Below are 57,671 nucleotides of genomic sequence, written 5' to 3' on the forward strand. Positions count from 1 at the left end.
CCGATGGTAGTGTGGGGTTTCCCCATGTGAGAGTAGGACATCGCCAGGCTTCCAATTTATTTTCACTTTTTTGAAAAGTGAAGACAAAAAGTATGGACACTTGCGAAAGCGAGTACGCCACTGCGGAGTGGTAGTTCAGTTGGTTAGAATACCGGCCTGTCACGCCGGGGGTCGCGGGTTCGAGTCCCGTCCACTCCGCCACTTATACAAAAACCCAGTACGAATGTGCTGGGTTTTTTGCTATTTGTCATTTGCTCATTCAATCAAGTATTTACGATGTGCTACCGTTACGTTCCGCTATCGCGATACGGGCCGGTATCAGCGAAGTCAGGTCGATACCGGCCCGTTTGCGCACGCGCAAACGTACCGGTAGCGAATTTAACGACCATAAATCTGGTGAATAAAGCAGCTCTATGTTTAGAAGCCCAGCATGAAAGTGCTGGTTTTTGCTATTTGTCATTTGCGCATTCAATCAAGTATTTACGATGTGCTACCGTTACGTTCCGCTGTCGCGAAACGGGACGGTATCAGCGAAGTCAGGTCGATACCGGCCCGTTTGTGCACGCGCAAACGTACCGGTAGTGAATTTAACGACCATGATTCTGGTGAATAAAGCAGCTCTATGTTTAGAAGCCCAGTATGAAAGTGCTGGTTTTTGCTATTTGTCATTTGCTCATTCAATCAAGTATTTACGATTTGCTACCGTTACGTTCCGCTATCGCGATACGGGCCGGTAGCGAATTTAACGACCATGAATCTGGTGAATTAAGCAGCTCTATGTTTAGAAGCCGAGTACGATTGTGCTGGTTTTTTTGCTATTTGTCATTTGCTGATTCAATCAACTATTTACGATGTGCTACCGTTACGCTCCGCTATCGCGAAACGGGATGGTATCAGCGAAGTCAGGTCGATACCGGCCCGTTTGCGCACGCGCAAACGTACCGATAGCAAAAATTAACTGGGCCAATACTTCATTATCTCATTCTCACGGCAAAAGATTCTTACAACACAAAAAGTCAGTCAGCGAAGCGCTATTTCTAACCAGTAACTTCTACTAAATTACGCCTCGACATTAATACCTTGATCATATAGATTGGAAGTATAGACGTCTAAACGCTTATAGGAAGAGCATGCCGATTCGAATTCCAGACAAACTGCCCGCAGCTGAAACTCTGCAAAAAGAAAACATCTTTGTGATGAGCGAGTCTCGTGCATCTACACAGGAGATTCGTCCTTTACGAGTGCTGATCCTAAATTTAATGCCTAAGAAGATAGAGACTGAGACCCAGTTTCTTAGACTACTGTCTAACAGTCCATTGCAGGTAGATGTAGAGCTACTGCGCATAGACAATCGACCTAGTAAAAATACACCTGAAGAGCATCTTGATACCTTTTATCGGCAATTTGAGGCAGTAAAGCAGCGTAACTTTGATGGACTCATTATTACCGGTGCACCACTTGGTTTGGTGCAGTTTGAGGACGTGCTTTATTGGGATCACTTACAAAGTATTATGGACTGGGCTAAAGACCATGTGACCTCTACATTGTATGTATGCTGGGCCGCGCAGGCTGGCTTAAAACTGCTTTACGATTTGCCTAAACGTACTCGCAAGCAGAAGTTGTCTGGTGTCTACAATCATCAAATTCATGATCCGCACCATTCGTTGCTTCGAGGTTTTGACGATGAGTTCTTAGCGCCACACTCACGTTATGCTGACTTCTCGCCAGAATATTTAGAAGAGCATACAGACCTCGATATTTTGGCAACCTCGGATATTGCCGGAGTTTACCTTGCCTCTACTAAGGATAAACGTAATGTGTTCGTCACTGGGCACCCAGAATATGAGTCACACACACTACACTCAGAATACATTCGAGATGTAGGTGAAGGGATGGATCCCGATATTCCACTTAACTATTATCCAGATAATGATCCTAACAACACACCTAGAGCAAGTTGGAGAAGTCATGGTCATTTGCTATTTAGTAACTGGTTGAATTACTGTGTTTACCAACAGACGCCTTACGATCTAGATCATTTTTCAGAAGAAAACTTTACCAAGGACGACTAGACCAAACTAAAAAACAAAAATGGTCAGCTCGATTCATGACAGACAAGTTTAACCTCAAGGACAAGCAGTACAGTGTTAGAACGTTCTATATTAGAAGCCGAACTTAAAAAACGCATCCACATAATTGACGGTGGTATGGGAACAATGATCCAAGGGTACTCTCTTGAAGAAGAGGACTACCGTGGTGAGCGATTTGCGAATTGGCACAGTGACCTAAAGGGGAATAATGATCTGCTGGTGTTAACACAACCGCAGATTATTAAGTCGATTCACAATCAGTACCTAGAAGCGGGTGCGGATATTCTTGAAACCAACACGTTTAATGCAACAACCATTGCCATGGCCGATTACGACATGGAATCGTTAAGTGCAGAGATAAATATCGCTGCAGCAAGGTTAGCTCGAGAAGCTGCTGACGAGTGGACAGCCAAAACACCTCATAAGCCACGCTATGTTGCTGGTGTGCTAGGTCCAACCAACCGCACTTGCTCAATCTCTCCTGATGTGAACGATCCAGGCTTTCGTAACGTCTCATTCGATGAGTTAGTTGAAGCTTATAGCGAATCAACAAGAGCGCTCATTGAAGGGGGTTCAGACCTAATTCTTATTGAGACTATCTTTGATACGTTAAACGCAAAAGCCTGTGCTTTTGCGGTTGATTCTGTATTTGAAGAAATCGGACGAAAACTCCCGGTAATGATTTCAGGAACCATTACCGATGCATCAGGGCGAACTCTATCTGGGCAGACCACAGAAGCTTTTTATAATGCGCTTAGGCACGTCGAGCCAATTTCATTCGGTCTAAACTGTGCTCTAGGGCCAGATGAATTACGTCAATATGTAGAAGAGCTTTCTAGGATCAGTGAAACCTTTGTTTCTGCGCACCCTAATGCGGGTCTGCCTAATGCCTTCGGTGAATATGACCTAGAAGCGGAAGAAATGGCTTCTCACATCAAAGAGTGGGCTGAAGCTGGATTCTTGAACTTAGTGGGTGGCTGTTGTGGTACTACGCCTGAGCATATTAGACAGATGTGCGTCGCGGTAGAGCAAGTTGCACCAAGAGTACTTCCTGATATCAAAGTCGAATGTCGTTTATCAGGTCTAGAGCCACTAAGCATTGCCAAAGAGTCACTGTTCGTAAACGTTGGGGAAAGAACCAACGTAACGGGTTCGGCACGTTTTAAGCGATTGATTAAAGAAGAGTTGTACGATGAAGCCCTAGAGGTAGCGAGACAACAGGTAGAGAATGGCGCTCAGATCATCGATATCAACATGGATGAAGGAATGCTCGACGCTGAAGCGTGTATGGTGCGATTCCTTAACTTATGTGCGTCTGAGCCAGAGATTTCGAAAGTCCCTATCATGGTCGACTCCTCAAAGTGGGAAGTCATTGAAGCTGGCCTAAAGTGTATACAAGGCAAGGGCATCGTAAACTCAATTTCGCTTAAAGAAGGCAAGCAGAAATTTGTTGAACAGGCCAAATTGATACGCCGTTATGGTGCTGCCGTAATTGTTATGGCATTTGACGAAGTCGGGCAAGCTGACACCAGAGAGCGAAAACTAGAAATCTGTACAGAAGCCTATCGCGTGCTTGTTGATGAGGTTGGCTTTCCTCCTGAAGACATTATATTCGACCCTAACATTTTTGCGGTTGCGACAGGTATTGATGAGCATAACAATTACGCCGTCGATTTCATTGAAGCGGTTGCAGACATTAAACGAGACCTACCCCATGCGATGATTTCAGGTGGTGTGTCCAATGTGTCTTTTTCGTTTAGAGGCAATAACTATGTCCGTGAAGCCATCCATGCCGTGTTCCTATACCACTGTTTTAAAAATGGTATGGACATGGGGATCGTTAACGCTGGGCAACTAGAAATCTATGACAATGTTCCTGAAAAGCTGCGCGAAGCGGTGGAAGATGTTGTGCTTAATAGACGTGATGATGGTACAGAGCGTCTACTCGATATTGCGGCAGAATACGCAGGTAAAGGTGTAGGTAAAGAAGATGATGCTGCTGCCCTGGAATGGCGAGGGTGGGAAGTTGAAAAACGTCTAGAGCATGCACTCGTTAAAGGCATCACCGAGTTTATTGTTGAAGATACCGAAGAGGCACGAGCCAAAGCAAGCAAGCCACTCGAAGTGATCGAAGGCCCCTTGATGGATGGCATGAACGTCGTTGGTGATCTATTTGGTGAAGGCAAAATGTTCTTACCTCAAGTGGTTAAATCTGCACGGGTAATGAAACAGGCTGTTGCCTACCTCGAACCCTACATTGATGCCGAGAAGCAAGCGGGCCAAACCAACGGTAAGATTCTGCTCGCAACCGTAAAAGGTGATGTGCACGATATCGGTAAAAATATCGTTGGTGTAGTACTTCAGTGTAATAACTACGAGATCATCGACTTGGGTGTGATGGTGCCATGTGAGAAAATATTAAAGGTTGCGAAGGAAGAAAAGGTCGACATCATCGGACTTTCTGGCCTGATCACTCCGTCGCTGGACGAAATGGTGCACGTGGCTAAAGAAATGGAGCGACAAGGCTTTGACTTACCGTTGCTAATAGGTGGTGCCACTACTTCTAAAGCTCACACTGCGGTTAAGATTGAGCAAAACTATTCTGAGCCAGTAGTGTATGTAAATAACGCCTCACGTGCAGTTGGCGTATGTTCCTCCTTACTCTCAAATGAACGTAAACCAGAGTTTGTGAAAAAGTTAGAGCTGGATTATGACCGAGTTCGAGATCAGCATGCGAGAAAGAGACCCAAGTCTAAACCCGTTACACTTGAGGTAGCACGTCAAAATGCAGTGAACATAGATTGGCAAAGCTATCAACCACCCGTTCCAAACACCTTAGACCCCGTGGTCATTCAAGATATAGACATTGCGATATTGCGTGATTATATCGACTGGACTCCGTTCTTCATGACCTGGAGTTTAATGGGTAAATATCCAGCGATATTGAACCATGAAGAAGTCGGCGAAGAAGCAAAACGCTTGTTTAAAGACGCAAATGACTGGTTAGATAAAATCGAAAAAGAAGGGCTACTTAAAGCCAGTGGTATGTGTCAATTGTTCCCCGCGAACCGTGTGGATGACGATATTGAGGTTTACACCGATGAAACTCGAACCGTAGTCGCCAAGACCCTGTTTAACCTTCGACAGCAAACAGAGAAGAAAAAAGGGGCGAACTATTGCATCAGTGACTACGTTGCCCCTAAATCGTCAGGTGTCGCAGACTATATTGGCGCGTTTGCGGTGACTGGCGGCATAGGTGAGCGTGACCTAGCCGACAGCTACAAAGCACAAGGTGATGATTATAATGCCATTATGGTTCAAGCGGTTGCAGACCGATTAGCCGAAGCGTTTGCGGAGTACTTACATCAGCAAGTAAGAATTAAGCACTGGGGTTATGCAGCAGATGAAAATCTGAGTAACGATGACCTTATCCGCGAAAAATACCAGGGCATTCGACCAGCACCGGGTTATCCAGCTAACCCTGAGCACACTGAAAAAGGGAGCTTATGGGAGCTGATGAATGTTGAGCAAACCATCGGTATGGAGTTGACGTCAAGCTACGCAATGTGGCCGGGTGCATCGGTCTCTGGCTGGTACTTCTCACATCCTGACAGTCGATACTTTGCAGTTGCTCAAATTCAACAGGACCAATTAGAAAGCTATGCTAAGCGAAAAGGTTGGGATCTTGTTGAGGCTGAAAGGTGGTTAGGCCCTAATCTGTAATAAAAAAAGAGCAGGTTATTACCTGCTCTTTTCAATTTTGTCTATTGTCGAATTAGCTACTCAAACAGTTCTCGGTGTAACTGTTGGACCGCTAATCTCGCGTCGGACTCCGCCATCAAGAAACACAAGTTGTGATTACTTGCTCCATAGCAAATCATCCGTAAATTGTACTCTTCTAGAGTGCTAAATATCTGCTTTGCCGTTCCACGTGCCTGACCCATATTATTACCGATCAATGCAACTAAACTTAGGTTATGTTCAATCTTAACAGAGCAAAGCTGCTCGAGTTCAGCTTGAGCCGCTGCAGGTAATTGCGGAGCACCACCGGCGGTATTTGTTTGATCCAGTGTGAGTGACACACTAACCTCGGATGTTGTGATCAAATCAACGGATACTTTGTGCTTAGCCAATATTTGAAATACTTCGGCTAAAAACCCGTATGCTTGGTACATGTTGATGCTTTTGAGCGTAACCATCGTTTGGTTACCACGCAAAGTTAGCGCACGAAAAAGCGGTGCGCTCGCAACGCGATCTCGAATCCATGTACCGCCTTGTTCTGGGGCTTTTGATGAGCCTACAAATACAGGGATATGATGACGTAGCGCTGGCAAAAGTGTTGAAGGGTGTAAAATTTTAGCGCCAAAGTTAGCCGCCTCTGACGCTTCACTAAAGCTGATTTCTGGTATCGGCTTCGCGGCAGGTGCAATTCGTGGATCGGTGGTGTAAATTCCAGGGACGTCGGTCCAGATTTCCAGACCCGCAGCATTAATGGCCTCAGCAATCAGTGCTGCACTGTAATCACTGCCACCACGGCCTAGCGTTGTTGTAGAGCCTTCTGAGTCTGAGCCTATAAACCCTTGTGTAATTACGACCGATTGCTCGCACAATGGCGAAAGCAGCTTTTGGGCCTGCTCGCGGGTTTGTTCAAGGTCTGGCTCTGCACTGCCGAACAGTGAGTTTGTTTTCAATACATCTCTAATATCAAATCGTACCGATTCGACACCATGCTCAACAAACACTTGAGTGAGAAGATGAGTAGACATTAACTCACCGCACGACACCAAATGATCGGTCAATTTCAAGTTGGGCTGTAAAGAGGCGGATTCCGCCGCTTGAGTGATGCTGAGGATGATCTCGTCTATTGATTCAGTAACGTCACCCGGCTGTTGCAACTGCTCGATCACTGCTACATGAATGGCGCGAATTTTTTCAATAATGCTGTTTCGCTCGTTAGGATCAGCAACGCCATTGGCAAGTTCAACAAGTAGGTTTGTCACACCAGAGCAAGCGCTGCTGACGACAAGTTTTGTATAGGGGTTGTTTTTTACAATGGCTGCACAACGGCTCATTGCTGTAAAATCGGCGACACTGGTTCCACCGAATTTAGCGACATTGAATGCGCTCACGCGAATCTCCTAATTCCTTTAGACATAGCTATGTTAATGTTTATGCAGAGAAAAGGAGCGTGGGAGTCACGTAGATTCTTAGAAGCTCATCGCTCTTTAGGTCGAGCGACAGTTGCTAGGATTCAACCTAAACACCCGATATCGACTTTCCCCAAAATCAACACCTCGGCACTGCTCCCCCTGAGTAATTTGTCTTGGAGTGGGGCTCCACAAACTACCTACCTGGGCAATGCTCCTCTTCTGCATTTGATGTCTTCATTGAACTTGCTCTGCATAATTATGTCAATGCTGATCCGCCTGAATTTGCAAATAATTTCAAAATATGATGTGGTATGACCACTACTAGAGTCGTATAGAAATTCAGCGACCAACTTTTTACCCTTAACTTACCCAACGTGAAATAGGAAATGTTATGCACATAGAGAGCTTCTATCCTCCAAAGCGAACCCTCATGGGCCCTGGACCATCAGACATATCCCCTCGAGTACTTCAATCTTTGAGTCGTCCAACTGTGGGACACCTTGATCCCCTTTTTATAAAGATGATGGATGAAGTGAAGTCGTTACTGCAATATGCCTTTCAAACCAAAAACGAATTTACCATTGCTGTTTCTGCACCTGGGAGTGCAGGGATGGAGACCTGCTTTGTCAATTTAATAGAGCCAGGGGACAAAGTGATAGTCTGTCGAAATGGGGTGTTTGGCGAAAGGATGCGTGAAAATGTAGTTCGAGTTGGCGCGGAAGCGATCCTAGTCGACAACGAATGGGGTGAGCCGGTTGACCCACATGCTGTTGAGCAGGCACTACAAAAAAATCCAGGAGTAAAAGCCGTGGCCTTTGTTCATGCCGAGACCTCGACAGGGGCACTCAGTGATGCTAAATCTATTGCCGCTATAGCGCGAAAGTTTGGCGCGTTGAGCATTGTTGATGCGGTGACGTCGTTAGGTGGCGTTCCACTGTTGGTGGACGAGTGGGGGCTTGATGCTGTCTATTCTGGTAGTCAAAAATGTCTCTCTTGTGTGCCGGGTTTATCACCGGTTACCTTTTCGCCCAAAGCCGTTGAGGTAATGAGTCAAAGAAAAACACCCGTTCAAAGTTGGTTTCTAGACCAAAGTTTAGTATTAGCGTACTGGAGTGGGCAGGGCAAGCGCAGCTATCACCATACTGCGCCGGTTAACAGTCTTTATGCGCTTCATGAAGCGTTACTATTATTGCACACCGAAGGCTTAGAAAATGCGTGGCAGAGACACAGCGATATGCATGAGAAGCTCAAGAAAGAGCTTGAAACACTTGGTATAGAGTTTGTCGTGGATGAAGATCACCGATTGCCTCAGCTCAACACAGTGAAGATCCCTGCTGGCGTCGATGATGCTCAAGTAAGAAACCAGTTGCTCCAGCAATTTAACTTAGAAGTGGGCGCTGGTCTTGGAAAGTTTTCCGGCAATGCATGGCGGATTGGCCTAATGGGTTATGGCGCTCGAGAAGAGAATATTGCATTGTGCATTCAAGCTTTGCGCGAAGTCTTATAGCAATCGAAGTAATTAATTGGTCAGAAATTTGTGACAGAGAAATTGCTGCGAACAAGGCAAAGATTGACGTAGGCAACTGTTCTAACTACAAAATCTTTAACGCCGTTGTCAGTGATTTTAACGATCAAGAATGGTCAGGTAATTGCTTTGGTTGGTATTACCCAAATAAAGACTATAAAGGAGCCCATAATGGCTCCTTTTTTACTGTTGTGCTGCCATAGAGTTGGCCGCAGCGGATTCTGCTTCGGTGTTAGAAACGTGGAACTTTCTGATCACTTCATCAATGTCATAGTTAGGAAACAGGTATTTTGATTCCTCACGAATTCTCTGAGCGTTTGTAGGTTGATCAAGACCTTCATAAGCCATAACCAAGTTGGCGTAGAAAGCCGGGCGTGGAGTCAGCTTAACCTGCTCAAGTGACCAATCGACAAACCGTTGTAGCAAGTCGTGGTTTCCCGTTTTAAGCCCTATATTGAGTAAGTGAGCATGAATGTCCCAGTCTAGACGAAGCTTCCATACGATTGGGTTGGTTACTTGGTCAAGAAGCTGAGGATCCGGTTTTTGGGCATATTCGAACTTTCTTAGTATATGATTCGATTGAAGCGTAGTCGCCATAAATACGACGATGACTATCGGCAACACAAGACTGGATATTTTGCATGCAGAGCTACTCAATGAGCTTATGGTCGTAGTCTTATATCGCCCTGACTTTTGGTCAACCCAATAAAGTAAAACGATAAATGTAATCCAATGGATCGCCGAGTGGTAAAACGGATACTCCAACTGAGCGTGTAAAGCGAGAGGCAGTAATAACGCAAAAATGGCCAACCTAGTACCATGCCGTAAAGACATGATGCGTTGAAGCGTAATCAGGGTCACCAACAAGATAGCGATAATCGGTAAGATTCCGCCTTCAACCCCCCAATACATTATCTCGTTGTGAGGGTGATCCAGTGATGGAATGCCCGGTGGATAATCGCTATTAAGTTGATGTTGGCGCGCCGTATAGAGAATATACTGCGACTCGAATTGTCCATAACCATATCCACTTATAGGTTTTTCTATCATCATATCTATGGTTTGTGGAAAGGTGATGTTTCGTGCACCTTTTAGACTGAGCTTGTCTTCCACAAACTCACTTTGCCCGCCATTGCTGAGTAACACCGATCCTAATGCTAGACCAATTGCCAATGCTGATAGCCAAAAGGTAACGCGTCGTTTGGTAGAAAAACGAACCAAATAAGGGATGATCAAAACCACCCCGATAGATGCCGCTATCCAACCTGTTCTTGATGCAAGGACTACGATCAATGGCACCGAAATGATGGGTATTGAGTAGAGAAATAACGTTTTACGCAATCGTGAGTCGTACTTTTTTTGAGGTTGCCTCGCTAACAGATATCCGGACACGATCAATCCAGTTGCAAGGAAGCTAGCCATTACATTAGGCTGCTGAAAAATGCCATAAGGTCTATTTTTGAGAGTGTCGTAGCCGAACAGATTCCCAGGCTCTAAGATCAAATATTGCACCCCACCAAAAATGCTTTCAATAAAGGTTGCGATCACGATGAACCACAATAGGCGCTGTCGTTGTGCGTTGGAGAATCTAAATTGTTGAAATAATGCGAACAGCAGGAACCCTGCCCATAAACCGATCAAGCGGCTTGTCGCATTAAAGCCCGACTCTAACGAATACAGTGCTGGAACAGTTAGCAGGATACAGCCAATCAGTAATATTAGGGTTAGCTTGGTATAACGAACAAAGCCACTACGCGCTATTTGATACAACCCCACTCCAAATGCCCCTGACATGCATATCCAAGTTGCAGGGTTAAACGAAAGCATTAGGCCAGAGCCGCCAGGGTTACGCATGAAGTAGTGCATACCCAGGATAAAGGTAAGACCGATATAGAAAAGAAAGCGGTTATTTAGCGGTAGGGTAACGGGCTTTCTGTCTAGCTGAGTACCTTGAGTGATCAGTGTGGCCATTACTTTCCTATAGTGCATCCCTAACGGTGGAATGCACTATAGTAATAGATATTAGCGAGATAACATAGGTTTAAGGAAAGTTGCAGTGTGAGAGCCTTTCACTTTAGAGACTTTCTCAGGCGTGCCTTGAGCGATGATCTCACCACCACCACTGCCGCCTTCGGGGCCAAGGTCGACAATCCAGTCAGCGGTTTTTATCACATCTAGATTGTGCTCAATGACCACTACGGTGTTGCCATGGTCACGTAGACGGTGCAGAACGGTTAATAGCAATTGGATATCATGGAAGTGCAGCCCTGTTGTTGGCTCATCTAAGATGTACAGTGTTTTACCGGTATCGCGTTTAGATAACTCACGCGCAAGCTTTACTCGTTGAGCTTCGCCACCAGATAGCGTTGTCGCAGCTTGCCCCAATCGTACATAAGACAAACCGACGTCCATAAGCGTTTGAAGTTTACGTGCCATCACGGGAACAGGTTCAAAGAACTTGTGCGCATCTTCTACCGTCATCTCTAGAACGTCATGGATAGATTTCCCTTTGTATTTCACTTCTAGAGTTTCGCGGTTGTAACGCTTACCTTTACAGGAGTCACATGGAACATACACGTCGGGTAAAAAGTGCATTTCTACCTTCAATACACCATCACCTTGGCAAGCTTCGCAGCGTCCACCCCTTACGTTAAAGCTAAACCGACCGAGTTTATAACCCCTTGAGCGAGACTCTTGAGTACCTGCAAACAACTCGCGAATAGGCGTGAAAATACCCGTATAAGTTGCTGGATTAGAGCGCGGCGTTCGCCCAATTGGGCTTTGGTCAATATCGATAACTTTATCGAAATGTTCAAGGCCGGTAATTTTCTTATACGGTGATGGCACGGCTGTTGTCGCACCATTAAGTTCGGTATGCGCAATCTTAAAGAACGTGTCGTTGATCAATGTAGATTTACCTGACCCCGATACTCCTGTCACACAGGTAAACAAGCCAACAGGAAGCTCTAGATTGACGTTATTTAAATTGTTTCCCGACGCGCCATTAAGTTTTACAACCTTTTTACGATCCATCTTGGTGCGCTGCTTGGGTATTTCAATTTCTTTTGCACCACTCAAATATTGACCCGTCAACGAGTTCGGGTTGTCCATGATTTCTTGCATGGTCCCTTCTGCGACGACATGACCACCATGCACGCCCGCACCTGGACCAATATCAATAACGTGATCAGCGGTTCGAATGGCATCTTCATCGTGTTCAACCACCAACACTGTATTGCCCAAGTCTCGAAGATGGGTGAGTGTTTTTAGTAATCGTTCATTGTCTCTTTGATGCAAGCCGATTGACGGTTCATCGAGAACATACATCACCCCAACAAGGCCGGCACCAATCTGGCTAGCAAGACGAATACGTTGCGCCTCACCTCCCGACAAAGTTTCAGCGCTGCGTGAAAGGTTGAGATAATTGAGCCCAACGTTGACCAAAAAGTGCAGGCGGTCATTGATTTCTTTTAAGATCTTGTCGGCAATTTTTGCCTTTTGTCCCTCAAGGGATAAAGAGTCAAAAAACGTGACCGCGTCAATAATGCTCATTTCGACAATATCGGGCAGTCGTGTATCGTCGACAAAAACATTTCTGGCTTCAGTGCGTAGTCTCGTACCACCACAACTGTTACACGATTTCGTAGAGATATACTTAATCAGATCTTCTCGTACAGCATTGGACTCTGTGTCTCTGTAGCGGCGCTCAAGCGTATTCAGTATGCCTTCAAATGGGTGGGTCTTTACACGAATATCGCCACGATCATTAATGTATTTAAACTCTACCTGGGTACGACCAGAGCCATTCATTAAAATATCTCTTACCTTCTTTGGCAGCGATTTATACGGTTTGGTTAAGTCAAAACCATAGTGTTCAGACAAAGAGGTTAGCATTTGGAAGTAGTAGTAGTTTTTTCTGTCCCAGCCCTTTATCGCACCGTCGGCAAGGCTTAGACCTTCATCCAGAATTACCCTAGACTCATCAAAATATTGTTGTACGCCTAAGCCGTCACACGTGTGACACGCTCCCGCAGGGTTATTGAAGGAGAACAGTCTAGGCTCAAGCTCTTGCATGCTATAGCCACAATGTGGACACGCAAAGTTGGCGGAGAAGACAATTTCATCTTTATTTGGCTCATCCATCCAACCGATAGATGCGACGCCACCAGAAAGCTCCAGTGCAGTCTCAAACGACTCAGCCAATCGTTGCTGTAAGTCATTTCTCACTTTGAAACGATCGACGACCACTTCAATGGTGTGCTTTTTATGAAGCTCTAAGGTTGGTGGATCCGATAGGTCACACACGTCACCATCAATTCGAGCTCGGATAAAACCTTGAGCGGCAAGATTTTCTAGGGTCTTTACGTGCTCACCTTTTCTTTCCTGAACCACAGGAGCAAATAGCATCAACTTGCTTCCTTCTGGCTCTTCGAGAACCTTATCTACCATTTGGCTAATGGTTTGCGCGGTCAGTGGAACTTTATGATCAGGACAACGTGGCTCCCCAATACGTGCGTAGAGCAAGCGTAAGTAATCATAGATTTCGGTAATGGTTCCAACGGTTGAGCGTGGATTATGTGACGTCGATTTTTGCTCAATAGAAATGGCTGGAGACAACCCCTCAATATGGTCAACGTCGGGTTTTTCCATTAGCGATAAAAATTGACGTGCATAGGCGGATAACGACTCAACGTATCGTCGTTGCCCTTCAGCGTATAACGTGTCAAACGCCAACGAAGATTTACCAGACCCCGATAGTCCCGTGATCACAACAAGCTTATCGCGTGGGATGGTAATGTTAATGTTTTTAAGGTTATGCGTGCGGGCGCCGCGTACGTCAATGGTTTCCATTTGAGCTTCTCTAGCTGAATTTCAGTCCGAATTGCTCAAGTATTACATAGAGTATGAAAGGTGCAAAGATTTAACTGGATAAAAAAACAGTAAAGGCCCCTGTTGGGGCCTTTACTCAGTCGTACATTTAACTATGAGTTTTTCTTAGTTGAATGCTTGTCTAGCTCGGTTTTCTTCTTATCTTTTAGGTACATATTTTCAAAGCAGAAGTTGGTGGCTTCGATATAACCTTCAACACTACCGCAGTCAAAACGTGTGCCTTTAAATTTGTAGGCTAAAACACATCCCGCTTTTGCTTGTTTAAGCAATGCATCGGTAATTTGAATTTCGCCACCTTTGCCAGGCTCAGTTTGCTCGATTAGATCAAAAATATCGGGTGTCAGGATGTAGCGACCAATGATGGCAAGGTTACTAGGCGCAGTACCTGCTTCAGGCTTTTCTACCATATCGTCGACACGGTAAAGATCGTCTTTGATCATCTCGCCTGAGATCACACCATATTTGTGTGTTTCGTTTTCAGGGACTTCTTGTACCGCAACAATAGAGCAACGGAACTGACGATATAGCGCAGCCATTTGCGCCAATACGCCTTGTTCTTCGTTGACACACAGGTCATCGGCCAATACGACGGCAAAGGGTTCGTCACCAATCAGGTCTTTACCGGTTAAAATAGCGTGCCCAAGTCCTTTCATTTCACGTTGACGAATATAAGTGAAGTTTGCAGAATCAATGATTTCTCGAATATCGACCAGTAACTCTTCCTTGTTGGTACCGTTGATTTGGTGCTCAAGTTCGTAGTTCTTGTCAAAGTGATCCATGATGGAGTGTTTACCACGGCCAGTAACAATACACATACCGGTCATACCCGCTTGTATGGCTTCATCGACGCCATACTCAATGAGTGGTTTGTTAACAACGGGCATCATTTCTTTCGGCATAGACTTTGTGGCCGGAAGAAAGCGCGTGCCGTAGCCAGCGGCAGGGAATAAGCACTTTTTAATCATTATTGTGTCCTGTGTCTTAGTCAATTCTTGGGGAATTCGCGTGCAAATGTATCATTGGCACTGCTTAAATAAAAACCTTAGTGGATTCTTTTACAGAATAATTGTTCACAATTGAGATCAGCTACATACGATCTTCCAAATAATGGTGTGCCCAAGCTGCAGCTTGATGTCGGTTATCGACATCTAACTTCTTAAAAATTCTGTACAAGTGGGACTTAATCGTGTGCTCACTGATACACAGTGTATCGGCCAGTATTGAATTACTGGACCCGGTTTTAAGAAGGTTCAAAACTTGTATTTCTCGATGAGTCAGTTGAACTTTATGGGGAGGAATATAACGAACAATGATCGAATGAAAATATCGCAGCAGCTGATTACTCAGCTCTCGGTTGAACCAAACTTCACCTTGGATGATTTGTGCCAACCCGCGAGTTAGTTCTAACAACGTGACCCCTTTGTAGAAAACACCTTGTACTCGACCAAAGTGGATGACCTCACGTATTGAAATGCTATCAGGCGCATCAACCAATACAATTCTCGGGGCGTTTGCCCACTGATATAGAGACAAACTTTGCTGTAAAGAGTGCCTCGCTGCAAAAGCCACAACAATGATTGGTGTCTGTGGTAGCGAAGAAGAAAAGGCATTGTGTAACGGCAAACTTTTTGCATCTAAGTCGTCAATCCAATTAACAAGCTGCTGGCTGACGGACGGATGATAAAAGAAAACTGTGTGTCGATCTTGACTGTCCATACTTCCTCCTAGTGTCATATTCTATCGATCGCGCGGCAATGAATTGAACCTAGTAGAAGCTCAATGTATATGAATGTGAGATGGAATACCTTTACTGCCTGATTCACAAATAAAAATGCAAATCATGAAGCAAAAGATAGAGAGTTTTGAAGTCGCGCGAGGTCTTTGAACTGCACACATTAACGAGGATTAATCTTTTAAAAGACGCGGTGTAAGCTAGACTTTAAAGAATCAAACCTTGAGACGAGCAGAGATAGTGTTATGCTTGTCCCCTTTTTGAAAAACAGACGAATTACGGAGCAGTACATGGCAAGCCGTGGTGTAAATAAAGTCATCCTGATGGGCAATCTTGGTGGCGACCCAGAAGTGCGTTTTGCGGCAAATGGCAACGCGATCGCAAACATTACAATCGCAACTTCAGAGACGTGGCGTGATAAAGCCTCTGGTGAACAACGTGAAAAAACTGAGTGGCACCGTGTTGTGTTGTTTGGTAAAACCGCGGAAATTGCCGGTGAGTACTTGCGCAAAGGCTCTCAAGTTTATGTCGAAGGTCAATTGCAGACTCGTAAGTGGCAAGACCAAAACGGTCAAGACCGTTATACTACAGAAGTCGCTGTTCAGTGGCCAACGGGTCAAATGCAACTACTTGGCTCTCGCCAGCAAGGTGGTGGACAACAGCAGCAACAGCAACAACAAGGTGGTTGGGGCGAACCTCAACAGCCACAAATGAGCCATCCTGGTAATGCGGTTCCTCAGCAAGCTAAACCTGCACCACAACAGCAGCAGCCAAAGCCTCAGTACAATGAGCCGCCAATGGACTTCGACGACGATATTCCGTTCTAGCTCCCGTATAAATTAAAAGTGTAAGAATAAACACTTTTAATTAGGTAAATACCAGTTAACCCAGCAGAAATGCTGGGTTTTTTTATGCTATCAGAATAGGTTAAACGCTGAATGGGGTCTTCCAACATATCGCTCAATAAAAAACGTCAGTTTAGCCATTATGCCCAATGCGGCTATTGGATGTTTAACCTTTACCACAGTTATGACGTTGCGAAACAAAATGCTCGTGCGATTCACTCAATATCACGCTATCTTGGTGGTTAACATGGCGCTCTAAAATAGACACTTACCGAAATCAAGGATCGATTTCTAGATGAGATACACGTCCACATTAAAACTAAGCACCAGAATGGTTACGGTTGTGACCATGATTGTTGTGACCACCATATTTCTGCTGTTTGTTGGCGGTAGCTTTTCGATCAAAAAACTCGGCGATGAGTATATGCATCAAACGTTGAGAAGCATTGTACAAGTCGTGGATGAAGAGCTCTCCGAGGAACATGACCCGGAAGAACTTCGTCGCTGGATCCCAAAATTGCTGAAAGCCAGCAGTGTCATTGAGCTAGAGATTCGCTCAAGCGGCACAGGCACAATTTTTGACTATCGAGACACATCCCAAAAATGGGATACAACGATGTTATATGGCGATGAGTTCGCCTTAACGAGTCATCCAGACTATGTTCTCGAGATAAAAATGGTTCCTCCCTATGTAGGGTACAGCTACTCTATTGGGGCTTTGTCTTCGTTTACCTTTGCGATTATTTTGATCATTTTTTGCTTGTATCAAGGCGTGAAATGGCTGCAACAGCAATTGCTGGGCACAGAGCTCTTAGAAGAGCGCGGCAAGATGTTGTTGGCTGGGCGCGTAGAGGAGTACGCAAAAGGAGATGCTAGAGAATGGCCTTATACGGCTAGTGAGGCACTGGATCGGTGTATTCAAGAGCTGAATGACGCTCGGCGCGAGCGCAGTCGATTTGATACTTTCCTACGTGAAAACACATTCTTAGATAAGCTAACGGGTTCTGCGAATCGGGTGATGTTTGACAGTAAACTGCAGTCTAGTCTTATGGAAAGTGGATCCAGTGGTGCGATAGCGTTAATAGAGATCTATGAGTGGGAAGGGCTTAAGGATAACCTATCAAGTGACGAGCAAGAACGTCTGTTACTTCAACTCGACGAATCGATTAAAAGCGTGTTTTCACGATACGATGAACTTCTCATCGCTCGATACTTCGATAATAGCTTTGCATTGTTATTACCACGTGTAGGGGCAAAAGAGTGCACGCAACTGTTAAATCAATTGCTTAATACTTTAGAGAAGTTATCGTTATCTCCCATCGTCAATCAAGAAAACTGGGTGCACTTTGGGTTAACCATGTACCGTCATGGTGAAAGCCGCGGTCGATTACTGGAAGAGGTAACGACGGCCCTAAAAAGTGCTCAATTGCAATCATCGAATAATTGGAGCCGTTTTGACAAGCAACACGAAGAGCAGGCTCTTAGGGGCAGTGTTCGTTGGCGTCAATTGTTTGATAAGCAAGCTCGAAAAGAGTCCATTCAGTTTTACGCTCAACGCTGCTTTGTGGAAGATGGAAATTTACGTGAAGAGATCCACCAGGAACTGTTTGCAAGGATCTTTGATGAAAACAATCAACTGTTAAAAGCATCGCAATTTTATAATGCATTGACTCAGGTCGGGTATGAAGCTCAGTTTGACAGTGAAGTCCTACAGAAAGTTAAGAAATTAGTAAATAGTGATTCAGGGCGATATTCGGTAAATTTATCCACGTTGCCATTTAGACAACGCAGTCATCAACATCGATTTAGAGACTACTTACTCACAATGCCGCCCAGTCAGCGCCAGCGCTTGAGCTTTGAATTTGTAGAAAGTGAGTTGGTGACGCATTTAGACTTTATGCGCCCCGTATTGAAGTTGATTTCAGCCGTAGGCTCCACTGTAATTGTGCAACAAGTTGGCAGAACAATTGTAAGCACTTATTACTTAAAAGAGTTTGATATTACGTTTTTAAAGTTGCATCGAGGTATTGTTCGAGAGATCGATCGTCGCCCTGAAAATCAACTCATTGTTCGCAGTTTGTTAGGGGCTTGCAGTGACAGTAACACCGAGATCATCGCGGTAGGCGTTGAGAAAGAAAGAGAGTTGGACTTTTTAAGACAGCTAGGTGTTAAAGGCGTTCAAGGACGCTTGTACGACCAAGAGCATCTTAAAGGTAGCCAGGCAGAAAAGATTGTACACAACACAAAGGTGCAAGTCGGTCGAAGAAATCGCTGGCGTAATAAATAGCTCAACCAGTTCAAAGTGTAGTATTATTAAACACTTAATAGAAAGGGAATTGTATTAAACCTTATGTCCAAGACATTTAGCCAACTGAAGCTGTTTAAACGATTGAGTCAGTCGAGCGCTACTCAAGGTGGCGTGACGTTTTTTGTCAGTAAACATGTTCTCTATTTTACCCAGCGACAGGACCCGCAATTTAGCCATAATCAGGTTCCTGTTGTCGGGGGTGATTGGGGGCAAGCGTTACAGAGCGTCTTGGAAAGTATCGAGGTTAAAGGTCTCTCCTGCACTGTTGTATTAGGCTCTGAGTTTTACCAAGCTTATCAAATTGACACCCCAAAAATACCCAAAGAAGAGTGGCCAGTCGCGCTGCCTTTTTTGTTAAAAGATGTTATTGCCGAGCGAATTTCAGACGTTGTCGTTGATGCCGTTGAGTTACCAACTAAAGGCAAAAGCCAAGCTTATGTGTACAAGAAAACACAGTTAGAGCTATTAAAATCTGCCTGTGAGAGTCAAGGGCTCGATCTTGCGCAGGTCATCCCTGAAAACGAAGTGTGGGCAAAAGTCGCGACTCAACAGGATAATTTTTTATTGCTGCATCGTGCGCAGAAAGAAAACTTCTCAGTTGCTGCAATCAATAATAGCCATACTGTGTTTCAACGAGGGATCCGAGGCGTTGTTGCTCCTTTGACGTCATCACCTGCAGGTGGACTTCAATTTGATAGTCTTGCGCTTGAGGTTCAGCGCTCGGTTGATTATCTGTCGGCAAGCTTTAAGCAGGTCCACTTCAATCACCTGTTTGTTGTCTGTGATGAAGAAGATACCCCCCAGTTGTTGGATCAACTGAGCTCTAGATTAAGTGTCAATGTCGCAGCTCTACCGGAAGGCTGGGAAAGCGTAGGAGCATTGTTAACAAAGACCGCGCTGCTAAATCAGTTTGACGTTAACTTATACCCACAACATTTACACCCTCAAAAAGAGCTGTTTACTCTAGCGACAACACTTATCTGTTTAGGGGTATTGGCTGCGGCAATTGCAGCGACAACGGCTTACTATAGTTATCAAAATACGCAAATCCAAAAACAGTGGGTTTCGGTTAAAAAACAAGTCACTGAGTTAACATCAGAGCAGGCGAAGTTGCAGCAAAAGTTGTCGCAGCACGTTGTGACAAAAAGCAAGCTTGATGCGGCTGAACGCATAGCAAAAGACATCGAAGCCAAACGAGCCTCACTGAGCGCGGTAGGTCGATTCGACGAAACTCAACGCGCCGGCTTTTCGGGTGTTATGTCAGCCTTGGCCAATATTGATCGCGATGATATAGCGCTTGGATCTATTTATATCAGCGCAGATAGGCTTAGCTTTGAAGGTTTGGCTAAAGATCCAACCAGCGTCCCAAGCTGGCTCAAAGAATTTAAACAAGAAGTCAATTTAGTGGGGCGTAGTTTCGAGTCGCTAAATATTGGACGCAATGAAGAAGGCGTTGTTACGTTTAAAGTCGACTCAAAAGCAGGAAGTAAATAAATGGCAGAACGTTGGCAGCAATGGAGTGAAAAGTTTACTCAACTTTCCGAGCGAGAAAAATGGCTGATTGTGATTTGCAGTGCGGTAGGCATTTTTCTGTTGGGATTAACACTTTTTGTTGAACCAGCAATGAAACAGCACGACGCCAGTAAATCTCGCTTTGACGCAGATGTAAGGTCAGTCAGTCGATTAGAAAATGAAAACATCGCTTTGGAAGCTCAACTAAAACGCGACCCTGATAGGGAAATTGACCGAAAACTCGAGCAATTGATGGACGAGAGTTTGGCGCTAAGTGAAGAGCTATCCACTATGGTGAATAGCTTAATTGCACCCAGTCAAATGGCCCACTTACTTGAAGATGTTTTGCAAAACAGTACTAAGTTGACGCTCGTGTCTCTCAATTCACAAACGCCAGAAACATTGGTGGCTAAGAGTAACGTGAACGGTGAAGATAGCGATGGTTTTTATTTGCATCCAGTGCGCATTGAGTTAACCGGAAAATACTTCGATATTTTGGAGTATCTGCAACTGCTCGAGTCTATGCCTATGCAGTATTTTTGGCGCAGTTATCAGTATACCGTTGAAGAGTATCCTGAAGCACGATTAGTCATGGAAGTGTATACATTGAGCTCTAGACAGGAGTTTATCGGTGGTTAAGTTATTCTATCAATTAGCAATTTTTGTACTGTTTATGAGCTGCACTAGTGTCATGGTTAGCGCAAACACAGAAGACGACAGCAGTGCGAGTGATCCGACAGCACCGTTATCGTGGACAGCACCTAAACAAGTTAAGACAGAAAAGAAGAAAACCTATTACCCCGTCCCTAAGTTGAAAAGCATTGTGTGTTTAGGGGGCGTTGAATGCTCAGTGATTTTAAACGATAGATTGGTTGAGCAGGGGGACTGGGTGTCAGGTTACCAAGTACAAAAAATAGATAATGAATACGTGGTTTTGGTGAGACAAGGAAAGCGTTGGGTACTCGAGCTCTTCGACTCAACCATTAAGCAATAAGGTACAGTGGGAATATGCGCAATATACTAATAATTATGGTCGCAATGACGATAGCAGGGTGCTCGATGGGGCATAGTGATCCCGTAGAGCAGAAAGCCGCGCTGAACGAAGCGATCAATGAGAACAACAGTCGTGATCTCGATAACTTACCTAACTCTGTACAAGCAGATTTAATGCCTGATATTGATGGCGTTGTTGTGAGCAATCAAAATACGCTACGACGATTTCGCGTACAAGCAAATGGTGTTGCGGCTAAAGCCTTTTTTGCCAGTATCGTCAAAGGTACAGAGTACAGTGCAGCCATTCACCCTAATGTCTCTGGTGAAATTACAGTTAACCTTAGCGACGTCACAATGGACGAAGTATTGAATGTTGTCCGTGATATGTATGGGTACGAGATAGTTCGCTCGGGCAAAGTGATTCAAGTTTATCCTGCGGGCCTGCGCACCGAAACTATCCCCGTTGACTATTTGCAGTTTAAACGTGTTGGTCGTTCACTCACGTCGATTACTAATGGCTCAGTGAGCACTAAGGATGACAACAGCTCAAGTAACTCGACCAGTAACTCTTCAAGCTCATCGAGCTCGTCTTCAAGCTCAGTACCAACGGGCGGCGTAGAAATTGAAACCACCAGTGAAAGTGACTTTTGGCTTCAACTACAACAAGCAATCTCAACAATGGTCGGAACGGCCGACGGTCGTAGTGTCGTTGTGTCACCTCAATCGAGTGTAGTTACTGTCCGAGCCTATCCCGATGAAATCCGAGAAATCAGAACCTTCTTAGGTATTTCACACAAGCGTTTACAACGTCAGGTGATCTTGGAAGCCAAAATTTTGGAAGTAACGTTGAGTGATGGGTATCAGCAAGGGATCAATTGGTCCAATATGACAGCTTCGTTGGGCGGAACAGACATAGTTATTAATCGAGGTGTTGATGCAGCCGCATCAATACTAGGATTGGATGGCGCAGCAGCCGCACTCGGTGGACAAACCAACATCACCGTGAGTGATGGTAACTTTGAAGCGGTGCTGAGCTTTATGGGAACTCAGGGCGATCTTAATGTTCTATCAAGCCCACGAGTGACCGCGGCAAACAACCAAAAAGCGGTCATTAAAGTGGGTACCGATGAGTACTTTGTCACCGATGTCTCCAGCGTAGTAGGATCTGGCGACAATGCCAATGTCTCACCAGAAGTAGAACTGACGCCATTTTTCTCTGGTATTTCTTTAGACGTAACGCCACAAATTGATGATAGCGGGCACGTGCTACTGCACGTGCACCCAGCCGTAATTGAAGTTGAAACCGAAAACAAACAGATTGATCTAGGCGATGCACTGGGCGTGCTTGAACTGCCACTTGCTAAAAGTTCGATAAGAGAATCTGACTCAGTGATCAGAGCCGCCGATGGAGATGTAGTTGTTATTGGCGGCTTGATGAAGTCTTCAAACAAAGAAGCTGTTTCTAAAGTTCCGTTTTTTGGTGATATTCCCGGTCTAGGGCATCTGTTTAGAAATACCGTTCAGCAAACAGAAAAAACGGAACTGGTTATCTTACTAAAACCAACCGTTGTAGGCGTAAACACTTGGCAGCAGGAGCTTGAACGCTCGCGCAGCTTACTTAATGAATGGTTCCCTGAAGGCGAATAATGTACTACACCCGTTATGGCTTCAATCAGCAACCTTTTGGGCTAACGCCTAATACAGCGCTGTTTCATGCACTCCCACCGCACTATGAAGCGATTCATACCGTGCTGTCAGCGGTTGAGATGGGCGAGGGTGTTATAAAGTTAGTGGGTGAGGTTGGGACTGGCAAAACCATGCTTTGCCGGATGCTGATAGAGCAGTTGCAAGATAAGTGCGCTCTTATCTACCTTCCTAATCCTGTTTTGGACGGTTTAGAACTACGCGTTGCGATTGCAAGAGAGCTGGGAATAGACGAGCCCGACTCTCGTTTGTTGGTGGATAAAATTCAGTCTCGTTTATTGGCGCTGAGTCAACAAGGTAAACAAGTGGTAGCGTTGATTGATGAAGCACAGGCTTTAAGTGATGAAGCGCTTGAAACCTTACGCCTATTTGGCAACTTAGAAACCACCGACAAAAAGCTGTTACAAATAATTCTATTGGGACAACCTGAGCTTGATGAGCGACTAGATCTGCATCATCTAAGACAGTTTAGGCAGCGCATTACTTTTAGTGCCGAGCTTCGGCCGTTAAGTGTCGAAGAAAGTATCGCCTATATAGATCATAGGATCACGCAATGTGGTGGGAGTCCGGATCTTTTTTCTCTATCTCAAAAGAAAGCAATTTGGAAGGCAGCGGGTGGCATTCCTAGGATCATAAATCAGTTGTGCCATAAATCACTGCTATTGGCATTTAGTGCGAATAAACAGAGTGTTCAAAATGAAAATTTGTACGATGCGATGAAAGACACTTATGTCGTGCAAAAACCAAAGTACAAAACCCCATTTTTATGGGGCTGGAGTGAAGCATGAGTGTAGTGAATAACGCACTATCAAAAATATCAGAACAAAACGGTGCAACTCCGCATTCGATTGAGAAAGCCGAGATCCCTGCGGTAAAGCACGGTGTATCCCCTTTCATCTGGGTTGGCATTGGCGTATGTGTCAGCTTAGCGATTGGAAGCTGGGCGATGACAGCAAATCAATCAAGCCCTGCAAATGAGGTACTCGTCGCTTCACAACCAAATGAAACGCAAAAGGTTATTGTTGAAGTCGAGCCACTTGTAGTACACAGCGATCCAATTGTTGAAGTAACGACAGCGCCAACGCAGAAAACGGCTTTGGATACTGACGTTGTCACTGTTTATTCGTTAGCAACAACAGCAGTGTCCTCAGAAAATGACGCGACACTAACTGCTCCTGTTACGTCAACGGTTGAGAAAAAAAGCGCCTCAACAGAATCTCCTCAACCAAACACGACAAAAGCAGCGGTTGTTAATACGGCAGTAGTGGCACCAAAAAATACAGTCCCCCCCCAAGACGAGTAGCGCCGAAAAAAGCGCTAAAGTTGTAGCACCTCAAACGATTGCAAAGGCCCCACCACCTGCGGCCAAACCGATCGAAAAACCTATATTGATTGCGAAAACAACCCAGGTTGTGCAAACCGAGAGTATGACTATTGAGCAGGTTGATTTGACGCCTCAAGATTTAGCCAAGCAAGCTATTTCTCGTGCGCGAAAAGCCGTTGAATCCAATGATGCGGACACAGCCATTAGTGAATACACCAAAGCCCTTCGCTTTGTGCCAACCGATGAGGCTACAAGGCAGCGCCTTGCTGCACTCTATTATGGGAAACGTCAAACACGTAAAGCGATGGATTTGTTGCAACAAGGCATTCAAATTAATCAAGATGGCGAGCCTCTTCGAATAGCGCTGGCTAAGTTGCTCATTAAAGAGAAGCAAACAGAGGCGGCACTATCCCCCTTGGCTTACTTGCCCGATAACGCAAGCAATGACTACCTAGCACTGCGTGCGGGGGTGGCACAACAGATTAAGAGCGTCGATATTGCGAAGCAAAGTTATTCGATGCTGGCAGAACGAGAGCCACAAAATGGTCGTTGGTGGTTAGGACTTGCCATTCAACAAGAGCGCTCACTAGAGTTTGAGTTAGCGATGGCATCCTACCAAAGCGCATTGGGGAAAGTTGGCGTGTCAAACAGCTCTCAAGACTTCATTCGACAACGCATTGCGTTGCTCACTTCGATGCAGGAGAGTAGCGATGGCAATTAAGCTTCGAAAACGCCTTGGCGACCTCTTAGTCGAAGAAGGAATCATCACCGAAGAACAAGTCACTCAAGCACTCTCGGCGCAACAGCAAACCGGTCGTAAGCTTGGCGACACACTGATCCAGCTAGGGTTTCTATCTGAGCACCAGATGCTTGAGTTTCTGTCTCAACAGCTTGATTTGCCGTTAATAGATTTGAGCCGGTTTCAGGTGGATGTCGAAGCCGTACAACTGTTGCCTGAAGTCCATGCTCGCCGACTGCGAGCGTTGGTTATAGGTCAGTCTGGTGACACGTTAAATGTGGCCATGAGTGATCCTGCAGACTTGTTTGCTCAAGAGTCTATAGCGACCCAACTTTCTGCGTATAACTTACAGTTTGTTATTGCTGCCGAGCATCAGTTAGTCGACGGTTTTGATCGCTACTATCGGCGCACCAAAGAAATCGCCTCGTTCGCAGAGCAGCTCGACGCCGAGCATCAAGACACCAATGAGTTTAGTTTTCAAATACAGGATGACGCTGACAGTGAAGAAGTCACGGTTGTTAAGCTTATAAACTCTCTATTTGAAGATGCTATTCAGGTTGGTGCGTCCGATATTCATATTGAACCCGACGCCAATGTGCTGCGACTGCGCCAACGCATCGATGGCGTATTGCACGAAACGCTGCTTAACGAAGTCAATATAGCTTCGGCGCTGGTATTACGCTTAAAATTGATGGCGAACCTCGATATTTCAGAGAAACGCCTGCCACAAGATGGACGTTTTAATATTCGCAGTAAAGGTCAATCGGTCGATATTCGTATGTCGACCATGCCTGTGCAATATGGCGAATCGGTGGTCATGCGTTTACTCAATCAAACCGCAGGTATTCTTAAACTAGAAGACTCAGGGTTACCAGCAGACATATTGGTTAGGATCCGCAAGCAATTGCAGCGTCCACACGGCATGATCCTGGTCACTGGGCCGACAGGCTCAGGTAAAACAACAACCTTATATGGAGCGCTGTCTGAGCTTAACTCGCCGGGCAAAAAAATCATCACTGCAGAAGATCCGGTCGAGTATCGTTTGCCCCGAGTAAACCAAGTGCAAATTAACCCCAAAATTAACTTAGACTTTTCGACAGTATTAAGAACTTTTCTACGTCAGGATCCCGACATTATTTTGGTTGGTGAGATGCGTGATCAAGAAACGGTTGAGATAGGTTTGCGCGCCGCGTTAACGGGCCACCTTGTGCTTAGCACCTTGCATACTAACGATGCCGTTGACAGTGCACTTCGTATGATGGACATGGGGGCTCCAGGGTATTTGGTTGCCAGTTCCGTTCGAGCTGTATTGGCGCAGCGACTCGTTCGACGAGTGTGTACCGATTGCTCACATGAAGAAGAAGCGGATGAAGCCAAACGTATTTGGTTAGAATCACGATTCCCGAATCAGGTTTCTCATCGATTCTGTCGAGGAAAGGGGTGCCAAAACTGTAACCTAACAGGTTATCGCGGCCGAATTGGTGTGTTTGAGTTACTTGAGTTAGATAACGCTCTTATGGATGCCTTAAGAGCCAACGACGCGGTTGGGTTTGCTCGAACAGCGCGAGCGACGTCACATTACAAACCGTTGCTTACTTCTGCTATGGAGTTGGCTGTGCGAGGCGTAGTGAGTTTAGAGGAAGTCATGGCGCTTGGTGAAGGTGATACCGGTGGCTCCGCAGAGCCAGTTTACTTGTAGCGGGGCACTATGGCGACTTATCGATACCAAGGACGAGGATTAGACGGTAAAAAGGTCAGTGGGCTAGTCGATGCCGCGACCGAAGACTTGGCTATAGAGTCTTTAATGAATAAAGGCGTGACTCCTACGTCATTGGCGGTCGGTAAGTCAAAAGGGGGGGCGAGTATAGATTTATCCGAATTATTCACCCCCGCCATACCGTTAGAAGTCTTAGTGATCTTTTGTCGTCAAATGTACAGTTTGACCAAAGCGGGCGTGCCATTGCTGCGAGCAATTCGTGGACTAACCGCCAACACGACCAACAAACAACTAAAACAAGCGCTCACAGAGGTCAGTGCCGACTTAACCAATGGTCGAAACTTATCTACGTCAATGCAAAAACATCCAGCGGCATTTAGCCCGTTATTTGTGTCTATGATCGCTGTGGGTGAGAATACCGGTCGTTTGGATCAAGTATTACTGCAACTCAGTAATCACTTTGAACAGGAGGTAGAAACACGTAAACGCATTAAAACAGCGATGCGTTATCCGGCTCTCGTCATTGGTTTTATCGTTGTTGCGATGTTTGTGCTTAACATTTGGGTCATTCCACAGTTTGCATCGATGTTTTCGCGATTTAGTGTAGAGCTGCCGCTGCCAACGCGAATATTGATAGCTACGTCGAATTTCTTTGTGAATTACTGGCACTTTATCATTGGTGTCTCTGTGGCATTAGCCTTTGCGTTTCGGACCTGGCTTAACACTGCCGACGGCCGAGAAACCTGGGATAAATTACGGCTACGGTTCCCTATTGTTGGCAATATCGTCAATCGAGCACAGATGTCTCGGTTTTCGCGTACATTTTCGTTGATGCTTCAGTCGGGAGTTCCGTTAAATCAGTCCATTGCGTTAAGTGCGGAGTCATTGGGCAACAAATACTTAGAGGCTCGCTTACTAGAAATGAAAGCGTCTATTGAGGCTGGGGGCGCGATTTCTGCGACCGCGGTAAACAGTGGCGTGTTTACACCGCTGGTAGTTCAGATGATCACCGTTGGTGAAGAAACAGGGCGTATTGACGAATTACTATTAGAAGTGGCCGACTTTTATGATCGAGAAGTGGATTACGACCTAAAAACATTGACTGCTCGAATAGAGCCAATATTACTGGTAATTGTCGCCGCAATGGTGCTTATTTTGGCGCTGGGTATCTTCTTACCTATGTGGGGAATGTTGGATGCCATTCAAGGTAAATAGGTAGGTATTTTGCAATGGCAGACCCGCACAGAACAGTACGGACTAGTCGGTTAAGTGTTTGGTTAATTGTAATATTAGCTTTGGCAGCAACATTGCTTTACAATTTATTGAGCGTCGAAAAAGAGGCGGAGCACACGGCTTTAATGGTGACGGGTTCGCGAATTTTAGATGTGGCCAATAAGTATAAGCAGTACTGGATTGTCAATGGTCAGCCAAACGACATTGTCGTCGAAGGTAAGCGCATAGCCTTTAACGACAAGGGCTGGGTGCTGCCAACATTGGACAATGATGTTAACTGTTTGCATTGGCTATCAATATTGCATCCGACGATTGCTGTGTTTGGCAATGACTCACCGTCGATAACGCAGCTGCATGATATGGGTAAAATAGAGTGCCAATATCAATACAAAACAGGGCAGCAGTTGAATTTAATTATCGACAACAGTCAATTTTCTGTCAGAGTCAGAGTTTCGCCAGATTAAGTGTTACCAAGTGTGTATTATTGCGTGCCCAAACAAGCTTAGTATAAAGTTTGTCCATGATTGGTACAAATAACGTTAACTTAAGAGTGAAGTGTTTATGAAAAAACAAAGTGGTTTCTCATTAGTTGAGCTCGTGATTGTAATTGTAGTTTTAGGTCTTTTGGCTGTTGCTGCATTACCACGATTTTTGGATGTTACTGATCAAGCTAAGCAAGCCAGTATTGAAGGTGTTGCGGGTGGTTATGCAACTGCAGTACTTTCTGCTCGAGCACAGTGGGAGGCCGAGGTGCGTCCTAATTTGGGTGCGACTAATACTAACTATGTGAATTATGATGGTGATTATTTTTGGCTAACTAGCGCAGCCGATACTGACTATCGCGATGGTTACCCGACGTCGTTCATTGGTAGTGATGAGCCAACGACGGGGACAGCACCTAAACTAGTAACGCCAACTCGTTGTCGTGACCTTATGGACACTATGCTTCAGAATCCACCTAAGGTTGGCATAGCGTCTCAAGTCACTAATGACACAACTTACAAATACTTAGCTGAAACCACCAATGATACAACGTGTAAATACACACAATTGGAAGGCAGCAATGGCACTGGTCATTTCTTTGAGTATGATGTAACTAAAGGCAGCGTGACTGTCACACTTCAAGATTAGAATTATTAATTTGAACTAAGAGAATGGAATTATGAAAAATCAAAAAGGCTTTACACTTATTGAATTAGTGGTTGTTATTGTTATTTTGGGTATTTTGGCGGTTACTGCTGCACCTCGTTTTTTGAACCTTCAATCTGACGCACGCGCGTCGTCGTTGCAGGGGCTTAAAGGTGCTATGGCAGGTGCAGGATCTATTGTATACGGTAAGGCAGCGATAGAAGGTATTGAAACGAACCCAAGCACAATACTAAGCGGTGCTAATGGTCAACCAGATATTGCGATTGTTTATGGCTATCCAGCAGCAAATGAGGAAGGCATTGGTAAAGCTGTCGAAGGTTTAGATGCTGCTAGTGGTAACTGGAGCAAGGAGGCTGAAGTAGCGAATACTTCAATTACGTATACGTTTGCAGATAATAGTAGTTCAACATGTGTTGTAACCTACTTTCAAAGTGTGTCAGGTGCAGCACCCGTTATCTCTGCTGCAACAGCGACTGACTGTTGATTGTAGATTTAAGATCTTGACGACTAAAAATGAGCTCGCATTACGCGGGCTTTTTAGTTTCCAATCACTGTAATTCTATGATTTTTACCATATGATAGTCTGATTGACGAATAACTTTGGCTTTTACTACCAGGTAAAGTGGATATCACTATGAAACAGAAAGGTTTTACTCTTATAGAATTAGTAGTTGTCATTGTGATTTTAGGTATTTTGGCCGTGACAGCTGCACCACGATTTCTTAATTTACAATCAGATGCTCGCGAGTCAGCATTGCAAGGTTTAAAAGGGGCAATGGCCGGTGCTAGTTCAATCGTTTACGCAAAATCCGCAATTCAGGGGGATGAAGCACTCTCTTCAGCGACTATCACTGATAGCAGTGTAGGAGATATTACTGTAGCTTTCGGTTACCCAACAGCAACCTTAGCAGGAATAGGCGCTGCAGTAGAAGGGCTTGGCGATGACTGGCAACCTATAGCAATTACTGGTGATACTGGAATTAGCTATTCTTTCGATGGCCAGGACAGTACTGGTTACACAAATACTGAAGGCTGTCATGTGCGTTATGATGAAGCTACAAGCAGCAATATCTACAGTGTTAGCGTGATAACAACTAAGTGTTAGGTGAAACAAATCATTTAGTGACCAGCATATAGTGCTGGTTTTTTTTGCATGGATTTTACGCAGTAGCTTAATTTCTTGTATAATTATAATCACTTACTGTTATGAGAGCGACTTAGTGAACCCACAATTCAAGTCACATGACATACGGCCAAATGGCTTCACTTTAGTCGAAGTAATTGTCGTCGTACTACTCCTTGCTATTTTAGCGGTCTACGCAGCAAGTAAGTTCATTGGTGTAGGTGCATTTTCTGGCTTTGCCGCACAAGATCAAAGTATAAATGTCATTCGACAAATTCAACTCGGCCGAATGCAATCTAACATCGAAGATATTAATGATCCTTCGTGCACCGTCTGTAAGCACTATCAATTATCGGTCACCAACCAATGCCTAGGTTCAGTCGCTGCATGCACCGCAAGTGGTGAGCAATTTAGCGATAAAGTGTTATTAGACAATACTGAACTCTCTTTTTCTCCTTCTATCCAGGTCAACTTTGACTTGCTAGGGAATCCGATTTGCACTGGCAGCTGCACTGCCCCAATTACTATAGATATTACCAATCAATTTGGTGATAAATACCCAGTGTGCATTAATAGTCAGGGGTACGTGTATGACTGTTAAGCGCCAGCAAGGTTTTACTTTGATTGAAAGCGTAGTCGCAATGGTGATATTTGCCATTGCTATGGTCACGCTAACTAGCTTTCTATTTCCCAATATCCAAAAGTCGGGTCAACCCCATTATCAAGTCCGCGCCTCCGCCTTGGCGCAGAGTTTCTTAACCAAAATCTTAGCCCATGGTTATGATGAGAATAGCGACCCCGATGGTGGGCTGCTTCGCTGCAATGAAGCTGGACAAGCCGCTTGCACTGCGCAAGCCAGTTTTGGTCCAGATGGTGCCGAGGTGATGGATCCCAAACTGTACAATGATGTGGATGACTATTTAGGTTGCTGGATCACCAATGATGCCAGCAGCAACCTTTGTGTCGATGACAGTACCCCTCAGCCGCTGAGTGATGTGTTGGGCAATGATATTAGCGATGCTTACCCTAATTTTGCCGTCAATGTGTATGTGGTTTACGAAACCATTAGTGGTACTGAAATGAAGAAGATTAATGTTGAGGTCAGTAATCTTACTTATGGCTCGGTGACGCTAGTGGGCTATCGAGGCAACTACTGATGAAGCGCAACGGGTTTACTTTGATTGAAATGGTGGTCAGCATGGTGGTGATGGCGGTGCTGTTTCTAGCGATTGCGGGCTTTGTTGAACTGGGCGCACGCGGCTATGTCGATACCGCCGAACGGCAACGGCTGCAAAACCAAGCCCGCTTTGCCATAGAAAAAATGACTCGGGAAATCAGTCATGCGGTGCCCAACAGCATCGCTACCCGTAGAGCCAATCAGTGCGTACGGTTCTATCCGATCAAAGCATCAGGTTTTTATCATGAGCAGGTCGATCCTGACGATCTTAGCAAAACCGAACTGCAATTTATTGTTGGTAACTCGGGTTTTGAATTGGCTGACTTTGCTAATGAACGACATTTTATGGTGATAAATCCAAGCAGGATCAGCGATCTAGAGACGGGTGATGCTGCCAATAGCGCCACCACTTCGCTGTCGCAGCGACTAAATATGCAAAATGTGCTGTTGGATGATGAAGGTTATTTTGCTGTGGATCTGTACGCTTTAGGCAGTCGCTCGATCGCGAACCGTCACTATATTTACAGTGCTGACAACCGAGTTGAGTATTGTATTGACAACGGTTTTTTGATTCGAACGGTCTATTCGATTATAGATGACACCCAGTTAGATACAGCGGTAGTGGCGCAGTACCTGTCGCCTGCTAGTCGGGGTTTTTTCTTCAGCGACAGCCCATTGCAGCGTGGAGGCTTGGTGCAGATAGATCTCACCTTTGCATTGCAAGATGAGATCAGCGTTTACACTCATGATGTGCAGGTGATGAATGTTCAATGAACCAAATACCCCAAACCGACAACGAGGTAGCGTACTGATTGTAGCGCTATTTGTGATTTTGGTGCTTGCATTGCTGGCAGTGAATCTGACTCGAATCAACTGGTCCAATCAAGACACCCTAACTCGCGAGCAATTGGGCAACCAAGCATGGTTTTTAGCCCATTCCAGTAATGAGTGGGCGATAGCGCAGCTCTTTCCGTTGCAGCCGCCGACGGACTCATTGACCGATATTTGCACCTCTATTGCCGATCAAGATATTGGATCTGAGTTGATTGGCAATAGTAATCTTGCCTGCTCTACTGTTGACACCGACTGTGAATATTTTGCTGGAAGTGGAGGAGACTACCCAGAGCAATTGAGATACATCAAAGTCACCAGCAACGCGATCTGCAGCTCGGGTAAGCATCAGGTCGAACGGGTACAAGAGGTTTGGGTAAAAGGAGAACCGAGTGATTAAACGCCTAATTTTCCTATGGATGGCACTATCTTTTTCGGTCACTGTGTCCGCCTTCGCTCCTCCGCCGGAAGAGACCGAGGTTACTTGTGACTCTATCAAAGGACAAGAGGACTTTATTGTTATCTTGGAAGTGCTTGGGTCACGACAATACCAGGACTTCTATTTTACCAATGGTGGAGGTAATAGCCGATATGAAACACTGTGGTATAACCAGCAACCTTCGACTCCTTATCCGGACGGTTATCCGGAAGACTTTCTATTTCTCGATACCGAGCTTGAACCAAACACCGCCTACTATTTGAAGTTTGAATATGCGGCAGCGCAGGGCAATCGTCCAGGCCAACTCTACTACTATAAAACCAAGGTAACTGACAATGATTTTCAGTTTGTGTCCGAGCAAGAAGCCAGAGTCCAGTCTGGCAATATTGTGGGTACAGGTGGTGGTATTGTCAGTGCTCAATGTCGTAATCAGCCTGTAACGCCACCAGAACCGGAGATCCCGGATGTGTGTGACGTATTCCCTTATGCCGCACAATCTTGGCTAGGAGCAACCGATTCTACTGTCGATTTCAGTCTAGGTGGAGGCAGCTTAATTATTGGAACCAAAGACAGTCTTGGTGAGTTGGGTGTTAAAAACGTTATCCGCAGTTGGAATACACAAAGGGCTTGTGACGGTGAACTGTGTGTAGCTAATCCTGTGCTTGTGGTAGCAGAGCCTCAACGTTACCCTCTAGTCATCCCTGATACTCCATCGGTAAGCAACCCAAGCACTCCAGTTCAACCGGGTAGTTACTCGGCAATTACCTTAGCCAATGGGGGGAGTTTTGAGTTTGTTGGTGGCCGGTATGAAGTCGGAGCAATCACATTAAGTGGAGGAGCAACACTGACCATACCCAGTGGTACAGAATTGATTGTCAATCAACTGTCCTTTGGAGGTGGCTCCAATTTGGTTGTTAGTGGTGGTGGCTTAATCTCTATTTGGGCTGAAGACACCGTTGATACACCGGCATATGTGGGTATTGCAACAAACGCCGATGTACCGATTAAGGCCAATGTATTTAGCCGCAGCGAGGTTGTCATTAGTGGCGCAGCTGTACTGCAAGGCGCCGTAACCGCAAACCGAATTCGTTTAGAAGGTAGCGGTAAAATTCAAGATATTAGTAACTCATGTTCAACCTCACCACCACCTACTGTTGAAGAGCTTGAATTGACTCCAACAAAGGGCATTAATCTTACCTGTGATGCTGCACTGGCGTTAGATTTTCAAGTCTTAGACTCCAATGGTGATCCCAATACGTCATTTTCGGGGCGACTTGATGTCACTTTTAGTGGCAGCAACAGCTATACAACCAGCGTCACTCAAGGGGCATTGGATACAGGTACACTCTATACCACCAATGGTCAGGGATTACTGCAGATTGAATTGAGCGATCGCACCGTAGGGACGGTATCCGTAGTGGCCTTTATCGAAGGCAGTGAAAGTAGCACCACTCAAAACGGTCGCTATCAGTTTGTTCCGAATAAGTTTGCCATCAGTGACGAAGTGCAGGCCATCGTCGCGAATAAGCGGAAGGACATTACCATAACCGCCCAACAGTGTGACGAAAATGGTGATCCAGTCAATATCCCTGCCGATGTGTACAGTGGCGACAAAACCCTAACCATCTCTGGCACCGAATACTTGGCACCTAAAAACGATGTGGCGGTGGAAGCCACCATCGCAGTGGCCGATAAGCAGAATGTAATGCAGCAGTCGCAAGTGACGCTTAATTTTTCTCAAAATGGGAATGTGACCACCGAAGTTTTATACCCTGAAGCCGGCAGCGTCTCTTACACCTTAACCGACCAAGTCTGCATCATCGACGAAAATGATGTTGAGCAGTGTGAGGAGATCGTGGGACTGCAGCAACTCGATGCTCGCCCTTGGACGTTTGCGATCTGTCATGACCAGAAATCCTTAATCGGAACCGCCACTAGTGGCAGCAATGCAAGTGATGCGTTAGTGGCCGCGGGTGACACCTTTGAGTTACTGCTGCAACCGCTGCGCTATATTGACGGAGCGGCGGATCCAGCTAAAATCGAGGTCAAAGATTACTGTGGTCGGCCGCAAACCCAAAACTTTTTTGGCACAGATGCACCTTTTGGCACGGTGACAGTGCAGAGTATAGAGGTGGATACCCCGGAGAATGGTGAGCTTGGCGCAGGGTTGCAAGGTACACTTACGCTAAGCAATCAGGAACGTAGTAAGCTACAGATGGATGATCTGTATTGGCAAGATGTGGGAAGCTTACAAGTTGAAGCGTCAGGAAATTATTTGAACTCTATTCAGCCAGGCGTGCGCTCGATAGGCCGTTTTTATCCCGCTTATCTCACCGCCGACGATCAGATAAGCAAGCCTGCTGAACATTCACAGTTCGCCTATCTCGAGCAGCCATTGCAGCATCAGTTCAGCGTCTACGCGCATGCCCGTGACGGCCAAAAAGTCAAAAATTACCACCTTTTTGGCGCCGATTTTGTCTCGCAGATCCGTTATGTGGCACAGACCGACAGCAACCAAGACCTCACCGATCGCCTCTATGATGGCAACAACGCCATAGAGCTGGATTATACCCAGCTCGATTGGGGGCAAGGTATTGATGATCAGACCTCACTGCTGGCGGTCAACTTTGACGATTTCATTTTTAAACGCTCGCCAGTCAATGGACAGAGCACTAACCCAGATGGCCCATTTACAGCCAGCAACAGTGACTTTGGTTTACAAGTGAGTGAGGTTGTCGACGGCGCGACTTGGCAAAACAGCGATCAGCTCAATGGTCTCGATGACCAATTTGTACTGCTACAATCGCCTTACGATTTTCGCTATGGGCGGATGGTGCTAGCGGATGTAGGGGCTAATAGCGGCCAAACTACGGTAGTACCGTTAATCGTCGAAGTTTGGGGGGAAGATGGCTTTGCCACTAACCAAGATGATGGTTCTGCTGTGACATTAGGCTCGACCTATAATGGTGCTTATTACTGCACCCAACAGATCTGGTTAGAGGGCGCAGCCAGTGGGGCAAGTTTAACCGGTGATGGTGGAGTCATCGAGGGCCTCGCCAGTGAACAGAGTAACCCATACTCTTCATGGCTGTACGCCGGACACAGCGACGATAGCATCCGTGAGCAGCAGCGTCTGTGGCTGCGCCTAGGCCCTCAACTGCCGTTAAAACTCAACAGCAGTGATGCGGATATTCTTTGTCCTGTAGCCAATTACACCTATCGCCCATGGCTTCGCTATAACTGGCGAAACCTTGGTGATGAAGATCCTTCGACGGTGGTGACTTTTGGCACATATCGAGGGAATGATCGAGTCATCTATCGTGGAGAGCCCGGATTAACCGGAAATTAACCCTAATTAAATTTTGTTTTTTGCCGTTTAGCGCCTGTCTTAGGATAAAAAGCGAGATTTACCCCAAGTTTGTGTGTCAATGCCTTGCCCAATAAGCGTGGCATTGGTACATTTAGTGCAATTTTTTGTCGCCATACTAGCCAAAAGAGCTAAGAATTATGTTTAAAAAGATCCGTGGTATGTTCTCTAACGATCTGTCGATCGATTTAGGGACCGCCAACACCCTTATTTATGTTAAGGGCCAGGGTATTGTCCTGGATGAGCCGTCAGTTGTCGCTATTCGTCAAGATCGAGTTGGATCAGCCAAAAGTGTTGCTGCCGTTGGTCATGATGCTAAGCAAATGCTAGGTCGTACGCCTGGTAATATTTCCGCAATTCGTCCGATGAAAGATGGCGTTATTGCCGATTTCTACGTGACAGAAAAAATGTTGCAACACTTTATCAAGCAAGTGCACGATAACAGCATTTTAAAACCAAGCCCGCGCGTTTTGGTGTGTGTCCCTTGTGGCTCTACTCAGGTTGAGCGTCGTGCAATTCGTGAATCTGCACACGGTGCAGGTGCGCGAGAAGTGTATCTCATTGATGAGCCAATGGCTGCGGCGATTGGTGCTGGTCTGCGAGTGTCTGAGCCTACCGGTTCAATGGTTGTCGATATTGGTGGCGGTACAACAGAAGTTGCTGTTATCTCACTTAATGGTGTGGTTTATTCTTCGTCAGTTCGTATTGGTGGTGACCGCTTTGATGAAGCCATCATCAACTATGTTCGTCGTAATTACGGCAGCTTAATTGGTGAAGCCACTGCAGAAAAGATCAAACACGTGATCGGTTCTGCTTACCCTGGCGACGAAGTGCAAGAAATTGAAGTACGTGGTCGCAACCTTGCAGAAGGTGTACCTCGTAGTTTCAGCCTAAACTCCAACGAAATTCTAGAAGCACTGCAAGAGCCGCTTACTGGTATTGTTTCTGCGGTGATGGTTGCTCTTGAGCAATGTCCTCCAGAGCTTGCGTCTGACATTTCAGAAAATGGTATGGTACTAACAGGCGGTGGTGCACTGCTTCGTGATCTTGACCGTTTGCTTACTGAAGAGACTGGCATTCCTGTTGTTGTGGCGGAAGAACCGCTTACCTGTGTAGCAAGAGGCGGCGGTAAAGCGCTTGAAATGATCGACATGCACGGTGGCGATCTATTTAGCGAAGACTAAGTCTTAGCGATAGAACCCCACCATGAATCCGATATTTGGTAGAGGCCCTTCTCTACAATTTCGCCTCTTTACAGCGTTACTCCTATCAGCCAGCTTAATGTTGGCTGATAGTCGTTTAGACGCTTTTGCTTCTGTACGTTATTTGCTCAACAGCAGTGTGGCCCCTATTCAATACTTGGCTAATATGCCAAGAACCATGTTTGATGGGGTGTATGAGCGTTTCAGTGCCAAGCAATCCCTTCTCAATACAAACAAAGCACTTCGCAGTAAGTTACTCCTACTAGAGAGTGATAATGCGCTGCTGGATCAGTACAAAGAGGAAAATGAGCGGCTACGTAAGCTGCTTGGCTCTCCGTTTGTTCGTGATGAACGCAAAGTTGTGACCGAAGTGATGGCGGTTGATTCATCCACCTATCAAGACCAAGTTGTGATTGATAAAGGACGCGTTGACGGCGTATACGTTGGGCAGCCGGTGATTAACGAGAAAGGCATCGTTGGGCAAGTAGTGACTGTGTCTGCTCATAATAGCCGAGTGCTACTGATTACCGACCCAAATGCGGCGATACCAGTTCAAGTTATCCGCAATGATATTCGAGTTATTGCCTCTGGGTCTGGGGAAGCAAAGAGTATTCAATTACAGCATATTCCAAGTAACACCGATATTATCCAGGGCGACTTGTTAGTCAGTTCGGGATTGGGTGGTGTTTACCCTGAAGGCTATCCAGTTGCGTACATTTCAGAAGTCATTAACGACTCCCATAAAGAGTTTGCGTTGATCTCTGCTGAGCCAACGGTGGATTTTGACCGTTTGCGCTACTTACTCCTCATTTGGCCAACAGAAGCGATTAAAGCAGAGCTGCAATTGGACAATGAGCAGCAAGAGTTGGCCCAAGAAACGGCACAAGGACAAGAAGGTGGCGTTGAAGAACAGCAACCGACTACGCAAGAGAGTGAGGTGAACGATGGCGAGTAGCCTTAGCCGCGGCCGTTGGGTTATCTGGTGCACATTCCTAGTTGCATTGACGCTGCAGATCATACCTTGGCCAGGAACACTCGACTTGCTTCGACCTTCTTGGATCATATTGGTGGCAATTTATTGGGTGATGGCGCTACCGCATCGAGTGAATGTTGGTACAGCGTTTATACTAGGTCTACTTTGGGACCTATTGCTGGGCTCAACCCTGGGTATTCACGGAATGGTCATGTCTATTGTGATTTATGTGGTCGCAATGAACTTTCTGGTACTAAGAAACATGGCCTTGTGGCAGCAAGCTGTATTAGTGGGGATTCTGACTATTCTAGGCTTTGTGCTGGAATTTTTTGGTGAGTTTCTCATTAAAGATGTGTATTTCAATCCAATCTCGCTGTGGGCAGGTCTAGTCAATGGTATATTGTGGCCATGGGTATTTTTACTTCTGCGCCGAGTGCGCCGAATGTGGCATGTACGCTAACTCTGCATTGATATAAGGTAACAACCATGGAACTGGTGCTCGCTTCTGGATCGCCTAGACGTCAAGAGCTGCTCACTCAATTAGGGTATAGCTTTGATATTCTGGTGCCCGACATCGAAGAGCAGCAACAACCCAACGAGAGTCCAGAAAGTTACGTACGCAGATTGGCGTATCAAAAAGCACGGGCTGCTGCAGACATTTCGATACAACGACATGCCGAAAAGTCGTTAGCTTGCGAACATCAGGTGTTCTTAGGATCAGATACGGTGGTGGTGTTAGACGGAGTGGTCTTTGAAAAACCCCAAGATCTGGCTCATAGTCGAACGATGCTAACGCGACTGTCAAACCAGAAACATCAAGTCATGACGGCGATCAGTGCCGTAGCGGTAAAGCAGGGCGTTATTGCCACAAGTCACACAGAACTCGTCGTAACGTCTGTCTGGTTTACAGAACTGACGGATCAAGATATTGAGCATTACTGGCAAACGGGTGAGCCCAGAGACAAAGCTGGTAGTTATGCTATACAAGGGATTGGCGGTAAGTTTGTCAAAAAAATTGAGGGAAGCTACCACGCGGTGGTTGGGCTGCCTCTTTTTGAAACCGAACAACTCTTGCAGAATTTTAAAGACATTTAACGAGGTGCGCCAATGAGTGCAGAATTACTCTTAAACATTACCCCAAGTGAAACGCGTGTTGCGATGATCGAAGGTGGCATGCTGCAAGAGGTTCACATTGAACGTGAAGCTAAACGAGGGATTGTTGGCAATATTTACAAAGGTAAAGTGAGCCGGGTATTACCGGGCATGCAGGCTGCGTTTGTCGATATTGGGCTAGATAAAGCGGCTTTTTTGCATGCCTCCGACATCGTTCCCCATACAGAATGTGTTGCCGAAAACGAAAAGCAGCAGTTTCAAGTGAGAGATATCTCCGAACTGGTTCGCCAAGGTCAGGATATCGTGGTGCAGGTCGTTAAGGATCCTTTAGGCACCAAAGGTGCTCGATTGACGACCGACATCACATTGCCTTCGCGCTATCTCGTGTTTATGCCTGGAGCAAGCCATGTGGGCGTCTCACAACGCATTGAGAGTGAAGACGAACGTAACCGCTTAAAGCAGCTCGTGAGTCCTTTTTGCGATGAGTTAGGCGGATTCATTATCCGAACGGCTGCAGAAGGTGCAGACGATCATGAACTGTCTCAAGACGCCGCGTTTTTGAAGCGATTATGGCAGAAAGTGATCGAGCGACGTGGCCGCTACAAAACCAAATCTATGCTTTATGGTGAGCTTGGCCTCGCCCAGCGCATTTTGCGCGATTTTGTTGGCACTGAGATTTCTCAAGTCACCGTCGATTCACGCATTGTGTATGACACATTGCAAGAGTTTGTGGCGGAGTTTGTTCCAGAACTTACGGACAAGCTAGAGCTATATGAAGGTCACAAACCCATATTTGATATGTACGACACTGAGAACGAAATACAGCGTTCCCTTGAGCGTAAAGTCGAGTTGAAATCGGGTGGGTATCTGATTATTGATCAGACTGAAGCGATGACCACCATCGATATCAATACAGGGGCCTTTGTCGGTCGTCGAAACTTAGAAGAAACTATATTTAATACTAACCTAGAAGCAACCGAAGCCATTGCGCGTCAATTACGTTTGCGAAATCTTGGTGGCATTATCATCATTGATTTTATCGACATGTTGCACGATGAGCATCGAGATCGCGTACTACGCTCTTTAGAAGTCGCGCTCGATCGTGATCGCGTGAAGACCAATATTAATGGCTTTACTCAGCTCGGCTTGGTTGAGATGACTCGCAAGCGCACACGAGAAAGTATTGAACATGTGCTGTGTTCTGGTTGTCCAACTTGTGAAGGTCGTGGCTCGGTGAAAACGGTCGAGACCGTTTGCTACGAAATATTGCGCGAAATCACCCGAGTTAACCGTGCTTATGATGCGGATAAATTTGTGGTCTACGCAGCGCCTAGAGTCGCCGATACTCTTCTGGGCGAAGAGTCTCATGCATTGGCAGAATTGGAAGTCTTTATTGGAAAGCAAGTGACCATCAACTGTGAACCACTGTACGTGCAAGAGCAGTTTGATGTTGTGATGATGTAATTGGTTCTAGGAGTGGTTGAGTGACCCCTTTTGCGGTGCGCTTTGGGCGTTTTATATTATGGATCGTTGTCTTTTTTACCGTCATACTGGCTGTGGCGGTAACGTCTTTACGCATCGCATTACCCAAAATAGACCAGTTTCAGCCAGAAATTGAAGCGCTCATCTCCGACTATTCTAGGATGGACGTCGATATCGGTCGAGTGAGTGGTTATTGGAAAAACACCTTTCCATCGTTGTCATTAGAAGACATTTCCGTCAAGCGAGATCAACAACGCGACGACTTCTTTATTGGACAAGTTGTCATTCGCTTAGATATTGTTAAATCGATCCTCACCTTTCAACCCCAGCTGTCTGAGCTCACCATTGCGGGTGTTGAGTTCGATATACGTTACCTAGGGGAAGCTGGAAAAAATACACCGCAAGAATCCGACTCTCAGCGCAATGTGGATGGGTTGGAGTCACTGTTTTTCCATCGACTGCACGAGTTTTCATTAACCGATTCTGTTGTCTATTTCTCAGGTATTGATGGCAGCGATCAGCAAGTTCAAATTGAACAGGTAAAATGGAGAAATATAGGCGATAGACACCAAGTTCAAGGCGTTTTGAGTACCTCGGAAGTTGACGCACGTAGCGTAGAGGTATTGGCTGATTTTGAAAGTCAGCAAGGTCTTCGTGATATGACGGGCGACTTCTATTTGTCGCTACACTCTTTACAGCTGGACCATTTTATTGCGCCTTATGTAGCCGAGAAGATCGAGGTTGATGCGGCCGTGGTTTCGGCAAATGGTTGGCTGAGGCTTGAGAATAACCAACCCGTCGATGCCTACATCGATATGCAACCCTCTGAGCTGAGGTGGTCGACACAGCTGCAAGATAACAGCCTGGTCATCGAAACAGGCACACTGAAGCTTGAACCTTTAACTCACGGGCTTAAAGTGTCCGCCAGAGACTTTGTTGCTCGTACTAATAGTGTTGAATGGTCTGGGTTAGATGCGGCACTTAAGTGGCAACCAGAGCTCTTTACCTTAAACCTTTCATCCGTATTTCTAGAGTCACTGACTCCACTGGTTACATTATTTCCACAAAGTGAAGAGTTACAAGTAACTCTTAATGCACTCGCCCCTAAAGGCGAGGTTGAGGACATTAGAGTTTCAATGTCTAATGGGATTGACTCGCTTCGTTACTCGGCCACCTTAAAAGAAGCCTCAATGAGCCAGTGGGAGTTGCTGCCAGGGTTTTCTAGGCTATCTGCAGAACTTACAGGTACGGCAGATTTCGCTCGAGCTAAACTGACTTTTATCGACGATGTTTTACCTTATGGGGAAGTCTTTCAAGCGCCATTAAACATTCGTCACGGCTTTACCGATGTCGTGTGGCAGAAAGATCAACACGGTTGGCGTTTATGGTCAGAGAAAGTGACGGCGGCGACGCCTGAGCTGCAGGTGTTGGGTGCCTTTCGTTTAGACTTTCCGACAGATAAACCCGCTTTCTTGTCATTTTATGGTGAAGCTGACCTGCAAAACGCTGGAGAAACATGGCGTTATTTGCCCACGCTTGCGTTAGGTCGCAGCCTGACCGATTACCTTTCTGCTGCAATTCAAGGCGGGAAAGTGAAAACCTCAAAACTGCTTTGGTATGGTCAGCTAAGCGATTTCCCATATGCGCAAAACGACGGGGTCTTTCAAGCATGGGTTCCTCTGCAACAAGCGCAATTTAGTTTTAGTACAGACTGGCCTGCCATCACAGAGCTACAACTGGATTTGCTGTTTGAAAATGATGCAATGTACCTCGACTCTCGACAAGCCGATTTGATGGATGTGGACGCGACGCTGATTCAGGGCAAGATCCCTGAGTTAAGCTCGGATGGCCATATTGAAATATTGGCTGCCGCGACGGCAAATGGCCGAAAAGTGCGCGACTATATGCTGGCTACGCCGCTGGTCGACTCGGTCGGGGCAACGTTAACTACCATTGATATTGACAGCCGCGTTAATGCTCAGTTCCAGTTAGATATCCCCTTTGATACGAGTAAAGAGTCTCGAGCCTGGGGCTACGCAAAGCTGTTGGGCAATGACATTGTTATTAGCACCCCAGAAATGCACCTAAAAAATGCGATTGGCACCATCAAGTTTGATAACGATGTGGTGTCATCGACAGGGTTGATTGCTGAATTGCTTGGCCAGCCTATTTCACTCGATTTTGCGGGAGAGCAGCAGCCACGTGGATATGCGGTGAACATCGATGTCATTGGTGATTGGGATACGGGTCCTTTGGGTGATTATATTGGTCAAACCTGGGTCAAGCCTTTAAACGGGCATGTTCCATGGAATATGGGCGTGGATCTTCAGATTAATGATGTTGGTTTCACTTATCAAATAGACACTAATGCGGATCTCACTTTTTTCGCGAGCGAATATCCCGCCCCTTTTGCGCACAGCTTTGGCGAAAAAGGAAAGGCCAGTATGCAAGCGTCAGGTGATCAGCAATCGATATCAGCTCGTCTACAGTTACCTGATTTTAAGTTTCAAACAGAGATCGATATTACAGGAGAGATACCTGTATTGGAGGCAACGAACTGGGTGTTGGGAAGTGGTGGCTTCAAAGTGAGCCCAATAGTTGGCCACCATGCCGCAGTGCGAATGCCGGCGTTTGATCTTGATGCATGGTTGGACGTAATGAGTCAGCCTCAAGCTACAGGCGATGTTTCTATTTTAAGTGAAATGAAAACACCAGAAGTGCCTATGCCACTTCGAGTGCAGCTTTCCACACCTAATTTGCAAGCGGGTGAACTTGAATGGAATGATGTCGAGTTTTTGGCTCGGAAGCGTGCTGACCGTTGGACTGCCGAGCTTGAAAGTGCGCAGTCTATAGGCAAGCTCGAGTGGCTAGATAGCAACAAACTGGACGTATACTTAGAGCGTTTGAATATCTACTTCCCTGAGTTTGATCTTGATGATGATAATACTCCAGAAGTACCAAAGCTGGATAAGGACAAGCCGTTAATTTCAGACTTTGACCGTGCCTTTTTTGCTCAAGCGCCAGACACCACTATACGAATCGATGACTTTTGGGTGCAGGGGTACAAAGTGGGAGAAGTTAACCTCGAAGCCGTTAAGAGTGATGATACTCTTAATTGGAAGCGCATAGACGTTGTGAGTGGGGACTCGACATTAAACGTTGACGGCACATGGACGTTAGATGGCGATACCAGTTACTCCACATTTAACTTGTCATTGGATAGTGAAAATAACTCAGACATTATGGCTCGCTTCGGTTTTAGAAACGGCATACAGCGCGCACCATTCAATATGAAATCTGAGCTGAGTTGGGATGGGTCTCCCTGGGGAATGAAAGTCGATACCCTCAACGGAAAAGTAGAATCTGAAATGGGTCGAGGCGTGATCTCCGGTGTAGGCGGTGCGGCAAAATTCCTTGGACTATTTAGTTTTGACTCTCTGGTTCGTCGCTTGCAACTGGACTTTTCCGATGTGTTTGATGAAGGCTTAGCCTTTGATTCAATTAAAGGGACGGGAAAAATTGAGAATGGTATCTTTTTAACTAATGACCTGAAAATGGATGCCATTTCGGGAGACATGTCGATTCGGGGGTTGGTCAACCTGAATACTGAGATTATTGATGCACAAGCGACATTTAAACCGGATTTAACCTCTGGGATCCCGGCGTTAACTGCGTTTGCGATCACACCGCAAACGGCACTCTACGTGTTAGCGGTGACGACCGTTATTGCACCGGTTGTCGAGGTTATCACTCAAGTGACCTACGGTATTGACGGTCCGATGAACGACCCTCAAATCAAAGAGCAGTCTCGACAAAAAGGTGATTTTGAAATTCCAGAAGAGTATCGTAAACAGTCGAAATAGTGGTGATAGAAATATGCAAGGAGTGCTGTCATGGATTCGAATGCAATGGAGTCACAGGTTGTGGGAGTTCTCCCTCACACTTGTATCGGCGTTATTCAAGCTAACTCCAGTGATGACATAGACCTTAACTTGCAGTTTCTTGAGCAGCAACTTGCTGAACTCTCAGAGCTCGGGGTTTCGATGGTATTTACTCCTGAGAATATGCTGCTTTTCGCAAATACCACGGCCTATCAAGAAGCAGCAGAAGAGCTAAACGGTGGACCTACCCAATATAGACTCGCCGAATTAGCCAAACGGTATAAACTTTGGCTTCATATTGGTAGTTTTCCCATCAAGCAGAGCTCGAGTAAACTGTCCACAACCAGTTTGTTGTTTAACCCGAGCGGTGATTTGGTGTCACACTACAATAAACTGCACCTTTTCGATGTTGATGTTGGGGATGCGCATCAGCGGTATCGAGAATCGGATACCTACCAAGCGGGCCATGAGGTCGTGACTTGTGATACTCCCGCTGGGCGACTAGGGATAACGATATGTTATGACGTTCGTTTTCCTGCGCTATACCAAACGCTTCGGGAGAATGGCGCAAACGTTATTGTTGTTGCCGCTGCGTTTACTCAAGTCACTGGCAAGGCTCATTGGCAGACTTTGCTACAATCTCGAGCCATAGAAACCCAGTCTTGGATCATAGCAAGTGCACAGTGTGGTACACACAGTGACAGCAGAAATACCTATGGACACTCCATGGTCATTGACCCATGGGGCACAATTGCCGAAAGATTGACTGATACTGCAGGTCATTTTGTGGTATCAATAGACCATCAAAAAACGGATGAGGTTCGGCAAGCGATGCCACTTCTCAACCACGCCCGTTTTCATACTAATTTGAAAGAGTAGTTACTCATTATGAGTTTAGATCAAGTAGAAAAAGAACTATTAGCCCCAACAGGGTTGGATCGTCAAGCACTGGAAAATACGCTATCTATTATTGCTGAGCGCGATATTGATTATGCTGACTTGTACTTTCAGAGTAGCTGGCACGAATCGTTAGTCTTAGAAGACAGCATAGTCAAAGAAGGCTCATTCAATATTGACCGTGGTGTGGGTGTGCGCGCGGTGACGGGTGAGAAAACCGGATTTGCCTACTCTGATCAATTTGATGTTGATGGGTTGAAGCAAAATGCGATTGCGGCGCGAGGCATTGCAAAACAAGGTCAGAACGGCCGAGTTAAGACCTTAACACCAGCCATTAGTGGGGCGGCTTATGGCAGTGATAATCCTTTTGATAGCCTAGACAAAGTTCGTAAAATCAGCTTACTGAAAGAGCTAGATGCGTACATCCGTACCAAAGAACCTTTGGTACAAGAAGTCAACATCAGCCTGAGTGCCGTGTACGAACAAGTACTGGTCGCCGCAACCGACGGTACTTATGCTGCAGATATTCGACCACTGGTTCGTTTGTCTATCAGCGTGTTGGCACAAAAAGGTGAACGCCGTGAGCGTGGAAATTCTGGTGGTGGTGGCCGTTATGGTTACGAGTACTTTATCGAGAGTGCAGGCAACGGCACGGTCGCGACTCAATTCGCGGATGAAGCCATTCGTATGGCATTGGTAAATCTAGAAGCTATTGCCGCACCAGCCGGAAGTATGCCTGTGGTTTTGGGCGCGGGTTGGCCAGGTGTTCTGTTGCACGAAGCGGTAGGACATGGACTTGAAGGTGACTTTAACCGTAAAGGATCTTCGGTATTCTCAGGAAAAGTTGGCGAACAGGTGACCTCAAAACACTGTACCATTGTTGATGATGGCACCATGACGGACCGTCGTGGCTCACTCAATATCGATGATGAAGGTGTGCAAGGGCAATACAACACTTTAATAGAAAACGGTGTGCTTAAAGGCTATATGCAAGACAAGCTTAATGCTCGTTTAATGGGTGTAGCGCCTACTGGCAACGGTCGTCGTGAGTCGTACGCGCACCTGCCAATGCCTCGAATGACCAACACCTATATGCTGGCGGGAGAACACTCACCAGAAGAGATTATTGCGTCGGTTAAGAAAGGTATATACGCACCAAATTTTGCTGGTGGCCAAGTGGACATTACTTCAGGAAAGTTTGTGTTTTCCGCATCAGAAGCGTACCTCATCGAAGATGGTAAAATTACTGCTCCTGTTAAAGGAGCAACCTTGATAGGCTCAGGCATTGAAGCTATGCAACAAGTGTCTATGGTCGGCAACGACTTAGAGCTTGATCGTGGTGTCGGTGTATGTGGTAAGGCAGGTCAAAGTGTTCCTGTTGGTGTTGGGCAACCCACTCTTAAATTAGACGGTTTGACGGTTGGTGGTACCGACTAGATAAAATAGGGAGTCAGCCTACAATGACTGACTCCCCTTGATTTCTGTTGCTGCTTAGCCTTTTTCTTAAGCGATTGACTTAGCTGCCTTCATGAAGCGCTTTGAGGATTTGGAATATTTCTCGGTACGCGCGAGGTGGCTTACTCTGTTTTTTCTCTTTATTGGCCTGACGTGCCAATTGTCTTAGCTGTTGACGATCGGCGCTTGGGTACAAGTCTAGTACTTGATTGATCGCAACATCGCCTTGCTCGACCACGCTGTCTCGAAGCTGTTCTAGCTTGTGCAGTTCTGCCGACGCTTGAGAATGCTTGTTGCGGTACTTATCTAACGCTGCTTGTAGTGGCTCAATATCGATGTTGCGCATCACTTTGCCAATGTATTGTAATTGGCGACGTCTCGCTTCGTTTTTAAAGCGTTGAGCATCAGAAATAGCGTGAGCAAGATCTTCAGGGATAGGAAACTTCTCTAGTACGCTCGGCTTTAAACCGACCAGTTCTTCACCTAGCTTTTGCAACTCTTCCATATCGCGCTTCAATTCGGTTTTGCTTACCCAAATGATCTCTTCCTCTTCTTCCCAAGGAGCTTTCTGGTTTTTTCGTGCCATAACTTTATCTGTACTCTGTGATTTATTTCGCTGTCTGTTTCTATTTTAACAACAAATCTAGGGTGTAGGGAAAAAGCTTGCTATTCTAAGCGCAACATTTTTTTTGCCAGTCATGTAAATCACTGGCAGTGGAGTTGGGAAATCAGCAACTATGGATGCAAAACAGCACGTCGCACAGCAACGAGCCGAACTTGAAGCTGCGGTAGAAAAAGCGCTTACACTCGCGAAAGTAAAGGCTGATGCCGCGGAAGTCGCGGTCAACAAGTCTACAGGGTTAAGCGTTTCAACCCGCTTAGGTGAAATTGAAAATGTTGAACTTAATACCGATGGCGCGCTTGGCATTACCGTATATCGTGGTCAGCGTAAGGGTAGCGCCTCTACATCTGACCTCAGCGAGCAAGCGATCGCAAAAACGGTAGAAGCGGCATTAGATATTGCCCAGTACACCTCAGAAGACCCTTGTGCTGGACCTGCACCCGCAGAGCTTATGGTGAAAGAGATTAAAGATCTCGATCTTTTTCATCCAGATGAGCCAAACCCAGATGTGGCAGCAGCGATTGCAATCAAAGCAGAAGAAGCCGCATTAAACTACTCTGATAAAATTCAACAAAGTGATGGTGCCAGTTACGACAGCCATTACGGTGTTCGCGTTTACGGAAACACTCACGGGCTTATCGCCAGCTATCCTTCTTCTCGTCATAGCATCAGCGCCGTTGTCATTGGTGTTGGCGAAAATGGAGAAATGGAACGCGACTATAGCTACACCATGGCTCGACACATTGACGACCTTTGGTCGCCAGAGCGTGTTGGTGAAGAAGCCGGTCGTAAAACGGTCAGCCGTTTAGATGCTCGCAAGATTGCGACAGGTGAATACCCTGTAATGTTCGCAGCCGATGTAGCAACTGGCTTAATGGGCCACCTTGTTGGCGCTATCAGCGGCAGCTCGTTGTACCGTAAGTCTAGCTTTTTACTGGACCATCTTGGTAAACAGATCCTTCCTAGCTGGTTCAATATTGAAGAAAAGCCTCACGTGCTTCGTGGATTAGCGTCATCCCCCTTTGATAATGAAGGTGTGATCACTCAAGATCGTCAAATTGTCACCGATGGTGTGTTATCAACATACTTGCTTACTTCGTACGCGGCAAGAAAGCTCGATATGACGCCAACAGGTCATGCTGGCGGTATTCATAACTGGTATGTTGGTTCTACAGGGCAGAGCTTTGAAGAAATGCTAAAAGCGCTAGGAACGGGTGTTTTAGTTACTGAGCTGATGGGGCAGGGTGTAAACACGGTCACTGGCGATTACTCTCGCGGCGCAGCCGGTTTTTGGGTCGAAAATGGTGTGATCCAATATCCAATCTCTGAAATTACCATTGCAGGTAATCTAAAGCAGATGTACCAAAACATTGTCGCGGTGGGTAACGACGTGGAAACCCGCTCTCAAATTCAGATGGGCTCGGTACTGTTAGAGTCGATGAAAATTGCCGGTGAATAGCTCGGGATAGTGATTTGAAAAGGGAGCACTATGTGCTCCTTTTTTTGTGGCTCTACACCAGAAATACCGTGGCCAGTCCGAGGAAGACCAGTAAACCAATCACGTCGGTTATGGTCGTCAGTGCCATACCACCGGCAAGTGCGGGGTCGATGTCCATTTTTTTTAAAATTATGGGGATGGAAACTCCCGCAATACCCGCAACAAATAGGTTAGTCAGCATTGCGCCAGACATGATCAGACCTAAAACCACGTCTTCTTTCCATAACATGACGATGCCACCTAAAATGATGGCCCACAAAATACCATTGAGAAATCCAATAGCGGCTTCCTTGCGCAGTAATTCTTTCTGGTTACTGTCACCAATATGACCCAATGCTAGACCGCGGATCACCAATGCAACAGTCTGGTTGCCTGCAACGCCACCCATAGATGGCACGATAGTCATTAAAATAGCGATGGCGGCCATTTGTTCGAGCGTGGATTCAAACATGTTTGATACAGATGCTGCAGTCAGTGCAGCTAACACATTGACACCTAACCAAACACTTCGGCGTCGCGCAGATTTTATCACTGGGGCAAACGTATCTTCGTCGTCATCCATACCCGCCATACTCATCATCGAGTGCTCGGCATCTTCACGGATAACATCCACCACGTCATCGATGGTGATTCGGCCAACCAGTGTTTGTTTATCATCAATGACCGGAGCAGAAACCCAGTTGCGTCGCTCAAACAGCGAGGCAACATCAGAGTCTTTGGTATCGACTGTGATGGCTTCATCCGCGTCGTCCATAATGTCGATGACTTGCTTATCAGGCTGGGAGGTAACCAACGTAGTGAGGGATAGATTACCGATCAATCGGTTCTCCTGATCGACCACGTATAATGTATCGGTCGCTTCTGGAAGCTCTGCTTTAATGCGCAGGTATCGCAAAATTACATCGACTTCCACGTCGCCACGAATGGTGGTGACGTCGGTATTCATTAATCCACCGGCAGTATCTTCCGGGTAGGAGAGCGCCGTTTCAACACGAAGACGGTCGGCTGTGTCCATTTGGGCCAGTACGCCTCTAGAAACGTCGTCAGGCAAACTTCTGAGTACATAGGCGATGTCATCAGTATCCATGCCTTCAGTCGCCTCAGCGAGCGTTTCTGGCGCCATTTTGGCCACGACATCGTCTTTAACGTCTTCGCTCAACTCATCAAGGATGTCGCCATAATCTTCGGGGTCGGTCAGTTGCCAAAGAACGTCACGACTTTTTCGAGGGGAGGCTTCAAGAAGCTGGGCAATATCTTCAGGCTCCATGTCCTGAAGTTGGCGTCGCACGAAAACGAATCGGCCTTGGTCGATCGCTTCACTGACGTCTTGTAGGGTTTGGTGAGCTTGGTCAAACTCGAGTTGTTCTGGCATACCCACCTCCTCGTATACTTAGATTGAATAAAATAGGGAAGGGGCGCCAAAGGTTAAGTCGGCGCCGAGGGCCTAATAGTAACGTAATTCTATGTCACTTTTAATCTTATTGACGCAACTTATTCATCTTCATCGAATTTTTTTTCAATCAGCTGACATACTGCATCTAAGGCAACATCAGCTTGTGAACCGGTTGCCTTGATTGTGACGTGTTGGCCTTGTGAGGACTCTAAGAGCAGTACCCCCATAACACTCTCAAGCACGACACATTTATCGTCGTTGCACAGAGTGAGCGTTGCATCAAAGCTTTGAGCGAGCTCAATCAACTTAATGGCAGCGCGAGCGTGCAACCCTAAGCGATTAATGATGAGTACTGTTCTGGAAAGTTCCATCGGCAATTTCTCGACTAAAGTTTGTTTTCGGGGCGCTCTAAAGTGGTGTGCCTGACTTGAACCTGATGTTTGTGATCGGCAAAGTACATGGCAAGTTGTTGTGCAACGTATACTGAGCGATGTTTACCGCCGGTACATCCAATGGCGATAGTAAGGTAGCTGCGATTGTTTTTTTCAAGTTGTGGCAACCACTTTTCAACAAAGCTTTGAATATCTTGCGTGAGGTCTTGAACTTCTTGGTGACCCGCTAAGTATTCCTGTACAGGTTTATCGAGTCCTGTTTGACTGCGAAGTTCTGGCTCCCAATGAGGGTTAGGTAAAAATCGAACATCGAAGACGTAATCAGCATCTTTTGGCACGCCATATTTGAACCCAAAGGATTCAAATACCATGACTAACTCTTTGCTTTCGCGCCCAAGCACTCGCAACCTCACGGTTTCACTCAGGTCATAAAGCGTCGACTGACTGCTGTCGATGACTAAGTCGGCTTGCGCTTTTATGGGTTCGAGTAAGTCTTCTTCTGATTCAATGGCTTGAGCCAGTGCCAGTTTTTCTTCTCCAATAGACAGCGGGTGAATACGTCGAGTCTCGCTGTAGCGCTTAAGCAGCGTTTCGAGCTGTGCGTCGACAAATATTACCATCACATCCCAAGCTTGCTTGAGCGCGTTTAACTGGGTAGTGACTTGATTCGGGTCGTTAGGTAAATTGCGAATATCGATGCTAACTGCAACACGCCCCAATTGATTTTTCATGCTGTCAGAAAAGGGAGTGAGTAGATTGACGGGTAAGTTATCGACGCAGTAATACCCCAAATCCTCCAACACACGTAACGCAACACTTTTGCCCGCGCCCGAACGGCCACTGATAACCACAAGTTGATTGGTTTTAGGGGAATCCATGATTATTTCGCGACCATGATTTGGTAAAGCTCTTCATCGGATTCTGCACGACGAAGCTGTTTGGTTATTGCTTTATCGTTTAGCTTTTCGGCCATGCTGGCCAAAGTGCTTAAATGTTCTTTACATTGAGAGTCTGGCACTAAGAGAGCAAACAGAAGGTCAACGGGTCGGTTGTCTATTGCATCGAATTCAATAGGCTCGTCACACTGAACTAATACTGCGATAGCACGCTCACTGTCTTGCATTCGCGCGTGAGGAATAGCAATACCATTGCCAATGCCGGTACTGCCCATTTTCTCTCGCCCTAACATGCATTCAAACAACTCGGTTGAGCTTTGATCGCACTGCTCGGCAGCAATTTCGCTGATGATTTCGAGGGCTCTTTTTTTGCTCGTACAATGGACTGCACTTTTTGTGCAGTCCAAAGAGAGTACTTCACTGATTTGCATAGTTTAGTGATTACTTAGTTTTTCTTTATGTTTATTGAGTTGTCGTACAAGTTTGTCGACCAGAGAGTCTATTGCTGCGTACATATTATCACTTTCGGCCGAGGCGTGTATTTCGCCCTGCGCAACATGTAAGGTGGCCTCCGCGATTTGGTTAACTTTTTCAACTTTCAGCACAACATGGACATTGGTTATGTGTTCAAAAAAGCGTTCTAGTTTTGCAAATTTAGAATCCACGTACTCCTGCATTGAATCGGTTAGATCAACGTGATGGCCTTTAATATTGATTTGCATAGACGTTCCTTCTGTTTCTGCCTAAAGTAGGCGTTTGCGCTGACTTGAAGGGGCTATCCCTAGGGACTCACGATATTTAGCAATCGTACGACGGGCCACTTGTATGCCTTGGTCAGCTAATAGTGCGGCAATTTTACTGTCACTGAGTGGTTTTGCTCTATTTTCTGCCGCGACGAATTTCTTGATGAGGGCACGTATCGCGGTGGAAGAGCACTCTCCACCATTATCAGTACTTACGTGACTCGAGAAAAAGTATTTAAGCTCAAAAATGCCTCTTGGAGTGTGCATGTATTTTTGGGTTGTGACGCGAGAAATAGTGGACTCATGCATGTCCACAGCGAGAGCAATATCGTTCAACACCATCGGCTTCATGGCCTCTTCCCCTTGCTCAAAAAACTCTTGTTGATGCTCTACAATGCAACGCGCTACTTTTAGTAGTGTTTCGTTGCGGCTTTCTAAGCTTTTAATCAACCATTTAGCTTCTTGCAAATTACTTTTGATGAACTGACTGTCTGGACTGTTTCCCTTACCGAGTGCCGCGTACTGTTGGTTTACTTTGAGACGCGGGACGCTGTCCGGGTTAATGGAAACCACCCACTTGCCTTTGTCTTTAAAAACAGAAACATCGGGAACGACATATTCGGTGTCATCGGGGGCGACGGTATTGCCGGGTCTAGGATCCAGCTTTTGGATAAGAGACATGATGTCTCGCAGTTGATCTTCTTTTAACTTGGTTTCTTTCATGATCAACTTGTAATCACGATTGCCAAGCATATCGATGTAGTTTTCAAGAATATGGCGCGCTTCAGTGAGCCATGGCGTGTCTTCCGGAAAGGTCGCCAATTGCAATAGCAAACATTCTTGTAGCGAGCTTGATGCGACACCGAGCGGATCAAATTGCTGGATCCGCTTGCGTACAGCTTCCACTTCATCAAGCTCAACCTCGTCATTGTTTAGACTGCTTAGGATGTCTTCGCTTGAAATGGTCAGATAGCCGTATTCATCAATGGCATCGATGATTGAGGTCGCTATCGCATTATCCAGCTCACTCATTGGGGTGAGTTCGAGTTGCCAATGCAAATAGTCGTGCAGCGATTGAGTGGTTTCACCCTGGTAGATGGGCATGTCATCGTCCATCACCATGCCAGTGCTTCCCGTGTTGGCACTGTAAACGTCTTCCCAGGTGGTATCGACAGCAAGCTCTTCGCTAATATTGCTTTGCTCGATAAGATCGGCACTGTCTTGCGGATCGGCTTCAACTTCTTGCGTGGTTTCGGCGGCGGTTGCTGTGGCGTTTTCAGCTTCTATATTATCTGCTTTCTCAGCATCTGAAACGGGGTCGGTTTGTTCTTCCACTTCAAGAAGTGGGTTAGAATCGAGCGCTTCTTGAATCTCTTGCTGGAGATCAAGTGTAGACAACTGCAATAAGCGAATCGCTTGTTGCAGTTGTGGGGTCATTGCTAGTTGTTGCCCGATTTTAAGCTGTAATGACGGTTTCATTCAGAATTTATTACCTTGATACCACAGTGAAAAATGACGTTTTAGTCAGATTTGTCTTCCCATTTAAACCATACTTCGCCAACACTTTCCAGTCTTAACTATTTAATCATAGACGGAATTGCTCACCGAGATAAACTCGTTTTACCTGCTCATTGTTCAAAACTTGCTCTGGAGTGCCTTCTGCGATCAAGTGCCCTTGGCTTACGATGTACGCTTTCTCACATACATCGAGTGTTTCTCGTACATTGTGGTCAGTAATCAGTACACCCAGTCCACGCTGTTTGAGATGTTGGATAATCTTTTTGATGTCGATAACCGATATCGGGTCTACACCGGCGAACGGTTCGTCCAGAAGAATAAATTCGGGATTGGCTGCTAGTGCTCGCGCAATCTCAACACGTCGACGCTCTCCCCCTGATAAAGCCATCCCTGCAGACTTACGAATGTGTTGAATATTGAACTCTTCCAGCAAGTCTTCTAATCGATCTTGGCGCTGCTCGTTACTCAACTCTTTGCGAGTTTGCAGTACCGCCATGATGTTATCTTCTACAGACAGCTTCCTAAAAATAGAGGCTTCCTGCGGCAAGTAGCCAATCCCCATTTTCGACCGCTTATGCATTGGAAGAATGCTAATGTCTTGGTCATCGATCAATATTTGACCTTCATCTCGAGCAACCAAACCAACGATCATATAAAAAGACGTAGTTTTACCGGCGCCGTTTGGGCCAAGTAATCCAACAATCTGCCCCGATTCTACTTTTAAGCTGACATCGGCGACGACCTGACGTTTGTTGTAGCTCTTAGCCAAGTTTTTAGCCTGTAATACAGTCATCGGCTATTGCTCTTTTTGCGCTTGAGGTTGCAATACGGTTGAGACGCGATTGCCATTGCCACCATCGGCTAGCATGGTTTCGGTGTCAATCTGATAACGAATGGTCTCGCCCTTAATGACGCTATCGTCTTGCATCAATTGCGCTTGCTTAATCATGATAAGTTGATTGTCACTCATGCTATAGAATAATTCTAACGCTTGGCCTCTAAGCTCTTTCCCATCATCGGTTTCTTGACGAAAAGTCGAAGGCTCACCAAACGATTGGATGGAAGTAATCGTTCCTGTTTCAACGTCACGCACGACGATGACTTTGTCTGCTACTAATTCGATACTACCTTGTACCAACTTAACATCGCCTTCGAAGGTTACTTCGTTGCTTTTCATATCTAGCTTTTGACTGTCAGAGTCAATGTATACAGGCTGTTCGCTGTCGCTAGACAGTGCAAATGAACCCGTTGAGATTACGCACAACAAGGCGGCTTTAAGGAGTGATTTCATATACACCTTTGACTTGGTTATTTAGTGTTGCTTGGTTTGTGTCGAAGCTGCCTTCCGCTGATTGACCTACGTTGTAAAAAGTGGCGCCTTCAAGCGATACTTGAGTATCAGTGTAGAACTTTTTACTGTCGAGCTCGATTACCAAGGACTCGGTCATCATCCGGTCGAACGAAGCACCGGGTAATAGGTTGTCTGCTTTTACGTTACCTTGCAACGTTAAGTGCTGTTTTTTGTCGAGTACGGCGCGGTCTGACACCACCTTCCATTCGATGTTCTCACCATCCCGGTAAACCAGTAGCTCGATACTTTCGAAAACAGTATCGCCACTTTTGGCGTAATGGTCTAGATAACTCGATGTGATCCGGTAGTTTCGCGTACCATCAGTTTTATGGGAAGTGTCAGTTACTTGGTGACCCGAAAATTGAGGCAGTTCTGCGTTGGGGGTTACTTGCAAGGTGACGCTGTTTTGATCGGTGACTAAATAATAGCCGCTAAACGCGATAACAATGATCAACACAACTTGGACCCAACGAGGCGTGATCATATGCTCAAGCCTTTATGTGCTTCAAGCTCGCCACGGGCCTGTAATATAAGATCACACACCTCGCGTACCGCACCATGACCACCGTTAATCTGTGTTACATAGTTCGCTTTTTGACGTAATAATGGGTGCCCATCCGCGACACAGACTTTAAGTGCAACTTTTTCCATCACTGGCCAATCGATCAAGTCATCACCAATATACCCGGTATTCTGTGGTGCGATATTGAGTTTTTCGCAAATGTCTTGATACGCCTTTACCTTGTCATCTTGACCTTGGTAGATAAGCGTTATGCCAAGAGCACTCATTCGGTTGGTAACAATTTGTGACTTCCTACCTGTAATGATGGCAATTTCAATACCCGCATTCATCAAGGATTTTACGCCATATCCGTCGCGGGTATGGAACGTCTTAAGCTCTTCACCGTTGTTTCCCATATAAACCAAACCATCAGAAAACACACCATCGACGTCACAGATAAGCAGTTTGATCTGTTTGGCTATTTCAACAATTGAGGCGTCGACATCGCCATATAAAGTCGTCATTCTTTCGCTCATTACATTACCCCAGCACGCAGCATATCGTGCATATTCAGTGCGCCAACCAATTGGCCGTCGTCAACAATGAGCAATGCGCTAATGCTGCGTTCTTGCATCTGATTGAGTCCATCAACCGCAAGCATATTTGAATGAGCAACTTGAGGGTTTGGTCCCATCACTTCACCGATGGTTGTATCGTGAATGTCGACACGTTTACTTAGCAAGCGGCGTAAATCGCCATCGGTAAAGATGCCAATTACCGCATTATCTGCGTCGACAATGGCGGTCATCCCTAAGCCTTTCTCACTCATTTCTAACAGTGCTTCGGTTAGAGGTGCGTCGGCAGTGACTTTAGGCAATTGCGTGCCTGAATGCATGATGTCGCTTATTTTGAGTAACAGTTTTCGGCCTAGGGCACCACCTGGGTGAGAAAGCGCGAAATCTTCCGCGCTAAACCCACGAGCACGCATTAGAGCCATTGCAAGCGCATCCCCCATCACCAGTGTAGCGGTTGTACTTGCGGTTGGCGCAAGTTCAATTGGGCAGGCTTCTTTAGGGACCTTAATGCATAAGTGCAAATCCGCCAGTTTACCCATGTTTGAGCTTGGGTTTCCGGTCATGCTAATGATCGTAACTTGCTGGCGCTTAAGTACAGGGAATAAACCCAATATTTCAATAGATTCACCGGAATTGGAAATTGCGAGAACCACATCGTTGTTGTCAATCATCCCGAGGTCGCCGTGTGCGGCTTCTCCTGGGTGAACAAAAAAGGACGACGTACCTGTACTGGCAAGCGTTGCGGCAATTTTTTTACCTATATGACCAGACTTACCCATACCCATCACCACGACTTTTCCTGTGGTGTTTAAAATGGTTTGGCAAGCTTGGACAAAGTGAGCATCGAAGTGTTGGCTTAGCTGCTTTAATCCAGCAATTTCGATCGCTAGCACTTCTTCGGCCGCAGACTTATAGTCAAAATCAGAGTTGTATTGTTGCATGTGTGAGTCAAATATCCGTTATTGAGCTAAGTTCATGAGCAGGTAGCCTTGGTAGACAACAAAAATGATGAGCAGTGCGCTACCTTCAATACGATTTATACTGCGGGACTTACCAAGCGCCATAACAACCAGCAAAATTGAGACCGCAAGCATAACCCAGAAATCTCGTCCCATAACGTTTTCGTTAAGTATAGTTGGGTTCAATATGCCAGGGATCCCCATTACAGCTAGAATGTTAAACACGTTCGAGCCAATGATATTACCCACAGCCATGTCATCTTCACCTTTCATTACGCCAGCGAGTGACGCTGCAAGTTCAGGTAAGCTTGTGCCTACAGCAATGATGGTTAATCCAATCACAAGATCAGACATGCCAAAGTGTTTTGCAA

Annotated in this window: 52 protein-coding genes, 1 tRNA gene and 1 riboswitch (1 of these 54 running past the window's edge); of the genes, 35 read left to right on the forward strand and 18 right to left on the reverse strand. The window is 46.0% G+C overall.

From position 1 onward, the window contains the following. Window positions 1–124 precede the first annotated feature (124 nt). The 4 genes from ST37_RS03000 to metH all read left to right on the forward strand — a co-directional run bounded on the left by ST37_RS03000 (window position 125) and on the right by metH (window position 5,813). Window positions 125–201, forward strand: a tRNA-Asp gene (locus ST37_RS03000). Between the two features lie 438 nt (window positions 202–639). Beyond that, on the forward strand, window positions 640–948 hold the full coding sequence (locus ST37_RS03005) for a hypothetical protein (RefSeq protein ID WP_084883702.1): 309 nt from the start codon (window positions 640–642) through the stop codon (window positions 946–948). 182 nt (window positions 949–1,130) lie between these two features. Next, window positions 1,131–2,072 carry a homoserine O-succinyltransferase gene (gene metA / locus ST37_RS03010; protein WP_084883704.1) on the forward strand — a complete coding sequence of 314 codons (942 nt, stop codon included), beginning with the start codon at window positions 1,131–1,133 and terminating at the stop codon, window positions 2,070–2,072. A 72-nt stretch (window positions 2,073–2,144) separates the two neighbouring features. Further along, a complete protein-coding gene (gene metH, locus ST37_RS03015) occupies window positions 2,145–5,813 on the forward strand; it encodes a methionine synthase (RefSeq protein ID WP_084883705.1) in 3,669 nt (1,222 codons plus the stop codon). Between the two features lie 56 nt (window positions 5,814–5,869). Here metH and lysC read toward each other — a convergent pair whose 3' ends face one another. Next, window positions 5,870–7,219 carry a lysine-sensitive aspartokinase 3 gene (lysC, locus tag ST37_RS03020; RefSeq protein ID WP_084883707.1) on the reverse strand — a complete coding sequence of 450 codons (1,350 nt, stop codon included), beginning with the start codon at window positions 7,217–7,219 and terminating at the stop codon, window positions 5,870–5,872. A gap of 74 nt (window positions 7,220–7,293) precedes the next feature. Continuing rightward, a riboswitch (Lysine riboswitch) is annotated at window positions 7,294–7,467 on the reverse strand. A gap of 164 nt (window positions 7,468–7,631) precedes the next feature. Here lysC and ST37_RS03025 point away from each other — a divergent pair. Continuing rightward, window positions 7,632–8,747: an alanine--glyoxylate aminotransferase family protein gene (locus ST37_RS03025; protein ID WP_084883708.1), complete on the forward strand. Its 1,116-nt coding sequence runs from the start codon at window positions 7,632–7,634 to the stop codon at window positions 8,745–8,747. A 201-nt stretch (window positions 8,748–8,948) separates the two neighbouring features. Here the strand turns inward: ST37_RS03025 and ST37_RS03035 are convergent, their stop codons facing one another. From ST37_RS03035 to ST37_RS03050, 4 genes are all read right to left on the reverse strand, one after another. Beyond that, a complete protein-coding gene (locus ST37_RS03035) occupies window positions 8,949–10,736 on the reverse strand; it encodes a PglL family O-oligosaccharyltransferase (RefSeq protein ID WP_084883712.1) in 1,788 nt (595 codons plus the stop codon). Between the two features lie 51 nt (window positions 10,737–10,787). Then, the gene (uvrA, locus tag ST37_RS03040; protein ID WP_084883714.1) at window positions 10,788–13,616 is read right to left on the reverse strand and encodes an excinuclease ABC subunit UvrA; all 2,829 of its coding nucleotides are present in this window, start codon (window positions 13,614–13,616) and stop codon (window positions 10,788–10,790) included. Between the two features lie 131 nt (window positions 13,617–13,747). Further along, window positions 13,748–14,620 carry a UTP--glucose-1-phosphate uridylyltransferase GalU gene (galU, locus tag ST37_RS03045; RefSeq protein ID WP_084883716.1) on the reverse strand — a complete coding sequence of 291 codons (873 nt, stop codon included), beginning with the start codon at window positions 14,618–14,620 and terminating at the stop codon, window positions 13,748–13,750. A gap of 121 nt (window positions 14,621–14,741) precedes the next feature. Next, on the reverse strand, window positions 14,742–15,371 hold the full coding sequence (locus ST37_RS03050; protein ID WP_172400921.1) for a LuxR C-terminal-related transcriptional regulator: 630 nt from the start codon (window positions 15,369–15,371) through the stop codon (window positions 14,742–14,744). 306 nt (window positions 15,372–15,677) lie between these two features. Between ST37_RS03050 and ST37_RS03055 the strand changes: the two genes are divergently transcribed. The 29 genes from ST37_RS03055 to tldD all read left to right on the forward strand — a co-directional run bounded on the left by ST37_RS03055 (window position 15,678) and on the right by tldD (window position 46,833). Then, entirely contained in the window at window positions 15,678–16,214 is a 537-nt protein-coding gene (locus tag ST37_RS03055) for a single-stranded DNA-binding protein (protein WP_084883720.1), read from the forward strand. A 111-nt stretch (window positions 16,215–16,325) separates the two neighbouring features. Continuing rightward, window positions 16,326–16,478 (forward strand): hypothetical protein, encoded by a 153-nt coding sequence (locus ST37_RS19930; RefSeq protein WP_172400922.1) that lies wholly within the window; start codon window positions 16,326–16,328, stop codon window positions 16,476–16,478. Between the two features lie 49 nt (window positions 16,479–16,527). Further along, window positions 16,528–18,519, forward strand: coding sequence for an RNase E specificity factor CsrD (csrD, locus tag ST37_RS03060; RefSeq protein WP_084883722.1), 1,992 nt, complete (start codon window positions 16,528–16,530; stop codon window positions 18,517–18,519). Window positions 18,520–18,582: 63 nt separating this feature from the next. Further along, window positions 18,583–20,034: a hypothetical protein gene (locus ST37_RS03065; protein WP_084883723.1), complete on the forward strand. Its 1,452-nt coding sequence runs from the start codon at window positions 18,583–18,585 to the stop codon at window positions 20,032–20,034. Next, entirely contained in the window at window positions 20,035–20,691 is a 657-nt protein-coding gene (gene pilO / locus ST37_RS03070; RefSeq protein WP_084883725.1) for a type 4a pilus biogenesis protein PilO, read from the forward strand. Further along, on the forward strand, window positions 20,684–21,046 hold the full coding sequence (locus tag ST37_RS03075) for an MSHA biogenesis protein MshK (protein ID WP_242426204.1): 363 nt from the start codon (window positions 20,684–20,686) through the stop codon (window positions 21,044–21,046). The genes pilO and ST37_RS03075 overlap by 8 nt, the downstream gene beginning before the upstream one ends. Before the next feature lie 14 nt (window positions 21,047–21,060). Next, entirely contained in the window at window positions 21,061–22,692 is a 1,632-nt protein-coding gene (mshL, locus tag ST37_RS03080; protein WP_172400923.1) for a pilus (MSHA type) biogenesis protein MshL, read from the forward strand. Next, window positions 22,692–23,537 (forward strand): AAA family ATPase, encoded by an 846-nt coding sequence (locus ST37_RS03085; protein WP_084883728.1) that lies wholly within the window; start codon window positions 22,692–22,694, stop codon window positions 23,535–23,537. Before mshL ends, ST37_RS03085 begins: the two co-directional genes overlap by 1 nt. Next, complete coding sequence (locus ST37_RS03090; RefSeq protein WP_084883730.1) at window positions 23,534–24,052, forward strand: hypothetical protein; 519 nt, start codon at window positions 23,534–23,536, stop codon at window positions 24,050–24,052. The genes ST37_RS03085 and ST37_RS03090 overlap by 4 nt, the downstream gene beginning before the upstream one ends. 124 nt (window positions 24,053–24,176) lie before the next feature. Then, window positions 24,177–24,794, forward strand: a complete 618-nt coding sequence (locus ST37_RS03095; RefSeq protein WP_143698113.1) for a tetratricopeptide repeat protein — start codon at window positions 24,177–24,179, stop codon at window positions 24,792–24,794. Then, window positions 24,784–26,511 carry a GspE/PulE family protein gene (locus ST37_RS03100; RefSeq protein WP_084883733.1) on the forward strand — a complete coding sequence of 576 codons (1,728 nt, stop codon included), beginning with the start codon at window positions 24,784–24,786 and terminating at the stop codon, window positions 26,509–26,511. Before ST37_RS03095 ends, ST37_RS03100 begins: the two co-directional genes overlap by 11 nt. Window positions 26,512–26,520: 9 nt before the next feature. After that, a complete protein-coding gene (locus ST37_RS03105; RefSeq protein WP_084883735.1) occupies window positions 26,521–27,744 on the forward strand; it encodes a type II secretion system F family protein in 1,224 nt (407 codons plus the stop codon). A gap of 14 nt (window positions 27,745–27,758) precedes the next feature. Then, a complete protein-coding gene (locus ST37_RS03110) occupies window positions 27,759–28,226 on the forward strand; it encodes a hypothetical protein (protein WP_084883736.1) in 468 nt (155 codons plus the stop codon). A 97-nt stretch (window positions 28,227–28,323) separates the two neighbouring features. Then, window positions 28,324–28,893, forward strand: a complete 570-nt coding sequence (locus ST37_RS03115; RefSeq protein ID WP_084883738.1) for a prepilin-type N-terminal cleavage/methylation domain-containing protein — start codon at window positions 28,324–28,326, stop codon at window positions 28,891–28,893. A gap of 31 nt (window positions 28,894–28,924) precedes the next feature. Continuing rightward, entirely contained in the window at window positions 28,925–29,395 is a 471-nt protein-coding gene (locus ST37_RS03120; RefSeq protein ID WP_084883739.1) for a type II secretion system protein, read from the forward strand. 150 nt (window positions 29,396–29,545) lie between these two features. Continuing rightward, complete coding sequence (locus ST37_RS03125; protein WP_084883741.1) at window positions 29,546–30,016, forward strand: type II secretion system protein; 471 nt, start codon at window positions 29,546–29,548, stop codon at window positions 30,014–30,016. A 115-nt stretch (window positions 30,017–30,131) separates the two neighbouring features. Continuing rightward, entirely contained in the window at window positions 30,132–30,635 is a 504-nt protein-coding gene (locus ST37_RS03130; RefSeq protein WP_242426205.1) for a prepilin-type N-terminal cleavage/methylation domain-containing protein, read from the forward strand. Then, complete coding sequence (locus ST37_RS03135) at window positions 30,625–31,191, forward strand: prepilin-type N-terminal cleavage/methylation domain-containing protein (protein ID WP_084883742.1); 567 nt, start codon at window positions 30,625–30,627, stop codon at window positions 31,189–31,191. Before ST37_RS03130 ends, ST37_RS03135 begins: the two co-directional genes overlap by 11 nt. Next, window positions 31,191–31,985 (forward strand): prepilin-type N-terminal cleavage/methylation domain-containing protein, encoded by a 795-nt coding sequence (locus tag ST37_RS03140; RefSeq protein WP_084883744.1) that lies wholly within the window; start codon window positions 31,191–31,193, stop codon window positions 31,983–31,985. The genes ST37_RS03135 and ST37_RS03140 overlap by 1 nt, the downstream gene beginning before the upstream one ends. Next, window positions 31,975–32,442 (forward strand): hypothetical protein, encoded by a 468-nt coding sequence (locus ST37_RS03145; RefSeq protein WP_084883746.1) that lies wholly within the window; start codon window positions 31,975–31,977, stop codon window positions 32,440–32,442. Before ST37_RS03140 ends, ST37_RS03145 begins: the two co-directional genes overlap by 11 nt. Then, window positions 32,435–35,830, forward strand: a complete 3,396-nt coding sequence (locus ST37_RS03150; protein ID WP_084883747.1) for a DUF6701 domain-containing protein — start codon at window positions 32,435–32,437, stop codon at window positions 35,828–35,830. The genes ST37_RS03145 and ST37_RS03150 overlap by 8 nt, the downstream gene beginning before the upstream one ends. A 158-nt stretch (window positions 35,831–35,988) precedes the next feature. Continuing rightward, a complete protein-coding gene (locus ST37_RS03155) occupies window positions 35,989–37,032 on the forward strand; it encodes a rod shape-determining protein (RefSeq protein ID WP_084883749.1) in 1,044 nt (347 codons plus the stop codon). Between the two features lie 22 nt (window positions 37,033–37,054). Further along, window positions 37,055–38,005, forward strand: coding sequence for a rod shape-determining protein MreC (gene mreC / locus ST37_RS03160; RefSeq protein WP_084883750.1), 951 nt, complete (start codon window positions 37,055–37,057; stop codon window positions 38,003–38,005). Then, entirely contained in the window at window positions 37,995–38,483 is a 489-nt protein-coding gene (mreD, locus tag ST37_RS03165; RefSeq protein WP_084883752.1) for a rod shape-determining protein MreD, read from the forward strand. The genes mreC and mreD overlap by 11 nt, the downstream gene beginning before the upstream one ends. A gap of 26 nt (window positions 38,484–38,509) precedes the next feature. Further along, window positions 38,510–39,118: a Maf family protein gene (locus tag ST37_RS03170; RefSeq protein ID WP_084883753.1), complete on the forward strand. Its 609-nt coding sequence runs from the start codon at window positions 38,510–38,512 to the stop codon at window positions 39,116–39,118. A 12-nt stretch (window positions 39,119–39,130) separates the two neighbouring features. Then, window positions 39,131–40,600, forward strand: coding sequence for a ribonuclease G (rng, locus tag ST37_RS03175; RefSeq protein ID WP_084883754.1), 1,470 nt, complete (start codon window positions 39,131–39,133; stop codon window positions 40,598–40,600). A gap of 20 nt (window positions 40,601–40,620) precedes the next feature. Next, window positions 40,621–44,481: a YhdP family protein gene (locus tag ST37_RS03180; RefSeq protein ID WP_084883756.1), complete on the forward strand. Its 3,861-nt coding sequence runs from the start codon at window positions 40,621–40,623 to the stop codon at window positions 44,479–44,481. Between the two features lie 30 nt (window positions 44,482–44,511). Continuing rightward, window positions 44,512–45,378 carry a carbon-nitrogen hydrolase family protein gene (locus ST37_RS03185; RefSeq protein ID WP_242426207.1) on the forward strand — a complete coding sequence of 289 codons (867 nt, stop codon included), beginning with the start codon at window positions 44,512–44,514 and terminating at the stop codon, window positions 45,376–45,378. Window positions 45,379–45,387: 9 nt separating this feature from the next. After that, window positions 45,388–46,833, forward strand: a complete 1,446-nt coding sequence (tldD, locus tag ST37_RS03190; protein ID WP_084883757.1) for a metalloprotease TldD — start codon at window positions 45,388–45,390, stop codon at window positions 46,831–46,833. Between the two features lie 79 nt (window positions 46,834–46,912). Here the strand turns inward: tldD and yjgA are convergent, their stop codons facing one another. Next, the gene (gene yjgA / locus ST37_RS03195; RefSeq protein WP_084883759.1) at window positions 46,913–47,437 is read right to left on the reverse strand and encodes a ribosome biogenesis factor YjgA; all 525 of its coding nucleotides are present in this window, start codon (window positions 47,435–47,437) and stop codon (window positions 46,913–46,915) included. A gap of 151 nt (window positions 47,438–47,588) precedes the next feature. On the opposite strand from yjgA, the gene pmbA reads away from it, so the two are divergent. Next, window positions 47,589–48,932: a metalloprotease PmbA gene (pmbA, locus tag ST37_RS03200; RefSeq protein ID WP_084883761.1), complete on the forward strand. Its 1,344-nt coding sequence runs from the start codon at window positions 47,589–47,591 to the stop codon at window positions 48,930–48,932. Between the two features lie 52 nt (window positions 48,933–48,984). On the opposite strand, the gene mgtE is transcribed toward pmbA, so the two are convergent. From mgtE to ST37_RS03260, 12 genes are all read right to left on the reverse strand, one after another. Beyond that, on the reverse strand, window positions 48,985–50,343 hold the full coding sequence (gene mgtE, locus ST37_RS03205) for a magnesium transporter (RefSeq protein WP_084883762.1): 1,359 nt from the start codon (window positions 50,341–50,343) through the stop codon (window positions 48,985–48,987). A 119-nt stretch (window positions 50,344–50,462) separates the two neighbouring features. Next, window positions 50,463–50,735, reverse strand: coding sequence for an HPr family phosphocarrier protein (locus ST37_RS03210; protein WP_084883764.1), 273 nt, complete (start codon window positions 50,733–50,735; stop codon window positions 50,463–50,465). 14 nt (window positions 50,736–50,749) lie between these two features. Beyond that, window positions 50,750–51,634 carry an RNase adapter RapZ gene (rapZ, locus tag ST37_RS03215; protein ID WP_084883765.1) on the reverse strand — a complete coding sequence of 295 codons (885 nt, stop codon included), beginning with the start codon at window positions 51,632–51,634 and terminating at the stop codon, window positions 50,750–50,752. A 2-nt stretch (window positions 51,635–51,636) separates the two neighbouring features. Then, window positions 51,637–52,083: a PTS IIA-like nitrogen regulatory protein PtsN gene (gene ptsN / locus ST37_RS03220; protein ID WP_084883767.1), complete on the reverse strand. Its 447-nt coding sequence runs from the start codon at window positions 52,081–52,083 to the stop codon at window positions 51,637–51,639. 3 nt (window positions 52,084–52,086) lie between these two features. Next, window positions 52,087–52,374 carry a ribosome hibernation promoting factor gene (hpf, locus tag ST37_RS03225; protein WP_084883768.1) on the reverse strand — a complete coding sequence of 96 codons (288 nt, stop codon included), beginning with the start codon at window positions 52,372–52,374 and terminating at the stop codon, window positions 52,087–52,089. 21 nt (window positions 52,375–52,395) lie between these two features. Next, window positions 52,396–53,874, reverse strand: coding sequence for an RNA polymerase factor sigma-54 (locus tag ST37_RS03230; protein WP_084883770.1), 1,479 nt, complete (start codon window positions 53,872–53,874; stop codon window positions 52,396–52,398). Between the two features lie 106 nt (window positions 53,875–53,980). Then, window positions 53,981–54,706: an LPS export ABC transporter ATP-binding protein gene (gene lptB / locus ST37_RS03235; RefSeq protein WP_084883771.1), complete on the reverse strand. Its 726-nt coding sequence runs from the start codon at window positions 54,704–54,706 to the stop codon at window positions 53,981–53,983. Window positions 54,707–54,709: 3 nt separating this feature from the next. After that, the gene (gene lptA, locus ST37_RS03240; protein ID WP_084883773.1) at window positions 54,710–55,204 is read right to left on the reverse strand and encodes a lipopolysaccharide transport periplasmic protein LptA; all 495 of its coding nucleotides are present in this window, start codon (window positions 55,202–55,204) and stop codon (window positions 54,710–54,712) included. Beyond that, window positions 55,188–55,748 carry an LPS export ABC transporter periplasmic protein LptC gene (gene lptC / locus ST37_RS03245; RefSeq protein ID WP_084883774.1) on the reverse strand — a complete coding sequence of 187 codons (561 nt, stop codon included), beginning with the start codon at window positions 55,746–55,748 and terminating at the stop codon, window positions 55,188–55,190. The genes lptA and lptC overlap by 17 nt, the downstream gene beginning before the upstream one ends. Next, window positions 55,745–56,302, reverse strand: a complete 558-nt coding sequence (gene kdsC / locus ST37_RS03250; protein ID WP_084883776.1) for a 3-deoxy-manno-octulosonate-8-phosphatase KdsC — start codon at window positions 56,300–56,302, stop codon at window positions 55,745–55,747. The genes lptC and kdsC overlap by 4 nt, the downstream gene beginning before the upstream one ends. Beyond that, a complete protein-coding gene (locus tag ST37_RS03255; RefSeq protein WP_084883777.1) occupies window positions 56,302–57,282 on the reverse strand; it encodes a KpsF/GutQ family sugar-phosphate isomerase in 981 nt (326 codons plus the stop codon). The genes kdsC and ST37_RS03255 overlap by 1 nt, the downstream gene beginning before the upstream one ends. Before the next feature lie 18 nt (window positions 57,283–57,300). Continuing rightward, window positions 57,301–57,671, reverse strand: partial view of a calcium/sodium antiporter gene (locus ST37_RS03260; protein ID WP_084883779.1) — the 3' end only. It continues 598 nt past the right edge of the window; 371 of the gene's 969 nt are visible here — the last part of the coding sequence; its start codon lies beyond the right edge, outside the window; it ends in the stop codon at window positions 57,301–57,303.

Origin of the sequence: Vibrio sp. qd031, from assembly GCF_002100145.1 — a bacterium.
Taxonomy (GTDB): domain Bacteria; phylum Pseudomonadota; class Gammaproteobacteria; order Enterobacterales; family Vibrionaceae; genus Vibrio.

Bases quoted from the DNA above. Each gene is read 5' to 3' on its own strand.
- ptsN (WP_084883767.1), bottom strand. From the start codon at position 52,083: ATGCAAATCAGTGAAGTACTCTCTTTGGACTGCACAAAAAGTGCAGTC.
- ST37_RS03170 (WP_084883753.1), top strand. From the start codon at position 38,510: ATGGAACTGGTGCTCGCTTCTGGATCGCCTAGACGTCAAGAGCTGCTC.
- ST37_RS03065 (WP_084883723.1), top strand. From the start codon at position 18,583: ATGTCCAAGACATTTAGCCAACTGAAGCTGTTTAAACGATTGAGTCAG.
- ST37_RS03140 (WP_084883744.1), top strand. From the start codon at position 31,191: ATGAAGCGCAACGGGTTTACTTTGATTGAAATGGTGGTCAGCATGGTG.
- ST37_RS03120 (WP_084883739.1), top strand. From the start codon at position 28,925: ATGAAAAATCAAAAAGGCTTTACACTTATTGAATTAGTGGTTGTTATT.
- ST37_RS03210 (WP_084883764.1), bottom strand. From the start codon at position 50,735: ATGGAACTTTCCAGAACAGTACTCATCATTAATCGCTTAGGGTTGCAC.
- lptB (WP_084883771.1), bottom strand. From the start codon at position 54,706: ATGACTGTATTACAGGCTAAAAACTTGGCTAAGAGCTACAACAAACGT.
- ST37_RS03145 (WP_084883746.1), top strand. From the start codon at position 31,975: ATGTTCAATGAACCAAATACCCCAAACCGACAACGAGGTAGCGTACTG.
- ST37_RS19930 (WP_172400922.1), top strand. From the start codon at position 16,326: ATGGGGTCTTCCAACATATCGCTCAATAAAAAACGTCAGTTTAGCCAT.
- uvrA (WP_084883714.1), bottom strand. From the start codon at position 13,616: ATGGAAACCATTGACGTACGCGGCGCCCGCACGCATAACCTTAAAAAC.
- rapZ (WP_084883765.1), bottom strand. From the start codon at position 51,634: ATGGATTCCCCTAAAACCAATCAACTTGTGGTTATCAGTGGCCGTTCG.
- ST37_RS03085 (WP_084883728.1), top strand. From the start codon at position 22,692: ATGTACTACACCCGTTATGGCTTCAATCAGCAACCTTTTGGGCTAACG.
- mgtE (WP_084883762.1), bottom strand. From the start codon at position 50,343: ATGCCAGAACAACTCGAGTTTGACCAAGCTCACCAAACCCTACAAGAC.
- ST37_RS03125 (WP_084883741.1), top strand. From the start codon at position 29,546: ATGAAACAGAAAGGTTTTACTCTTATAGAATTAGTAGTTGTCATTGTG.
- mreC (WP_084883750.1), top strand. From the start codon at position 37,055: ATGAATCCGATATTTGGTAGAGGCCCTTCTCTACAATTTCGCCTCTTT.
- lptA (WP_084883773.1), bottom strand. From the start codon at position 55,204: ATGAAATCACTCCTTAAAGCCGCCTTGTTGTGCGTAATCTCAACGGGT.
- kdsC (WP_084883776.1), bottom strand. From the start codon at position 56,302: ATGAGCGAAAGAATGACGACTTTATATGGCGATGTCGACGCCTCAATT.
- pilO (WP_084883725.1), top strand. From the start codon at position 20,035: ATGGCAGAACGTTGGCAGCAATGGAGTGAAAAGTTTACTCAACTTTCC.
- ST37_RS03005 (WP_084883702.1), top strand. From the start codon at position 640: ATGAAAGTGCTGGTTTTTGCTATTTGTCATTTGCTCATTCAATCAAGT.
- ST37_RS03105 (WP_084883735.1), top strand. From the start codon at position 26,521: ATGGCGACTTATCGATACCAAGGACGAGGATTAGACGGTAAAAAGGTC.
- lptC (WP_084883774.1), bottom strand. From the start codon at position 55,748: ATGATCACGCCTCGTTGGGTCCAAGTTGTGTTGATCATTGTTATCGCG.
- ST37_RS03185 (WP_242426207.1), top strand. From the start codon at position 44,512: ATGGATTCGAATGCAATGGAGTCACAGGTTGTGGGAGTTCTCCCTCAC.
- pmbA (WP_084883761.1), top strand. From the start codon at position 47,589: ATGGATGCAAAACAGCACGTCGCACAGCAACGAGCCGAACTTGAAGCT.
- tldD (WP_084883757.1), top strand. From the start codon at position 45,388: ATGAGTTTAGATCAAGTAGAAAAAGAACTATTAGCCCCAACAGGGTTG.
- ST37_RS03095 (WP_143698113.1), top strand. From the start codon at position 24,177: ATGACTATTGAGCAGGTTGATTTGACGCCTCAAGATTTAGCCAAGCAA.
- hpf (WP_084883768.1), bottom strand. From the start codon at position 52,374: ATGCAAATCAATATTAAAGGCCATCACGTTGATCTAACCGATTCAATG.
- ST37_RS03155 (WP_084883749.1), top strand. From the start codon at position 35,989: ATGTTTAAAAAGATCCGTGGTATGTTCTCTAACGATCTGTCGATCGAT.
- ST37_RS03090 (WP_084883730.1), top strand. From the start codon at position 23,534: ATGAGTGTAGTGAATAACGCACTATCAAAAATATCAGAACAAAACGGT.
- galU (WP_084883716.1), bottom strand. From the start codon at position 14,620: ATGATTAAAAAGTGCTTATTCCCTGCCGCTGGCTACGGCACGCGCTTT.
- ST37_RS03035 (WP_084883712.1), bottom strand. From the start codon at position 10,736: ATGGCCACACTGATCACTCAAGGTACTCAGCTAGACAGAAAGCCCGTT.
- metA (WP_084883704.1), top strand. From the start codon at position 1,131: ATGCCGATTCGAATTCCAGACAAACTGCCCGCAGCTGAAACTCTGCAA.
- ST37_RS03025 (WP_084883708.1), top strand. From the start codon at position 7,632: ATGCACATAGAGAGCTTCTATCCTCCAAAGCGAACCCTCATGGGCCCT.
- csrD (WP_084883722.1), top strand. From the start codon at position 16,528: ATGAGATACACGTCCACATTAAAACTAAGCACCAGAATGGTTACGGTT.
- ST37_RS03255 (WP_084883777.1), bottom strand. From the start codon at position 57,282: ATGCAACAATACAACTCTGATTTTGACTATAAGTCTGCGGCCGAAGAA.
- ST37_RS03110 (WP_084883736.1), top strand. From the start codon at position 27,759: ATGGCAGACCCGCACAGAACAGTACGGACTAGTCGGTTAAGTGTTTGG.
- ST37_RS03230 (WP_084883770.1), bottom strand. From the start codon at position 53,874: ATGAAACCGTCATTACAGCTTAAAATCGGGCAACAACTAGCAATGACC.
- ST37_RS03100 (WP_084883733.1), top strand. From the start codon at position 24,784: ATGGCAATTAAGCTTCGAAAACGCCTTGGCGACCTCTTAGTCGAAGAA.
- yjgA (WP_084883759.1), bottom strand. From the start codon at position 47,437: ATGGCACGAAAAAACCAGAAAGCTCCTTGGGAAGAAGAGGAAGAGATC.
- ST37_RS03115 (WP_084883738.1), top strand. From the start codon at position 28,324: ATGAAAAAACAAAGTGGTTTCTCATTAGTTGAGCTCGTGATTGTAATT.
- mreD (WP_084883752.1), top strand. From the start codon at position 37,995: ATGGCGAGTAGCCTTAGCCGCGGCCGTTGGGTTATCTGGTGCACATTC.
- ST37_RS03055 (WP_084883720.1), top strand. From the start codon at position 15,678: ATGGCAAGCCGTGGTGTAAATAAAGTCATCCTGATGGGCAATCTTGGT.
- mshL (WP_172400923.1), top strand. From the start codon at position 21,061: ATGCGCAATATACTAATAATTATGGTCGCAATGACGATAGCAGGGTGC.
- ST37_RS03135 (WP_084883742.1), top strand. From the start codon at position 30,625: ATGACTGTTAAGCGCCAGCAAGGTTTTACTTTGATTGAAAGCGTAGTC.
- rng (WP_084883754.1), top strand. From the start codon at position 39,131: ATGAGTGCAGAATTACTCTTAAACATTACCCCAAGTGAAACGCGTGTT.
- ST37_RS03050 (WP_172400921.1), bottom strand. From the start codon at position 15,371: ATGGACAGTCAAGATCGACACACAGTTTTCTTTTATCATCCGTCCGTC.